This is a genomic window from Antarctobacter jejuensis, from assembly GCF_052266595.1.
Taxonomy (GTDB): Bacteria; Pseudomonadota; Alphaproteobacteria; order Rhodobacterales; family Rhodobacteraceae; genus Antarctobacter; species Antarctobacter jejuensis.
The window spans coordinates 1-54878 of the sequence record NZ_JBQQXJ010000005.1; the positions used below are offsets into that span (position 1 = coordinate 1).

Consider the following 54878-nt stretch of genomic DNA (forward strand, 5'->3'; position numbering starts at 1 on the left):
AGATCATGTTCGGAAGACTCAAGGACTGGAGGCGTGTGGCCACCCGATATGACCGGTGCCCGAAGGTCTTCTTTTCGGCCATCGCCCTCGCCGCCCTCGTCATCTACTGGTTATGAATCCTGACCCTAGCGTGGACACAAGCCCGAGGCAAACTCAAAGCGTTCTGGGACGTTTGTGACCGAATAGAGGAACGGCCGTTCGCTGCACCCAGACGAACTGGAAGGGAGGGCTAAAAGCCGACTTTGCTGCCGAGCCTTCCATGTCAAATCGAAAGCGCCTCGGCTGCACCGCGGACTGTGTCAGGACCTTGTTTTCAGGCGCTCAACGCAGCGACGCTTGCGTCCAGATAATCCGGTGCCCGCCCCTAAAACGGCGCGGGCGCGCGGAATTTCAGGCCCTTGCCGCTTTCGGGATGGTTCAGGCGCAGTTCCTCGGCGTGCAGCATCATGCGCGGGTATTGGTCGGCGGTTTCGGGGGCGTAGAGCGTGTCGCCAAGGATCGGGTGGCCCAGCGCCAGTGTGTGAACGCGCAACTGGTGGCTGCGGCCCGTGTGGGGGAAGAGGCGCACGCGGGTTTCCTCGTCCGTGGCTTTCAGCACCTTCCAGCCGGTCAGCGCCGGTTTGCCGGTCTCATGGCAGACCATCTGGCGCGGACGGTTCGGCCAGTCGACGATCAGCGGCAGGTCGATCTCTCCGCTTGCGGGCTGCAGCCGCCCGTGCAGGCGGGCGAGGTAGGTCTTTTTCGTCTTTCGGGTCTCGAACTGGTTTCCAAGGTGGCGCTGCGCGTGGGGCGTCAGGGCAAAGACCATGACGCCGCTGGTATCGCGGTCCAGCCGGTGCACGAGGCGCACCGTGGGAAAGGCCTTTTCCAGCCGTGTCAGCAGGCAGTCCTGCAGATCCTCGCCCTTGCCCGGCACGGACAGGAGACCGGCGGGTTTGTCGACAAGCAGGAGGTCGCTGTCTTCGTGCAGAACGGGGATGTCGCCAGAGGGCGGATTGTAGTCAGAAGCCATGCCCCCATGTGGCAAGCCACGGGGCCATGCGCAACCCCACCCCGCCGGTCCGAGCGGCACGACAGGACATCGTGACGATCAGAGCGGCGGGGGTGGGCCGCGTTCAGACCTTTACGCGCTCGGACTTGGGGTCATAGAGCGGCTTCAGCGAGGGCGTCGCCTTGACCCGTGTGCCGGCGACGTCGATTTCGTAGTTCGAGGCAAGGACGTCTTGTGCGCTTTCGCCCTTGCAGGGGACATAGCCAAGGCCGATCGCCCCGCCCAGCGTGTGGCCGTAGGCGCCGGATGACAGGTAACCGACGATCTGGCCGTCCCGCAGGATCGGCTCATTGTGATAGACCAGCGGTTCGGGGTCTTGCAGTTGGAACTGCAGCAGGCGCTTTTCCAGCCCGGCCTCTTTTTTCGCCAGCACCGCGTCGCGGCCGATGAAGTGGGGCTTGGCGGTCTTGACGGCAAAGCCCAGCCCCGCCTCCAGCACGTGATCTTCGCAGGTGATGTCATGGCCGAAGTGGCGGAAGGCCTTTTCGGCGCGGCATGAGTCCATGACGTGCATGCCGCAGAGCTTCAGCCCATGCGCCTGACCGGCCTCCCAGAGGGTGTCAAAGACATGTTGGCCCATGTCGGCGCCAACATAGACCTCCCACCCCAGTTCGCCGACATAGGTGACGCGGTGGACGCGGGCGCGGCCCATGCCGATTTCGATCTCCTGCGCGGTGCCAAAGGGGTTTGTGTCGTTGGTGAAATCATTGGGCGAAACCGCTTGCAGCACCTCGCGCGCCTTTGGTCCCATGACGGCCAGCACGCCCTCACCCGCCGTGACATCCGTGATGACCACGTTGCGGTCCCCCAGATGGCGGCGCAGCCATGTTTCATCGGCGCGGCGCGTGGCGGCGGGGGTGACGACAAGGTAGGCGGTTTCCGACAGGCGAGTGACGGTGACATCGGCCTCGATCCCGCCGCGGCTGTTGAGGAACTGGGTGTAGACGATCTTGCCCGCGGGCACGGACATGTCGGCCCCGCAGACATGGTTCAGAAAGGCCTCGGCATCGCGGCCTTCGACGCGCAGCTTGCCGAAGGAGGACATGTCGTACATGCCGACGTTTTCGCGGATGGCGCGGTGTTCCTCGGCCGAGTTGTCGAACCAGTTCTGGCGGCCCCAGCTATAGCGGTATTCGCGGTCCTGACCCTCGCGCGCGAACCAGTTGGCGCGTTCCCATCCCGCCAGTTCGCCAAAGACCGCGCCACGGTCGGCCAGCCGGTCATGGAAGGGCGAGCGGCGCAGGCCGCGTGCGGTGACTTTTTGCTTGAAAGGAAAGTGGTCGTCGTAGAGCAGGCCCAGCGTTTCCGAGACGCGCGCGGCGAGGTAGCTGGTGTTGGTCTGGAATCCCTGCGCGCGGGCGATATCCACGTCACCGAGGTCAAAGGGTTTCTCGCCGTCGTTCATCCATTGCGCCAGCGCCATGCCCGCGCCGCCCGCCGACTGGATCCCGATGGAGTTGAAACCCGCCGCCACCCAGACGTTTTCACGCCCCGGACAGAGGCCCATGTAATAGGCGTTGTCGGGGGTAAAGCTTTCCGGGCCGTTGAAGAAGGTATGAATGCCTGCCTCACCCAGCATCGGCATCCGGTGGACCGCGTTTTCAAGGATCGGTTCGAAGTGGTCGAAATCCTCGGGCAGCTGGTCGAATTCAAAGTCCTTGGGGATACCGTTCAGCGCCCAGGGCTTGGCGCCCGGCTCAAACGCGCCCAGCATCATCTTGCCAGCGTCTTCCTTGTAGTAGGCGCATTCATCGGGCACGCGAAGGACCGGCAATTGGGTCAGCCCGGCGATGGGCTCGGACACGATGTAGAAGTGTTCGCAGGCCTGCAGGGGCACGTCCGTGCCCAGCATCCGGCCCACCTCTCGGCCCCACATGCCGGCGCAGTTGACCACGTGATCGGCGTCGATAGTGCCCGAGGTGCCATCCTCTGCCTCCCAGTGCACCTGGGTGATCCGCTCTCCAACGGTGGTGACGCCGGTGGCCTTGGTGCGTTCGGCCACGGTGGCGCCGCGCTGGCGCGCGCCCTTGGCCATGGCGAGCGCGATATTGGCCGGGTCGCCCTGCCCGTCCTTGGGCAGGTAAACGCCGCCCAGGACGCCGTCGGTGTTGAGATGGGCGTATTTCGATTTGATCTCTGCCGTGTCGATCTCATCGATCTCGACCCCGAAGGCGCGGGCCATGGCGGCCTGACGGCGCAGTTCCTCATGGCGTTCGGCGGTCAGGGCGACGGTGATCGAGCCGACGCGCTTGAAGCCGGTGGCGACGCCGGTTTCCGCCTCGAGGTTGCCGTAGAGTTCCTGGCTGTACTTGGCCAGACGCGTCATGTTCGCGGTGGCGCGCAGCTGGGCGATCAGGCCCGCGGCATGCCATGTGGTGCCGGAGGTGAGCTGCTTGCGCTCCAGCAGGACCACGTCGGTCCAGCCAAGTTTCGTCAGGTGATAGGCAAGCGAACAGCCGATGACGCCGCCGCCGATGATGACGGCGCGGGCTTTGGCGGGAAGGGGCATGGCGGTATCTCCGGTCTCGGATCTTGGTGCGTCGGTCAGGCGCTGGTTTGCGTATTTTGAAAGAGAAGAAGCGTCAGGTGATGTCATGCCCGGCGGCGCGCAGGCGGCGGGCGATTTCGGCGATATGAGCGGGGTTGGTTTCGCAGCAGCCGCCAATGATGGTGGCCCCCATGTCGACCCAGTTCATCGCGTGGTCGGCATAGGTGGCGGGGGTCATGTCCTCACGCGCCTTGAGGTCGTCCGCCGTGGTGCCGCCCTGGATAAAGGCCTTGGTCAGGATGGTGAAGGCATTGGCATAGGCGCCGAAGGGAACACCGGATTTGGACAGGGCGTCGAGGGCTGCGGCCATGGCCTCGGGCGCCGAGCAGTTGGCAAGGACGGCATCGGCCTCTGCGGCGATCCTGGCGGCCTCTGCAACCGGCTCGCCCGAGCGCAACAGGCTGCCATCCTCGTCGTCGACGGTGAAGGCCAGCCAGACCGGTTTGTCGGTGGTGCGGCCCGCGGTGAGGCAGGAGCGGGCAGCGTCAAGCGAGGCGATGGTTTCGAAGATCAGCAGATCTGCGCGGGGGGCGAGGATATCCGCGACTTCGGCGTAGAGCGGGACGGCGATGGCCTCTTCGGGGTGCAGGTCGGCGCGGTAGCTGGCCCCCAGCGGGCCGATGGAACCCGCGATGCGGGAGCGGCCACGCACGGCCTCTGCCTCGTCCAGGGCGGCGATATGCAGCGCCTCCAGCTGGTCTTCCATGTTCTCAAGCTCGACGCCTTCGGGCGCGTAGTGATTGCTGGTCCCGCCTTTCAGCCGGTCACGGTGGATGGCGTAGGTGTTGGTGGTGGCCACCGTGGCGCCCGCGTCGGCGTAGTCGCGGTGTACCTCGGCCACGAGGCCGGGGCGGTCGATCATGACCTGCGTCGACCAGAGCGGCGAGGCGGGCTGGCCATGGCGGCGGATCAGTTCCTGCCCCATGCCGCCGTCAAGTAGAGTGATCTTCGTCATAGGTTGGCCTCCCTTGCCAAATCACGACTTCCAAGAAGGATCGCGGCGCCGATCATCAGGCAGCCGGACACGCGGGACAACATCCGCCCCGACAGACGCAGCGGCCCGGACAGAACACGAGCCGCGGCAAAGCCCCAGAGGATCAGGATCACCCCATCGACCAGCAGATAGGTTCCCCCCAGCAATATCAGCTGTGGCAGAACGGGCGCTGCCGGGTCGATGAATTGCGGAAAGAGCGCACCGAAAAACACCACCGCATAAGGATTGGCCGTAGAAGTGAGAAACCCCTGCCGGAACAGCACCCGACGGCTTGCAAGCGGGGCCGCCCCGGGGCGGTCGGCCAAGGGCGCACGCAGGATCATGCTGATGCCGATCCAAAACAAATAGGCCACCCCGGCCCATTTCACCCACCCCAGAAAGCTGGCCGAGGCCGCGATCACCGCGACCAGACCAAACCCGGCGGCAGTCATCTGAAGCACGTTTGCGCTCAGGTCTCCGGCCACGGTCCACAGGCTGCGCCGCAGGCCGTGTTGCAGGCTGTTGGACATGATCAGCAACTGGCTGGTGTCCGGCGGCGTTGCAAAAAAGGCCGCCAGTGCCGCCAGATAGATCAGGTAGGCCTCGACGGTCATGCCCGCAGTCTTTCGTTTTGCGGATCCCAGAGGGGCTGATCCTCTTGCACCACGGCGCGGCATTTCTGGCCGTAGATGTCGATTTCGAGTTCCGTGCCCGGCACCGCCAGATCGGCGCGCACCATGCCCAGCGCGATGGAGGCGTTCACGCGATAGCCCCAGGCGCCGGATGTGGTTTCGCCCACGACCTCACCGCCATGTGACAGGGTCGACATGTAGGGGGCGTCGGCCTCACCCGCGTCGACCACCAGAGTGACAAAGCGTTTCTTCGCGCCCTGCTGTTTTTCGGACATGAGGGCCGCCTTGCCAGGGAAATCCTGCGGCTTGTCGAGCTTGACGAAACGGTCAAGACCGCCCTCGAACAGGGTGTAGTCGGTCGACAGGTCGCCCTTCCACGCGCGGTATCCCTTTTCGATGCGCAGGCTGTTCAGCGCGTACATGCCAAAGGGTTTCAACCCGTGCGGCTGACCGGCGGCCATCAGGGCGTCATAGACGTCGGCGGTTTCGCCGATCTTGGAATGCACCTCCCATCCCAGTTCCCCGGCAAAGGAGACGCGGACCAGTTGCACCCAATGACCTGCGATCTGTGCGGACTGGTGGGTCAGCCAAGGCAGGCTGAGGTCCGCATCGGTGACGGCGGCAAGGATGGCGCGGGATTTCGGCCCGGTGAGGATATGGCAGGAGAAATCCCGCGTCATGTCGATGAGGGTGAACTGCGCATCTTTTGGCAGGTGGCGCTGAAGCCATTCGAAATCATGCCACTGGGCGGTGGCCGCCGTGATGAGGAAGAAATCTTCTTCATCCAGCCGCATGGCGGACATTTCGGTGACGATGCGGCCGCGGGTATCGGCAAAGTACAACAGGCCGATGCGCCCCACCTTGGGGATGCCACCGGTGCAGAGGCCGCGCAGGAATTCCGCAGCACCCGCGCCCCGCAGGCGATAGCGGGAGAAGCCGGGCAGATCGAGGATGCCGGCGGCGTCGCGCACGGCCTCACATTCCTCGCGCACCCGCGCCTCCCACGGGCCGGAGCGGCCCCAGGTGTGGGTCGCCTCCAGCGAGGTGTCGTCGCCCGACTTGGCATACCAGTTCGCCCGCTCCCAGCCGTTGTAGGCGCCCATGACGCCGCCAAGGTTGCGGATGCGGTCATGCACGGGCGACAGTTTCTTGTCGCGCGCGGCGGGCCATTCGTGGTGGGGGAAGTGCATGGCGTATTCGTTGCCGTAGACCTCCATCCCCTTCTGATTGCAGTAGTCCTGATCGGTGTAATCGGTGTAGCGGCGGGGATCGACGGCCCACATGTCCCATTCGGTCTGGCCGTCGACGATCCATTCGGCCAGCACCTTGCCCGCGCCACCGCCCTGCGCGATGCCGAAGGTAAAGACGCAGGCCTCGAAGGCATTTTTGACGCCGGGCATGGGGCCGATCAGCGGCAGGCCGTCGGGGGCGTAGGGGATGGGGCCGTTGATGACCCGGCCCACGCCAGAGGTTGCCATCAGAGGCACACGTTCCATCGCATCGGCGACGATATCCTCGATCCGGTCAAGATCGTCGTTCCACAGCTGGAACGAGAAATCGTCGGGCATCGGGTCATCCTGCGTCATCCAGTGGCCACGGCAGTTCGGCTCATAGGGGCCAAGGTTGAAGCCGTGCTTTTCCTGCCGCAGGTAATAGGACACATCGACATCGCGCAGCAGCGGCAGCTTGCCGCCGTGCTCCTTGGACCATGCCTCGATCTCGGGGATTTCCTCGGTCAGCAGGTATTGGTGGGACATGACCATCATCGGCACGGTGCGCCCACCGTAGGGTTTGAACCATTCACCGACGCGCTGCGCGTAGTAACCGGCGGCGTTGACCACATAGTCACAGGCTATGTCGCCCTTTTCGGTGTGCACGATCCATGTCCCGTCGTCTTTCTGGGTGACGCCGGTAGCGGGGCAGAAGCGGATGATCTTGGCCCCCATGTCCCGCGCGCCCTTGGCCAGCGCCTGCGTCAGCTGCGCCGGGTCGATGTCACCATCGGTGGGGTCATAGAGCACGCCTTCGAGGTCGTGGGTTTCAAGGAAGGGATAACGTTCCTTGGCCTGTTCCGGGGTCCAAAGCTCCATCTCGATGCCCTGATAGCGGCCCATGGAACAGGCGCGCTGGAACTCCTGCATTCGCTCCTTGGTATGCGCCAGCCGGATCGAGCCGGACTGGTGGTAGTTCATCGGATAGTCGACCTCTTCGCCAAGGCGGGCATAGAGCTCGGTCGAATACCGCTGCATGTTCATGATCGACCAGGAGGTCGAAAAGGTCGGGACGTTGCCCGCCGCGTGCCAGGTGGAACCGGCGGTCAGTTCGTTCTTTTCCAAGAGGACGCAATCGGTCCAGCCCTTCTTGGCCAGATGGTACAGCGAAGACGTGCCGACCGCGCCGCCGCCGATGATGACCACGCGGGCCTGTGTTGGAAAATCGGACATGTTCGCCTCCCCTGTTTCAGCGTTTCTGCGGAACATTGTCCGCGATGTCATAGTAGTCGCCCTTGTCGGCGGTGAAGATGTGCTTTTCGAGCGTGATGCCGGTGGGCGCGTCCAGCGCGCCGAGGGCAAAGCTGATCGTGTCCTCGGCATGGGCCTGCCAGAACAGGAAGCTGCCGCAGGTCGGGCAGAAACCGCGCTGCGCCTCTGGGCTGCTGTGGTACCAGCGCACATTGCCGGTGATCGTCAGCGCAACCTTGGGCACATAGGCCGAGGCCCAGAGATGCCCCGACTGGCGGCGGCACTGGCCGCAGTGGCAGACACTGGCCCCTTGCGGGGGTGCATCCGTCTGAAAGGTGATGGCGCCGCAGAGGCAGTGGCCCTTGGTCATGGCGGGGTCCCTCAATAGACCGGGGGCGCGATCACCCAGATCGCGACGGCCGGTTCGTCATAGGGGTTGGCCCAGCGGAACGGCTCTCCGCGGATGCGGAAGCTGTCGCCGGGGTGAATGGTAAAGCGGTCCTCGCCGATGGTCAGGTCGAGGCGGCCGGAGATGACATAGCCCACCTCTTGCGTCGGGCGGGTGACGGTCTCACCGATCTCGGACCGCGGCTCAAACGTGGAATGCACCATTTCGAAATCATCGGTCAGGTCTGGCGAGAGCAGTTCCTCGACCAGCCCGGTGATATGCGAGCCGATGGGACGGCGGGTGCCCTTGCGGACGATGCGGCCCGCCTCTGGCCCAGCGGTGGTTTCGTGCTGGGCCAGCATGGAGACAGAGACCTCCAGCGCCTCTGCCATGTGGCGCAGGTCGGTGATGGAGGGTTCCGAGAGATCACGCTCGACCTGGCTGAGCCAGCCGACGGAGCGGCCCAGCCGATCCGCAAGCTGTTGCAGCGTCAGCCCACGCGTGCGTCGCAGCGCGCGCAGGTCGGCGCCGAGCGTCTTGGGCAGGGGTTGCGGGTGCGACATGATCCGAGTCGTGAAAAATTGCGTTCGAATTTCACGCTGCCACGGGCGCGTGAAATTTCAAAGCATTTTTTCACGCGTTCAGGCCGCGTCGTGAAACACCTTGTCGAGGATGCCCTGCAAGGCGGCAGCGTCCTCTTGGGTGAAGGCATCAGGCTGATTGCTGTCGATGTCAAAGACGGCGAGCAGCCGGCCCGCGCCGTCGCGCACTGGCAGCACGATTTCGGACCGGGTCGAACTGGCGCAGGCGATGTGGCCCGGAAAGGCGTCGACGTCGGCGACCAGCTGCACCTCACCCGTACGGGCGCAAGCGCCGCAAACCCCACGAGAGAAGGGGATCACGAGGCAGCCGTGGCCGCCCTGATAGGGTCCGATCTTGAGCAGTTCGGGTGCGACCACGCGGTAGAAGCCGGTCCAGTCGAACCGGTCATCAGCATGGTGAACCTCGCAGGCGACGGTCGCCATGAGCGCGACGGCGTCGGTTTCGCCCTCGGCCAGAGCGGCGATGGTTTTGGTCAGGGTCGTGTAATCAACTGTCATGGGGTGTCCCTGGCAAGGTCGGGAGCGAGGGGCCAGCCCCTCGCTCCCCGAGGTATTTTCAGCCCAAAGAAACATGGGCCGTGGACATGGTCAGATCCGTTCGATGGCGATGGCCGTGCCTTCGCCGCCGCCGATGCAGATCGCCGCCACGCCGCGTTTCAGCCCGCGTTTCTCCAGCGCGTTGAGAAGCGTGACGATGATCCGCGCGCCGGAGGCCCCGATGGGATGGCCCAAGGCGCAGGCGCCTCCGTTCACGTTCACGATATCTCTTGGCAGGCCCATTTCCTTCATGAAGGCCATGGGAACCACGGCGAAGGCCTCGTTCACCTCCCAGAGGTCCACATCGCCCTTTTTCCAGCCGATACGGTCCAGCAGCTTTTGCGCAGCGGGGATCGGGGCGGTCGGGAACAGGGAGGGCGCATGGGCGTGAGAGGCATGACCGAGGATGCGCGCCCGCGGCGTAGCCCCCGACGCCACCGCGGCATCCAGCGTCGAGAGCACCAGCGCCGCCGCCCCGTCGGAGATCGACGAAGAGTTGGCCGCCGTCACGGTGCCGCCCTTGCGAAAGGCCGGTTTCAGCATCGGGATCTTTTCCGGGCGCGCCTTGCCCGGCTGTTCATCGGTGGTGATCACCTCTTCGCCGTGCCGCATGTGCAAGGTGACGGGCGTGATCTCATCGGCGAAGGCGCCGGAGCGCTCCGCGTCCAGCGCATTTGACAGCGAGGCCAGCGCGTATTGGTCCTGCGCCTCGCGGGTGAACTGGAACGCCTCGGCGCAGTCTTCGGCGAAGGTGCCCATCAGGCGGCCCTTGTCATAGGCGTCTTCGAGCCCGTCGAGGAACATGTGATCCACCACCTGGCCGTGGCCGATTCGCGCGCCGCCGCGCATATTGGGCAGGAGGTAGGGCGCGCGGGTCATCGATTCCATGCCCCCCGCAACGATGGTTTGAGCATCGCCCAGCGCCAGCCGGTTGAAGGCCAACATCGCCGCCTTCATGCCTGATCCGCACATCTTGTTCAGGGTTGTGGCGGGCACCTCTTCGCCCAGCCCGGCGGCGAAACCGGCCTGACGCGCGGGGGCCTGTCCCTGCCCGGCTGGCAGAACGCAGCCCATCAGCAGTTCATCCACCGCCGGTTTGCCCGCCTGCGCCAGCGCCGCGCGGATCGCGTCGCCGCCCAGGGCAGAGGCATCCCGTTCCGCAAAGATCCCCTGAAACCCGCCCATCGGCGTCCGGGATGCCCCGGTGATCACAACCTGTTCCATGCAAATGCCTCCATGTCTTGGCTCCTGCATACAGAATGGTAAGGATTGCCGTCTAGGTTCCATCGCAATCGGAAGAGCGAGGACCGCATGGAACTGATCACCCATTCCCTAAACGGCGTCGATGTCATCACCGTCGATGCCAGCCGGATCGACGCCTCCGTGGCGATCCAGTTCAAGGACCGCATGCGCGAGGTTCTGGCGGTGGAAAAGCCGCGGCATATCCTGGACCTGCACCGGGTCGATTTCATCGATTCGAGCGGTTTGGGCGCGATCGTGGCCGCGATGAAGCTGATGCCCAAGGGCGGAAAGCTGGAACTCGCCGGATTGACCCCCGCCGTGGACAAGGTGTTCCGAATGACCCGGATGGATTCGATCTTTGCGATCCACCCATCGACCGACGCGGCAATCGCCGCCAGTGCCTGATCCCAGAAGGGAGTGCGCGCATGCATGCTGAACGGCTGGACGATGGCATCTTTGTCATCACCTGTGAAATGGACAGCACGCCGGACGATGTCACCAAAACACTGCATGCCATTAACCGGATGCTGGCCGAAGAGGACAGCCGCCCGCCCCCGGAGTCGAGCTGGGAGCTGGTGGTGGCAGAAGTTCTCAACAACATCGTGGAACATGCCTATCAGGATCGGGCCGACGGCCGGATCATCCTGACCCTGCGGTTCAGGAAGGACAGGCTGAAGGTGCGGTTCACGGACTTTGGCCGCCCGATGCCAAGCGGCACGCCGCCCGCGGGCGAACAGGCCGACCTGACAGTCGCGACCGAAGACCTGCCCGAAGGCGGGTTCGGCTGGTTCCTGATCCGCTCCCTGACGGAGGATCTGTCCTATTGTCGGGAAAAGGACAGCAATCACCTGACCCTGTCGATCCCTCTCTGATCCCTCTCAGATCCGGCGCCAGATCTGCGGTCAGATCCGCTGTCGAATCTCCTGTCGACTGTCCCGACCGTGCCCCCGATTGGGGACGGGCACAGAGGCTGTTGCGAAGCGCCGATTTTCATCAAATCCGAACAATGTCCAACTGCCGTCAAATGGACCTGCGCGCGCCCAATTCATGCCCGGTTTCACCGCCAAGCTCTGTCTTGTAGCTGCATATGGCTTCCCTCGGCGTCGCGCAAATTTAGCCCCCACCCAGTGCGCGGCGCCGAGGCTCTTCCCCTCCCCCCTGAACATCATGCATCCCCTGCGCCCGGTCTTTCCCGGAAGCGTCACGCAATCACCCGACGCGGTCCACATTTCCGCCGTGATTGAGCGGCAGAGTGGATCCTGTAGCTGCATATGGCTTCCCTCGGCGCCGCGCGTATCTAGCCCCCACCCAGAGCGCGGCGTCGAGGACCTTTCCCCCCTGATTGACCTTGCCCGCCGCACCACTATTCTCGCCTCGATCAAGAGGAGAGCAGACAGATGCGCGATTTTCACAAACCCGGACGCTCAGCCGTCATGGCGCTCAACGGCCTGTGTGCGACCTCGCACCCTCTGGCGGCGCAGGCCGCGGTCGACGTTCTGCGCAATGGTGGCAACGCGATGGACGCGGCCATCGCGGGCGCGGTGATTCTGGGCCAGGCGGAACCGGCGATGACCGGGCTGGGGGGCGACCTGTTTGCGCTGGTGTCCCCCGCGGGCGGGGATGAAGTGATCGCGGTCAACGGCTCGGGCCGCGCGCCCGCCGCCGCCAGCGCCGAGGCGCTTCGGGCCGCGGGGCATGAGACCGTCCCACCCAAAAGCGCCTTTGCCGTCACGGTGCCGGGGGCGGTGGATGCGTTTTGCACCATGTCCGAGCGCTGGGGCCGGTTGGGGCTGGCCGACAGCCTTGCGCCGGCGATCCGCTACATGGAGGACGGCATTCCGGTCGCCCCTCGGGTCGCCTTTGACTGGCATCACAACTGGGAGGCGCTGCAGGGCGCGGCGCGCCAGCATTATCTGCACGGCGGCGCGGCCCCGAAGGTGGGCGAGGTGTTCCGCCTGCCCGGCAATGCCGAGGTTCTGCGCCGGGTCGCGGCGCAGGGGCGTGACGGGTATTACACCGGCGAGGTGGCCGAGGATATGTGCGCCGCGCTGAACGCGGCGGGCGGGCTGCATACGCTGGAGGATTTCGCCGCCACCGCCTGCACCATCGGAGAGCCGCTGTCGGGCAGTTACAAGGGGCGCGACCTGCTCGAGCATCCGCCCAACGGTCAGGGAGTGACGGCGCATCTGCTGCTGAACATCCTGTCGAATTTCGATCTGGCGGCGATGGATCCCTTTGGGGCCGAACGGGCGCATATCGAGGCGGAGGCGGCGAAGCTGGCCTATGACGCGCGCAACCGGTTCCTGGCCGATCCCGCCTATATGACCCGGCTGGACCACCTGAAAAGCCCCGAGACGGCGGCGCGGCTGGCGGCGCTGATCGATCCGGGGCGGGCGATGGCCTCGGCCAGCAGCCTGTCCGAAGAGGTGCACCGCGAGACGATCTATATCACCGTGGTGGATCGCGACCGGATGGCGGTCTCGCTGATCTATTCGATCTTCAACAGCTTCGGGTCGGGCATCGCGTCGGAGAAATTCGGCATCCTGTTCCAGAACCGTGGCGCGGGCTTTACCCTGGCCGAGGGGCATCCGAACGAGATGGCGGGCGGCAAGCGGCCGATGCATACGATCATCCCCGGCATGCTGTGCGATGGCGGGCGGGTCACCATGCCCTTTGGGGTGATGGGCGGGCAGTATCAGCCCAACGGGCACGCGCGCGTACTGACCAACATGATCGATTACGGGATGGATCCGCAGGCGGCGCTGGATGCGCCGCGGAGCTTTGCCGAGAATGGCAAGCTGAAGCTGGAGCGGGGCTATCGTGAGGAGGTCTTTGCCGAGCTGGCCGAGAAGGGCCATGACATCATGGTGCCCGAAGAGCCGATCGGTGGCGCGCAGGCGATTTACATCCATGAAAACGGCGTTCTGGAGGGGGCTTCGGACCCGCGCAAGGATGGCTGCGCGATCGGGTACTGAGGGGTGTGTCCACGCGTGGACAGCTTAGGGGGAATGCCAGATCAATGGGTTACAGGCGCGATTTCACCAATTGTTAAGCTTTGACCCCTTGTAGGGTGCGCAGTCATTGCGCACCCGGCCCGGCCAATACGTCAGTAGGAATACTGCGCGTAGATCTTGGTCAGGTCGCCGTTCCAGTCGCCGTGGTAATGCTCCAGCAGCTCATCCGAGGGCACCTTGCCGCTTTCGACGCTTTCCTTGAGCGCGTTCAGGAAGTGGGTCTCATCGGGGACAAGCCCCCCTGCCCCGGCGCGGGCACGGGACACAAGGCCCGCCTCTGCGATTTCCAGAACCTGACGCGACAGATCGTGCATGTTGATGTCGCCGACCTGCGCCTGAAGACCGTCGCGGGTGGCGGCAAGGCGCAGCGCCTCGCGGGTGTCCGCGTCCCAGCCCTTGGCCAGATCCCATGCCGCGTCCAGCGCGGTCTGGTCATACATCAGGCCAACCCAGAGCGCGGGCAGCGCGCAAAGCCGCCGCCACGGGCCGCCGTCCGCGCCGCGCATTTCGATGTATTTCTTCATCCGCGCGTCGGGGAAGGCGGTGGTCAGGTGGTCGGCCCAGTCCGACAGGGTGGGCGTCTCACCGGGCAGCGCGGGCAGCTTGCCTTCCATGAAATCGCGGAAGGACATGCCCAGCGCATCCACATAGACGCCATCGCGGTAGACGAAATACATCGGCACATCGAGCGCGTAGTCGACCCAAGCCTCGAACCCGAAACCGTCCTCAAACACGAAGGGCAGCATGCCGGTGCGGGAATCGTCCAGCGTTTCCCAGATCTGCATTCGCTTGGATTTCACGCCGACGGGCTTGCCCTCGAAGAAGGGCGAATTGGCGAACAGCGCGGTGGCGACGGGCGACAGGGCAAGGGCCACGCGCATCTTTTGCACCATGTCCGCCTCTGACGCGAAATCGAGGTTCACTTGCACGGTGCAGGTGCGGCGCATCATCTGTTTGCCCGTGGTGCCCACCTTGTCCATGTAGGCATCCATCAGCTTGTACCGGCCCTTGGGCATGAGGGGCATTTCCTCATGCGTCCAGATCGGGGCCGCGCCCAGACCGATGAAGCCGACGCCGATCTCATCGGCGATGTCCTTGACCTGCCGCAGGTGTTCGTTCACCTCGTCACAGGTCTGGTGGATGGTTTCCAGCGGTGCGCCCGACAGTTCCAGCGCCCCGCCCGGTTCGAGGCTGACGTTGGCCCCGTCCTTGGTCAGACCGATGATATGGCCGCCTTCGGACACCGGATCCCAGCCGTGGCGGTCGCGCAGCCCCTCCAGCACGGCGCGAATCGAGCGGTCGCCGTCATAGGGCAGCGGTTTCAGCGTGTCCTTGCAGTAGCCGAATTTCTCATGCTCTGTGCCGATGCGCCAATCGTCCTTGGGCTTGCAGCCCGAGGCGAGGTATTCCGCCAGCTGTTCACGGGATTCGATCGGTCCGCCGCCGGATTGAGGGATGGACATGGGGGGTACTCCGGGTCTGCTCGCCGTTCTGGGGTTACGTGTTGGCGTCAATCCGCGGGGCTGTCAATGCAAGCGACGTGTGGTGTCGCGCACAGAAGGCGCGCGCCAGATGACAACCCGGTGCGCCGCGCCCTCTTGCATCTGGCGCAGCATGTGTTCGGTGCGGATGCCCGGCAGGTTGGCGAAGGCGTCAAAAAGCTGATCCGCACCCTTGGCCGTCAGCGGAATGGCCAGCGCCTCTTGTCCCGGTGCGTGCAACAGCCAGACAGGCGGTTCAGAGGTGGGATCGAGGGTCAGCGCGGTCAGCGCCTCAAGGTCGATGATGCCACCGGAGAGCGGGCCGAAATAGCTGATCCGGCGTTCGACGATCTGCACGACGCCGGGACCGCCATCGCCCTGACGAAAGCGCCCGCGCTGAATGCCGGTAAAGACAAGCGCAATCCCGATCGCAAGGACAAGGTAGCCGATCCAGTGCAAGAGCCCGCCGCCGGTGAAAAAGCCCCAGTAGACGCCCAGCGCCATGACGGCGAGGCCGATCAGCGCCTCTTGCCACTGACGGATGGTTTTCATGGCCTCGGGGCGGATCATGTGGGATCGCCCAGCGTGATCGCCGCGCGCAGGAGCGCGACGCGATAGGCGCCGATATGGTCGAACCCGATACGTTCATAGCTGTGGGCGGCGGATTCGGACGCGGCAAAGAGGATCGCGGTGGTGATGCCCTGCCCTGCGGCCTCGGCCAGCAGGGCCTTGACCACGCGCCCGCCCCGGCCCTGCCGGCGCAGGCCTTTTGGGACATAGACGCCGCCCACCTGAACGGCGGTGCCCGCACGTGCATTGAAGGCCGCCATGGCGGTGGGCGTGCCATCCTCGATCAGCAGGCGCACGCGGGGCGAGCCGACGGCCTGCCCGGCGCGGGTCTGGGCGGCCTGCGCCAGATCGCCCGGCGGGGCGGTTTCGGTTTCCTGCATGTAGGCGGCGTACCATTCTGCCAGCAGGGGCACATCCGCTTCTGTCGGCGCGCGGATCTGATCCGGCGCGGTCAGGCCGGTGATCGACAGGCGGTAAAGCGGTTCGGCCCGGTTCAGGCCCCATGCGTCGTCAGGTACCGGCAGGGCGTCAAGGATGGTGCGCACCTGTGCGTCCTCTCCGGTCATGCCGTGCAGGGTGTAGCCCTTGAGCAGGTGGGCATAGGTCTGTGCCTCTGTCGCGGTGAGGCCGGGCAGCTGGCACATCAGGAAACCGCCGTTGGTGCAGCCGAAGACCCCGGTGATGCCGTCGCCGGTTTCGCGCAGGAAATAGCTGGTGGCGTTGCGGTGGGTGGTGTTGCCGATGCCGTGCACCTCGAGATTGCCCAGAAGGAACATCGAGGTTTCGATATGGGGGTCGAGGAAGGCGGCGATGGCGACGCTGTCCTCTGGCGTGGCCTTGCGGATCATTGCCAGTCTCCCAGTGTGGTCTGCCAGATCGTCAGCGCGGCCACGGCGGCGGTGTCGGCGCGCAGGATGCGCGGGCCAAGGGCGACGGGGTGGGCAAAGGGCAGCGTGTGCAGTTTGGTCCGCTCGGCCTCGGAGAAACCGCCCTCTGGTCCGATGAGGATGGCCCAGGGGCCGGGGGTCTGCGGCAGGGTGGCGGGCTGACCGGCGCGGCCTTCGTCGCAGAACATCAACTGACGGTCTGCGGGCCAGTCGGCCAGCAGGCGGTCGAGGCGGGTCAGGTCGGCAACCTCGGGGACGAAGGTGGCGCCGCATTGTTCGGCGGCCTCTGTGGCGTGGGCCTGCAGGCGGTCCTGCCGGATGCGTTCGGAATTGGTGAATTCGGTCTGCACGGGCAGGATGCGGCGGGCGCCCATCTCGACCGATTTTTCGACGATGAAATCGGTGCGCGCCTTTTTGATCGGCGCGAACAGCAGCCAGAGGTCGGGCGGCAGGCTTTGCGGGGCGGTCTGTTCGCGGCAGTCCAGCGTGCCGCCGCGCTTGCCCGCGTGGGTCACCTCGGCCCGCCATTCGCCGTCGGTGCCATTGAACAGGGCGACCTGCGCGCCGGTGGTCAGCCGCATCACGCCGAAGAGGTAATGCGCCTGCTCCCGCGACAGCGTCACCTGTTGTCCCCCGCTCAGGGGGTGCTCTACAAAGAGGCGGATTTTCGGCGTCATGAGGGGAACATATGTCCGGCGTGCAAGAGAGACCAGAGGCCGAAGGGCAGGTTCGTGACGCGGTGAAGGGCAATTGGGTCGACCATCATGCGCCGGAGTGGGCGCGCCCCTACCTGCGCCTCAGCCGGGCGGACCGGCCCATCGGCACATGGCTGCTGTTGCTGCCTTGCTGGTGGGGCTTGCTGTTGTCGATGGTGCATGACGGACAGGCGGGATGGTTCGACCTGTGGATCTTTGTCGGGTGCGGGATTGGCGCGGTGCTGATGCGCGGCGCGGGCTGTACGTGGAACGACATCACCGACCGGGACATCGACGGGTCGGTGGCGCGAACGGCCTCGCGGCCGATCCCATCGGGTCAGGTGACGGTGAAACAGGCGCTGGGATGGGCGGCGGTGCAATGCCTGATCGCGCTGGGGATCCTGCTGACCTTTCCGCCGATGGCCATCGCGCTGGGGGTGCTGAGCCTGTTGCCCGTCGCGGTCTATCCCTTTGCCAAGCGGTTCACATGGTGGCCGCAGGTGTTTCTGGGCATCGCCTTCAACTGGGGCGCGTTGCTGGCCTGGACGGCGCATAGCGGGCAGCTGGAGCTGCCGGCCGTGCTGCTGTATCTGGCGGGCATGGCGTGGACGCTGTTCTATGACACGATCTATGCCCACCAGGACAAGGAAGACGACGCACTGATCGGGGTGAAATCCACCGCGCGGCTGTTCGGCGAGGAGACGCCGAAATGGCTGCGCAGATTCCTTGTGCTGACTGTCGGGCTGATGGGGCTGGCCATCGTGATGGCCGCACCGGACGGCAACCTTTTGGCGCTGATCCTGATGATCGCGGGCCCCTGGGCGATGGGCTGGCACATGGTCTGGCAGATGCGCCGGTTGAAGATGGAGGATTCCGACCGGCTGCTGGAACTTTTCCGATCCAACCGCGACGCGGGCCTGCTGCCCGTGCTGTTTTTCGCCGTCGCGCTGATCGCCTGATTGCGAAGGCCCGCGTGCTTTCGTATCTGGTGTAAAAATAACAAGGAAAACATGCGCCCATGCGGCTGTCCTCGGTATTCGTCACATCCGGCATCTTCCTCGCGGCAGGCGGGTTGAGCCTTTTGACCGCTTATATCTCGGCCGGCGTGGTCGAGGAGGCCTCTCAGACGGGGGTTCTGGCCGAACTGGACGCCGAGGGCCTGACATGGGCCGGGGTGGAAACGGACGGGCTGCAGGTGTTCCTGCACGGCACCGCCCCCGATGAGGCGACACGCTTTCGGGCGCTGGCCTCGGCGGGACGCGTCGTGGATGCCAGCCGCGTGCTGGACCAGATGCTGGTCGAAGACCCGGCAGAAATGGCCCCGCCGAAGTTTTCCGTGGAGATCCTGCGCAACGACGCCGGGATTTCCGTCATCGGACTGGTCCCCGCCTCGACCGACCGCGAACAGTTGATGAAGGTGTTTCGCGGCATGGCGAAGGGCGGCGAGGTGACCGACCTGCTGGAAACCGCCAATTTCCCCGAGCCGGAAGGCTGGGCCGATGCGCTGACCTATGCCGAGGTCGCGCTGAAGGACCTGCCCCGGTCCAAGATCTCTGTCGAGGCCGGGCGCGTGGCGGTCAAGGCGATGACCGACAGCCCCGAGGCGCGGGCACGGCTGGAAACCGCGCTGACACGGCGCAAGCCCGAGGACATGACGCTGGCGCTGGAAATCTCTGCGCCGCGGCCTGTCATCTCTCCGTTCACGCTGCGGGTTTCGATCGGCGACAGCGGGGTCCGGATGGACACCTGTTCCGCCGATACCGAAGAATCGCGCGACCGCATCCTGAGGGCCGCCACCAACGCCGGGCTGGAGGGCAAGGCGACCTGCCGTCTGGGCCTTGGCGTGCCATCGCGCCGCTGGGCCGATGCGGCGGAACTGGGCATTGGCAAGCTGTCCGAACTGGGCGGCGGTACGCTGACCTTTTCCAACGCAGATATCTCTCTGGTGGCGCGCGAAAGCACCAACCAGGCACTGTTCGACCGGATCGTCGGCGAATTGGAGACCTCTCTGCCCGAGGTGTTCACCCTGAAGGCCGAATTGCCCAAACCGCCCGAAGCCCAGCCCGAGGGCGAGCCGGATTTCGTGGCGACGCTGAGCCCGGAAGGCGCGGTGCAACTGCGCGGGCGGCTGGCCTCTGAAACGGCGCGCACCCTGGCGGACAGCTATGCGCGGGCGCGGTTCGGGTCCGGTTCGGTCTATACTGCCGCGCGGGTGACAGAGGGGCTGCCGTCGGATTGGGGCGTTCGGACGCTGGCGGGGCTCGAGTCGCTGTCGATCCTTGCGCATGGCGCGGTAACCGTGACGCCGGACAACGTGATCGTCGCCGGCAAGACCGGCAATCCCGAGGCGCGCGAGGAAATCACCAGCCTTCTGGTGTCCAAGCTGGGCGAAAGTGCTGCCTTTGAAATCTCTGTGGAATATGTCGAGGCGCTGGACCCGATTGCGGGCCTGCCGACACCCGAGGAATGCGAGGGCATGATCGTCGAGATCATCGGCGAGCGGAAGATCACCTTTGAGCCGGGATCGGCGACGCTGGACGCCTCTGCCAAGGACATCCTCGATGAACTGGCCGACCTGCTGAAGCAATGCGGGGAAATCCCGATCGAGATCGGCGGACATACCGACAGCCAGGGCCGCGAGGCGATGAACCAGGAGCTGAGCCGCGACCGGGCGCAGGCGGTTCTGGACGCGCTGCGCGGACGCCGGGTGCCGACACGCGCCTACACTGTCAAAGGCTATGGCGAGGTGCAGCCCATCGCCGACAACGGAACCGAAACCGGCCGTGAGGCAAATCGCCGGATCGAATTCAAACTCTTGAAACCGGAGGCGGAAGAAGGCGAAGAAGGTAAGGATCCGGGCGATTCGGGCGCGGCAGTGGATGCCGCCGACCCCGACGTGACCGATCCGGACCCCGAGGCCGTGGATGCCGTCGATCCGGAGCCGGTTGTGGTGAACCCGGAACTGGGCAAGATCAGGCCGCCAGCCGGCAGAGGGGCAACAACGGATGAATAGAGCTGAATTCATCATCACGACCGCGATCATCCTGTTCGTGGCCTTTGCCCTTGGGTGGTTTGCGCATTGGCTGATTCACCGGTTCCGGCGCGTCAGCCAGGCTGACGTCGATCAGCTGGAAAAGATGAGCCAGGAACTGCACGAGGCCGAAGAGACGCGCGATCAGGCGATCACATACCTGCAGCAGCGCGAGGCGGAACTGACCAACCAGTTGGCGCAGACCGAGGCCGAACTGTCGGCGGCGATGGACGGGCTGCGCGAAGCCCGCGCCGAGACCGAAGAATTGCGCATGCACGTCGAGCGGATCCAGCAGGCCTGAGCAGGGCCTTTCCTGCCGGGGCGCGATATGGGATGACCGGGGCAACGACAGTTGTTCAGGACCCGCGCCCATGACCCAGATCATTTCCGCCCTTTCCGAGATCTCCGACCGCTACGACGCGCTGTTCGTCGATCTCTGGGGCTGTGTGCATAACGGCGTTGCCGCCATCCCCTCTGCCGTGGAGGCGCTGCAGGCCTACCGGCAGCGCGGCGGCGCGGTGATCCTTGTGACCAATGCGCCGCGGTCGCGCCACGAGGTGGCCAAGCAGCTGGTGCGTTTCGGCGTGCCCGAGGACGCCTATGACGACATCGCCACCTCTGGCGACAGCGGGCGCGTGGCGATGTTCGAGGGCGCGGTGGGGCAGAAGGTCTGGTTCATGGGCCAGCCGCATGACCTGCCGTTTTTCGAGCCGCTGCACATGCTGGACAACCCGGTCGAGATCGAGCGGGTGGACCTGGAAGAGGCCGAGGGCATCATCTGCTGCGGGCCGTTCGATCCCCATGCCGATCCGGCGGTGAACCGTCCGCAGTTCCTGTACGCCAAGCAGAAGGGCATGAAGCTGCTCTGCGCCAACCCCGATATCGTCGTGGACAGGGGCGAGACGCGCGAATGGTGCGCCGGGGCGCTGGCCCGGCTGTATACGGAAATGGGCGGCGAGAGCCTGTATTTCGGCAAGCCGCATCCGCCGATCTATGACCTTGCGCGGCGACGTCTGGCGCAGCACCGCCCGGGGGTGGGGGATGCCGGGATCCTTGCCATCGGGGATGGCCCGCACACGGATATCGACGGCGCGATGGGCGAGGACCTCGATTCCCTCTTCATCAGCGGCGGATTGGCCCGCGAGGAGACCAAAACGACGCACCAGCCCGAGGCGGATGCGCTAAACGCCTATCTTCAAAAGGAAATGATCAATCCGAGCTATACCATTGGCACCTTGAGGTAGGACAGATTTTGCTTGCCATTGCTGCAGTCGCAAAGTAATAAAATTACTCAGGGCGCAAAAGAAACGCGCGTTTATTACCGGACGGTTTGCGAATGGAGGGCCGAATGTTGGACAACATGCCGCGCGGCACGATCTGTATCGAAGACATCGAGATGGGCATGGTGCGTTACCTGCGCAAACAGGTGACCGATCAGGACATCGAGATGTTCGCCGAGATCTCGACCGACCGCAATCCGGTGCACCTGGACGACGATTACGCGCAGGACACCATCTTTGAAGGGCGGATCGCGCACGGGATGCTGACCGCGGGGCTGATCTCTGCCGTGATCGGCGAGCAACTGCCCGGGCACGGCACCGTCTACCTTGGCCAGTCGCTGAAGTTCCTTGCGCCGGTGCGGCCGGGGGACACGGTCTATGCCGAGGTCAAGGTGGTCGACATCGACATCGCCAAGCGCCGCGTCACGCTGGAGACGCATTGCGCCGTCGACGGCAAGAAGGTGGTGATCGGCGAGGCCAAGGTTCTGGCGCCCTCGCGCAAGTTCGACTGAGGCGGGATCGGGGGCTCTGCCCCCGCGCCTCCGGCGCTCCCCCGAGGTATTTCCAAGCCCAAAGAAGCAGGTGCTCCGGCTGCGCGTCAGGCGGGCGTGTCCTGCGCATGTGACCGTTTTCGAAGGGTTGAGCGGGTGTGCCGCGCGGCGTAGGCTGCGGGACATTCATTTCATTCCGAGGTCATCATGCTCCGCATTCTGCCACTCTTTCTTTTGTCCGCCGGACCGGCGGTTTCCGCCTGTTCCTCGGCGGATGCCCAATTTCTCTGGTGCCGCATCGCCGGCAGTCCCAAGACGCTGGAGGTCTGCGCCGAATGGAACGGGGCGGCCTATCGGTTCGGTCCGCAGGGGCGGCCCGAGCTGGAGCTTTTCGAGACCTATGCCGGGCTGGACTATCAGCCGTGGCCGGGTGTCGGAAAGGACATCTGGGAAAACGTGACGTTCTATAACGGCGATTACAGCTATACCGTGAATGGCGGTGTCGAACGACAGATCGACGCCTATGGATCGGAGCGGTCGTTTGGCGGGGTGACGGTGTCAAAGGGCGGGCGCGAGATCGCCTGGCTGGAATGTGACCGCAACGCCGTGTCCTATAGCTATGGCGATGCGCTCATGAACGGCAAGGCGCGGGCCGGGTATCAATGGGATCCGGGCAGCGGCTGGTTCCACTAAGCCCGTCAGAGCGCGTCAAAGCCGAAGCCATCGGGGATGGCGTCCCGTCCCTCCAACACGAGGTCGGCCATGACCACGCCGACCTTGGGCGCCATGCCGAAGCCGATCTTGAACCCGCCATTCGCGACGTAATGCCCCGCCCGCCCCGGCCATGCGCCCAGCAAAGGCGCGCGCGAGCGGGCGCGCGGGCGCACCCCGGCCCAGCGTTCCAGCACCGTGGCCCCGTGCAGCGCAGGCACCGCGGCATAGGCGCGGTCGATCAGTGCATCGCATTGCCCATCGGTGCTGTCGGGCGCGTCGAAATCGCGTTCCGAGGTGGAGCCCACGGCCAGCGTGCCATCCGCATGCGGGATCAGGTGCAGGCCATCGACAAACAACTGCGGCGCCTCGGGCGCGGCATGGCGCAGCAGCACCGACTGCCCCTTGACCCCATCGCCCACCGGACGGCCCAGCGCCTCTGTCAGCGCGCGCAATCCCTGCCAGCCGGTCGCCCAGATCACCGCGCCCTCATCCGGGGCCTCGGTCACGATCTCGGCCCCACGCACCGTCAAGGCCGCCACCAGCGCGGCGCAGGCCCGGCGCGGGTTCATGCGGGCGCTCAATGTGTCGCGGATCACCCAGCCGCTGGGCGTCTGCGGCACGAAGCCGTCCAGCACGGCGGCCTCTTCGATGCGCATCACCTGCCACTCTGCCCTGCCCCGCCACAGCTCTGCCGCGCCTTCGGCCCGCGCCCGCGCCAGATCCAGCGCGCGCTCATCCGCCACCGGCTGCACGCGCCCCGTCCGGCCATAGCCGGCCGACACGCCGCCCGCGGATTCGACACCGGCCCAGAAGGCCTCGGCCATCAGCAGGCTGTCCAGTTGGAACTGTTTCTTGGGGTTCCAGTTTTCCGGCACATGCGGCGCCAGCGCGCCGACGATCCCGCCAGAGGACCCCGCACCGGGGCCAAAGGGATCGACCACCCGCACCCGCGCCCCGCGCATCACGCAGGTCCAGGCCACGGTGAGGCCAAAGATCCCGGCCCCGCGCACCGTCACGTCCACGCTTGCCATTTGCCGTCTCTCCCGCCAGAACCACCCGCATCTCATATGGAAAAACCCGATGCCCGACCAGAGCGCGCTGGACTGGCGCGGCGAGACGCCGGTCTCGACCCGCTTTGACGATCCCTATTACTCGCTGGAGAACGGTCTGGCGGAGACGGCGCATGTCTTTCTGACCGGAAATGGCCTGCCAGAGCGGTTCCGCGACGGGTTCCGGATTGCCGAACTGGGCTTTGGCACCGGGCTGAACCTTCTGGCGGCGCTGCGTCTGTGGCGGCAGAGCGGCGCGCCGGGTGTGCTGCATTTCACGACATTCGAGGCCTATCCGCTGACCGCAGAGGAGATGATCCGCGCGCAGGCAGGCTTTCCCGAGATCGGCGTGCTGGCGGCGGAACTGGCTCCCTGCTGGGGACAGGTGCGATTCGATCTGCCGGATCTGCGGTTCGAGATGATCGCAGGCGACGCGCGTGACAGCCTGCCCCGGTGGTCCGGCAGCGCGGATGCCTGGTTCTTGGATGGGTTTTCACCGGCCAAGAACCCCGAACTCTGGTCGCCCGAGCTGATGGCCGAGGTTGCCCGCCACATGCCGCCGGGCGGAACGGCGGCCACCTATACGGCAGCAGGCCATGTGCGGCGCGCCCTGGCGGAGGCCGGGCTTGAGGTTGCCCGCATCAAGGGCTATGGCCGAAAGCGTCACATGACGATCGCCTCCAAGCCGCCCCGGACCGACTGACCTATTTCGTCAGCTTCGCCGGGACGCGCGCCCGCAACCACAGCAACCCCGGAAAGCTGCGACATGGCAGAGCAGAACACACGCCTTGGAATCTGGCTGATGGTCGCCACGACCTTTGTCTTTGCGGTGCAGGACGGGATTTCGCGGCATCTGGCCGGGGAATACAACGTGATGATGGTGGTGATGATCCGCTACTGGTTCTTCGCCGCTTTCGTTCTGACGGTCGCGGGGCGCAAGGCGGGTGGCCTGCGGGCGGCGGCGCAGAGCGCCTTTCCCTGGCTGCAGGCCTTTCGCGGCGTGCTGCTGGCCCTGGAAATCAACGTCATGGTGCTGGCCTTCGTGTTTCTGGGACTGGTCGAAAGCCACGCGGTCTTTGCCGCCTATCCGCTCTTGGTGGCGGCGCTCTCCGGTCCGGTGCTGGGCGAGCATGTGGGCTGGCGCCGCTGGACGGCCATCGGCGTCGGCTTCGTGGGCGTCATCATCATTCTGCAACCCTCTGGCGGGGTCTTCTCGCCCTATGCGGCGATCCCGCTCCTGGCATCGCTGATGTTTGCGCTCTACGCCCTGCTGACGCGCTACGTGGCGCGCGGCGATTCTTCGGCGACCTCCTTCTTCTACACCGGCGTGTCCGGGGTATTCGTGGCGACGGCGATCGGGGTCTGGTTCTGGGAGCCGATGACCGGCCAGGACTGGGGATGGATGGGCCTGTTGTGCCTGACCGGGGCGCTGGGACACTACCTGATGATCCGCTGCTACGAGGTGGCAGAGGCCAGCGCGGTGCAGCCCTTTGCCTACCTGCAACTGGTCTTTGCCAGCGCGCTGGGGCTGGTGGTCTTTGGCGAAAGCATCCGTTGGAACGTGGGCCTTGGCGCGGGCATGATCGTGGCAGCGGGCCTGTTCACACTCTGGCGCGCGCGCCAGACAGAGGGCTGAGGCCCCCCTTCCCGCTTCTTCTCTTTAACAAATACCGCCGGGGTGAATGGTCCGCAGGACCAGAGGGGCAGCGCCCCTCCCCCTTTTGCGGCTGGGCCTCAGTCACCGGGCTTCAGCGATTGGCCTTCAGCGTGCTGCCCACCAGTTCCTTGCTGAACGGCACCGGATGCGGGGGCTTGCCCAGACGGGCGCGGTAGACCGGCAGGCTTTCGGTGACGCGCATGACGTAATTGCGGGTCTCGTCGAAGGGGATGAACTCGATCCAGTCGATGATATCCACCTCGCCATTGCGCGGATCGCCGTTGCGTTCCATCCAGCGGATCGGACGGCCCGGCCCGGCGTTGTAACCCGCCGCCATCATCACCGCGTTGCCGTCGAACCGGTCCGCCAGTCCTGCAAGATAGTTGGAACCAAGCCGCGCGTTATAGGCCGGATCGGTCAGCAGGCGGTCCAGATCGTAGTCGATGCCCAGCTCGCCGGAGACCAGCTTGGCCGTGCCGGGCATCAGCTGCATGAAGCCACGCGCACCCGCCCCCGAGATCACCGCCGGGTCGAATTCGGATTCGCGCCGCGCGATGGACAGGACCAGTTCCTTGGGCACCGGGTACTCGCCCGCCACCACTTGCGGATGCAGCGCGTAATAGGGGCCGGGCAGTTCGATGCCGAATTGCGCCGCGCGCTTGCCCAGCATGACCTCGATATGGGGGCGCTTCATCTCGGCCAGCATCTCGCCCAACTGGCCCATGCCGTCGCGGTCCAGCGACTCGGCCAGGTGGGTCAGGAACCGTTCGCCAAGGTTGGTCTCTCCGGCGGCCAGCAAGAGGACACCGGCCTCAAAGACACTGGACTTGGTGAATTCCGCCTCGCGCCAGTCGGCAAAGCCCTCTTTGCCAGACAGCGTCGGGTTGGGGGCGATGCCCGCCTTTTCGGCCGCCAGCAGCCCGTAAAACGAGGTCTGGAATTCGGCCCCCAGCGCATAGGCCTTTTTCGCGGCCTCGGCATCGCCCATCGCCTCATGCGCGCGGCCCAGCCAATAGCCCGCGCGCCCGACGGAGATCGGCGTCCAGACCGCCTCGCGGAAGTTTTCGAAATGCTGCACCGCCAGATCGGCCCGGTCGAGAAAGCGCAGGGCAATGAACCCGGAAATCCATTCCAGTTCGGCAAAGTCGCTGCCATCCACAAGGAAATGCCGCGCGGCGATTTCATAGGCCTCGGAATAGGCGCCATCCAGCATCCGTTCGCGCGCGAGGTTGACCCGTTCCGGCGCCCAGGCCCAGGGTTCGCCCAGCAGCGTCCGGCTGGCAGAGCGTTCGCGCAGCAGTTCGATGGCATCCGCCGTGCGCCGCTTGCGCACGCGCCATTGAAAGCGTTCGAAGGCAAGACCGGAGTCGTTGGCCAGCGCCTCTGGCACCTTGGCGATCAGCGTATCGACACCGGGCGCGGAGGTGCGCAGCGCCATCCGGGCCTGCGCCAGCGCCTGCCAGCCGTCATCGACCAGCGGCAGCATGGCGCTTGCGTTGCGGCTCCAGCCGTTCCACAGCGCCATGTCCAGACGGGCGACGTGATGCTCCCTCAGGATGTCGCCCCAAAGTTCCAGAAAGGTGCGCCGCTCATCGCTGGTCATCTGCAGGGTGCGCCATGCCAGTACGATATCCGCCTGTGCCGCGCCTTCGTTGCCGGAATCCATATGCGCCCGCGCCAGCGACAGCGCCCCGGATCCGGTCTGCGGCAGGTCATCGGCAAAGAAGGTGCGGATCTCGTCCAGCGTTGCGCCGGTCATCGAGGGTTCGGATTTTTCCCGCAGGTAATCCATGCCGGGCCAGTCCGGGTGCCGGGCGATGAAATCCAGCACTTCGCGGTGATCGCCGCGCCCGGCGCGCAGCGCGTGCCAGAGGATCACGTCCACCGCCGCCTGCCCGTCCCCGCGCGCCGCGATTCGGGCGGCCGCCCAGTTCCCCTCGCGCATTGATTGCATGGCCTTGGCCAAGGCGGCCCCGCTGTCCTGCGCAAAGGCCGGAAGGGAGGTGATCAGGAGCAACAAGAGGGGCAGTACGCGCGACATCGGCTTGCTTTTTCCGCAATGAAAAGGAATAGACGCTTCTTGCAAAGGATACGTTCGGCAGGGACCTGTGCAACTCACATAGTCGCGGGGTCGGCAGGTTTCCACCAAAGAGAGCGCCGAACAAGGATAAATGGAAGGAGCGTGAGATGTTCAAAGGTTCGATGCCTGCCCTGGTCACGCCGTTCAAGGACGGCGCCGTGGATTTCGACACGCTCAAAAAGCTGGTCAACTGGCATGTCGAGCAAGGCTCGCACGGGCTGGTGCCAGTGGGCACCACCGGCGAAAGCCCGACGCTGACCCACCGGGAGCACGAAGAGGTCATCGCCTGCGTGGTCGAGGCTGCGGCGGGCCGCATTCCGGTGATTGCCGGGGCCGGATCCAACAACACCGACGAGGCGATCCGCTTTACCCAATATGCGGCCAAGGTCGGCGCCGCTGGCGCGCTGGTCGTGACGCCCTATTACAACAAGCCGACGCAGGCCGGGCTGATCGCGCATTTCACCGCCGTGCATGACTGCGCCGATATTCCGATCATCATCTACAACATCCCCGGCCGGTCCGTCGTGGACATGTCGCCCGCCACCATGGGCGAGTTGGCCAAGCTGCCGCGCATCGTGGGCGTCAAGGACGCAACCGGCGATCTGGCGCGGGTCTGCCAGCAGCGGATCACCTGCGGGACGGATTTCCTGCAGATCTCGGGCGAGGATGGCACGGCGCACGGGTTCAACGCGCAGGGCGGCGTCGGCTGTATCTCTGTCACCGCGAACGTGGCGCCGAAGCTCTGTTCGGAATTGCAGGAGGCCTGCCTGTCCGGCGATTACGCCAAGGCGCTGCAGCTTCAGGACCGGCTGATGCCGCTGCACATCGCGATCTTTACCGAGCCGGGGCTGTGCGGTGCGAAATACGGCATGTCGCGGCTGGGCCTGTGTTCGGACGAGGTGCGCCTGCCGCTGGTGCCGCTGACCGACGCGACCAAGGCCAAGGTGGACGCCGCATTGGTGCACGCAGGCCTGATGAACTGATCGGGTTTTCCGGGCAAAGGTCCGGACGGAAACAGACAGGGGCCGGGAACCAGCGAGGTTTCCGGCCCCTTCTCATTTGGGCACTGTGTAGAGTTACTGCCCCACGGTCGTCTCCAGCCCCTCGGGCTGTCCCACGACGACAAAGAGCAGGTCCTCGGGCTGCAGCAATTCACCGGCGACGCGTTTGACGTCCTCCAGCGTGACCGCCTCGATCTTGCTGTTGCGGGTCACGATGTAATCCGGCGACAGGCCGTCCATCTGCATCCCCACCAGAATCCGCGCAATCGGCTGATTGCCGTCGAACCGCAGCGGGTAAGCGCCGGTCAGGTAGGTCTTGGCGGCGTCCAACTCCTCTGACGTCACGCCGTTCGTGGCCATGTCCGTCCAGACATCCGTGATCACCTGAACCGCCTCTGCAATCCGGTCATTGGCCGAGGCAACGCGGCCAAGGATCAGTTCCGCATGATCCCGAGGCGCTAGGTAGGAATAGACGCCGTAGGTCAGGCCGCGCTTTTCGCGCACCTCATGCATCAGCCGCGCCTCGAACCCGCCGCCGCCAAGGATGGTGTTCATCACGTAGGCGGCGAAAAAGTCCGGATCGTGCCGCTTCATCCCCTTGTGGCCAAAGATCGCCACGGATTGCGGCGTGTCGAAGGGCACCACATCCACGCCGCCCTCTGTCGTCACGACGAAATCCTCGGGCTGCGGGGTGCCGGTTTCCGGCAGGTCCGACAGCAGGCGGTCGATGATCGCGCCCAGTTCCTCGGCGCTGATGTCCCCGGCGGCCGAGATATAGACCCGGTCGCGGGCCAGCGCACCCTTGTGGGCGGCGACGATATCGTCCCGCGTCAGGGCGGTGACGCTTTCGATGGTGCCATTGTCGGGAGAGCCGTAGGGGTGATCGCCAAAGACGGTACGGTAGAACACCTCTCCGACGATCTCATCCGGATCGGTCGCGTCCGAGCGCAGGCCCGAGAGCACCTGCTGGCGCACCCGTTCCACGGCATCCTGATCAAAGCGCGGATTGACCAGAGAGGCGCGCAACAGGTCGATCGCCTCATCGCGGGTTTCGGTCAGGAACTTGGCCGAGATGCTGACGGTGTCATCCCCCGAATCATAGCTGAACTGGGCGGCGATGGCCTCTGACGCCTCGGCGAAGTCGCGGGCGTTCATCTCATCCGCGCCTTCCTCCAACAGGCCGACCATCAGGTTGGTGGCGCCGCGCTTGCCCGGCGCATCCAGCGAATTGCCCCCCATGAAGCGCAGTTCCAGCGCGACAAAGGGAATCGAGGGTTCCTCGACCAGCCACGCCTTGAAGCCGCCGGGAGAGGTCACTTCCTGGATCTCGATTTCGGCATGGGCGGCAAAGCCCGCGCAGATCATGCCGAAGGCAAGGACGAAACGGCGGATCATTGGGTCACCTCCGGGGTGGCATCGCTCATCAGGTAGCCGGTCACCGATTTGCGGCGGTCCAGCAGGGTCTTGGCGGCCTCGACGATCTGTTCGCCGGTGACGGCCTGCAGCACGTCGGGCCATTGCTGAACATCCTCGACCGTCAGGCCGGTGGTCAGCGCATTGCCATAGCGGCGCGCGATGCGGCCCGGATCATCCAGCGAGTAGATCTGCTGCGCCTTGATCTGAAACTTGATGCGGTCAAGCTGTGCCGCGTCCACGCCTTCTTCGATGAACTCGGCCAGCACCTCGTCCAGCGCCGCTTCGGCCTCTTCGAGGGTCACGCCGGTGGCGGGCACGACGACAAAGCTGAAGGTCGAGGAATCCAGCGTCGTGTCGTCGTAATAGGCGTCGGTATAGACCGCCTTCTGCGTTTCGAACTGCAGTTTCTGCGTCAGCACAGAGGTCTGCCCACCGGACAGCACCTGCGCCAGAAGAGCCAGTGCCGCCGCCTCTTCCTGCGCGCCGCTCTGGCGCGGCGGGGCAAGGTAGCGCCGGGTGACATAGGGCTGCGCGACGCGCGGATCGTGATAGGTCAGGCGGCGTTCGGCCAGATGACGCGGTTCCGTCGGGCGGGCGCGTTCGGGCAGATCGGCATTGGCCGGGATCGGGCCGTAATGTTCGGTCGCCAATGCGCGCACCTCATCCGGGGTGACATCGCCCGCGACGATCAGGATGGCGTTGTTGGGGGCATAGAACTGGCGGTAATAGGCCAGCGCATCGTCCAGATCCAACTGCTCCATCTCGTGCCGCCAGCCGATGATCGGCGTGCCATAGGGATGATTGAGGAACAGCGCCGCGCTCTGCTGTTCGCGGAACAGGGCGCCGGGGCTGTTTTCGACCCGCTGGTTGCGCTCTTCGATGATGACCTCACGTTCGGTCAGGATGTCCGACTCGCCAAGACGGATATTGACCATGCGGTCGGCCTCCATCTTCATCATCAGGCCCAGACGGTCTGCGGCGACGCGCTGGTGATAGGCAGTGGTGTCGTAGCTGGTAAACGCGTTGTCGGACCCGCCGTTGGCGGCAACCGTGGCGCTGAATTCGCCGGGGGCCAGCGTATCAGTGCCCTTGAACAGCAGGTGCTCAAGGAAATGCGCGACGCCCGAGACCCCGGGCCGTTCATCCGCCGACCCGGCGCGATACCAGACCATGTGCACGACAACGGGCGCGCGGTGATCCTCGATCACCACGACGTCCATGCCGTTATCAAGGGCGAAGGTGGTGACGTGGTCCGCCTCCTGCGCGGCGGCGGTGATCGCCGAGGCCAAAGTCAGGGCCAGGGCGGAAAGCAGGGTCAAATGGCGCATGCGTCATCCTCATGTACATCGGATGCTGCATTAGGTACGCGAGGCTGCGATAACTTCAAGCCGCTGTGACGCGGACGTGACCGGCAGAGCCGGACCGGCTCACTCTACCGGCGGCGCTGCCGGCGTGCGGGCACCGGCGCGGCGGTAACGTTCCAGCCATGCATAGGGGTCCAGCGCCTGACGCCGATAGACGCGGTTGTAATCGTCTTCCGGCAGGATCGACCAGTTGAAGATGTTCTTGGACCGGCGGAATTCCTTGTCCTTGACGGCAAGCTCCTGACGCACGTTCGGATCGCGGCCATACCGGCTGGCGTTCTGGATCAGCGCGGTATCGCCCGCGGGCACGCCCGCGCTGGCCACAAGACGGGCCGGATTGCCGCCCAGCGCCGCAACCGCGTCCGCCTTGGGCGTCTGGTCGGTCCGGTTTGCGCCACCGGGTGTCGGGGGCGGCAATTGCGACAGGCTGTCAGGCGACTGCAGCGGTTTGTTCGGAACGATGGCGAATTCCTGCGGCTTGCCGCTGTTGTTGCGCAGGTCGCGCAACGGCTTGTCGCGGTCGATCGCACCGCACGAAGCCACGCCCGCAAGAGCCAAGATTGCCACCAGATGCGCGCGCCGCATCGCTACCCTCCAGTATTCAAGTCTTCGCGGTCTTATCGCATCTATCCGGCCCCGTCACGAGGCCTTTTTACCCGATGGAAACAGCACAAGCCCGATTGCGCCGACAAAGATGGCGATATCCGCCACGTTGAAGGCAAAGGGATTGTCGATGCCGCAGCAGGACATGTTCAGGAAATCCGCCACCGCGCCATAGATGATGCGGTCGATGACATTGCCCAGCGCCCCGCCGATCAGAAAACCGGCCGAGATCAGGCCAAGCTTTCCGGGGGGATCGCGGCGCATCCAGACAAGGACAAACAGCACGATGCCAAGTGCTACAGCGATCAGGATCCAGCGCGTCGCTGCCGCATCCCCGGCAAACAGGCCAAAGTTGACGCCATAGTTCCACGCCATGCGAAAGGTCAGGAAGGGCGGAAACACGTCTATGAACAGCTTGTTGCCAAGCCCCATGACATGGACAACCAGGTACTTGGACAGCTGATCCAGCACGAAAATGGCCAGCGTCACCCAGAACACCAGCCTCAAACCGCCCGTCTTTGCCTTTGCCTGTGCCAGAGCCGCCTCACCCGATCTGTGGGGCCATGCCCCGGATTGCGCTTCTCCTAAGAGGCGCGCGCCATGGGTGCAAGCGGGAAGCAGGCGGGCCCGCCTCTTCGCCCACAGGGAACCGACGACGGGACCGGCGCTGCTGCGCCACGCCCCCAAGGTGCCTTTCAGACCCCAAGGGCCGCAGAGGGCACACGCCCCATGCTTCTTTGGGCGCCCAAATACCTCGGGGGGGTCGCCCGCAGGGCGGCGGGGGCAGCGCCCCCTGACCCGGCCCGCCCCTGTGCTCAGTGCCGGAAATGGCGCATCCCGGTGAACACCATCGCCAGACCGGCCTCATCGGCGGCGGCGATCACCTCTTCGTCGCGCATCGAGCCGCCCGGCTGGATCACGCAGGAGGCCCCGGCGGCGGCCGCTTCCATCAGCCCGTCCGGGAAGGGGAAGAAGGCGTCGGAGGCCACGGCGGATCCCTTGGTCAGCGGTTCCGGCAGGCCCAGCGCCTCTGCCATGCGCTCGGCCTTCTTGGCGGCGATCAGGGCGGAATCGACGCGGCTCATCTGGCCCGCGCCGACACCCACGGTGGCGCCGTCACGGACGTAGACGATGGCGTTGGACTTGACGTGCTTGGCGACTTTCCACGCGAACAGCAGATCCTGCATCTGCGCCTCGGTCGGGGCGATTTTTGTCACCACCTTCAGGTCTTCCAGCGCGCGGGCGCCGTTGTCACGGTCCTGCACCAGCAGTCCGCCCGACACCTGCCTCCAGGCAAGACCGGCCTGCGCCGGGTTGGCCAGACCGGGGGCAAGGATCAGGCGCAGGTTCTTTTTCTTGGCAAAGATGTCGCGTGCGTCCTGATGAATGGCGGGGGCGATCACGACCTCGGTGAAGATCTCGGAAATCGCCTCTGCCGTGTCACCGTCCAGCGCGCCGTTCAAGGCCACGATCCCGCCAAAGGCAGAGGTGCGGTCACAGTCGAACGCCTTCTGATAGGCGTCCTTCATGGTCGCGCCACGCGCCACGCCCGAGGGGTTGGCGTGTTTGATGATCGCGCAGGCCGGGCCGTCGGCGGGCAGGAATTCCGACACCAGTTCAAAGGCGGCGTCGGTGTCGTTGATGTTGTTGTAGCTGAGTTCCTTGCCCTGCAGCTGTTCCGCCGTGGCGACGCCAGGACGGTTGGACCCGTCGGTGTAGAAGGCCGCGTTCTGGTGCGGGTTTTCGCCGTAGCGCAGGCTTTGCGACAGTTCCCCGGCAAAGACCCGGCGGCGCGGGGTCGACTCACCGATGGCGGCGGCCATCCATGTGCTGACGGCGGCGTCATAGGCACCGGTGCGGGCATAGGCGATTTGCGCCTGCCGCTGGCGGAACTCCATGCTGGTCTGGCCGTCATTGGCGTCCAGTTCGGCCAGCAGCGCGGCGTAATCCTCGACATCGACGATGGTGGTGACAAAGGCGTGGTTCTTGGCCGCGGCCCGGATCATCGCCGGGCCACCGATGTCGATGTTCTCAATCATCTCGTCGTACTCTGCGCCGCGGGCCAGCGCCGCCTCGAACGGATACAGGTTCACCACCAGCAGGTCGATTGGCACGATGCCGTGCTCGGCCATCGAGGCCACATGCATCCCGTTGTCGCGCAGCGCCAGCAGGCCGCCGTGGACCTTGGGGTGCAGCGTCTTGACCCGGCCGTCCATCATTTCGGGGAAGCCGGTCAGGTCGGCCACGTCGCGCACCTCGATCCCGGCCTCGCGCAGGGCCTTGGCAGAGCCGCCGGTCGACAGGATCTCGACCCCGCGGGCGGCCAGTGACTTGCCCAGGTCGATCAGGCCGGTCTTGTCGGAAACGGAAAGGAGCGCGCGGCGCAGGGGCTGCAGGTCGGACATGGGGACATCCCTTTGGAAGTGTGTATCGGCAAGGACCGCTCAGACGGCCATGTCCACTTCGTCACGGGCAAGGTCACGGACGGCGAATGCCGTCTCTTGCGCCTTGGCCAGCGTCCAGCGGACGCGGGTCGCATACTGCATTGCGCGGCCGGATAAAACGATTTGCTTCGTCGCACGTGGCTGAAGACGCCCTTTTTCAAGGTAAACCGAGGGTTCCAGCGTCACTTCGACCGCCCCATCAACGCGAAACACCCAGATTTCGCCCGACCGCAGCGCCATCGAGACCGCCGTCCCGCCCATGTCCAGCGCGACATCGACCTCGGGGTGGAGGTGAAAACGCACCTCGAACGGCAAGCCCGCCAGTTTCATGGCGTCCATCGACCGGTCGAACCGTTTCTTCGACGGCCCGTCGAGCGCGACGAGGTAGTCCTCCCCCTTCAGCGTGCGCCCGTCCAGCGAGAGTTCCAGACTGCGCGCGTGGGTGAGGCCCTGCACGGTGACATAACCGTCATGCCCGCCTTCGAATCGCAGTGCTTCGGGCAGGTGGCTCATTTGGATCGGGACGTGGCGCGGCGTATCTTCCAGCAACTCGCGCCGGGCATCGCCGACCCAGCGCGGCGCGGCCAGCCGGGCCGAGGAATAGCCCTGCAGGCACAGAGTGGAGTGTGACGGCGTGGCGCGGCCTGCCCGTCGCCATTCCTCGCCAAAGCCGCCGCCGGACCCGCAGTTGACGATCAGCGGACGGCGGCCCGAGGTCAGCTCGAACGCCAGTGTCGAGGCATGGGCGCGGGCGCTGGCCGCGCCTGCAGGCGGCGGGGCTGCATCAACAATGACAGAGGTGCGCAGGGCCGACAGCCGGGCAAAGCCCATGGCCAGCCCGTCGGCCTGCCGTTTCTTGTTGCCAGACGCTGCAAGCGCCCGGTCCAGCCGCCCTTCCAACCCGCGACCGCCGCCATGGAACCGCGCCAGCCCGCCATCCGCATGACGCAGGGTGCGCAGGGTCGGGGCAATCCGGCCGATGGCCTCTGTATGGGCCGCTTCGGGTTCCAGATCGGCCTCGCGCAGGGCGGATTGCGCCCATGTCAGCAGGGTAAAGACCTCCAGCAGTTCTTCGGGGTTGCGGGTCGGGATGCCGCCATGCGCATCCACCTGACGGGTGCAATCTGCGCCCAGCGCCTCTCGGGCCGGGGCGATATGCGCCTCCATCCCCTGCAGGGACAATCCGGCGTACAGCAGTCCGGTCATCGCCTCGAACCGGGGAAGACCGGGTGCGGCCACATGGGCGCGCTTGGCCAGAAAACGGGTCTGGGCGGCAAGGGCGGCGTAGAATTTCTCGCTGTCGTCGGCGTTGCGCCCGCGCAAGAGAAACAGTGCGTGGTGAATCCAGCGGATGATCCGCCGTCCGGTCAGTTCCGGCGTCCAGGCCGGGCCGGAACCGCGGCCATAGCGACGGATCCAGTCCCACAGCCACTCCTGCGCAAGGACGCGCGCCTTGGAGTCCCCGACCGCGGCCAGATCGTCCAGCCAGGCGAACCCGTGGATTTCCTCTTCGAAGGCCGAATCGGGGCCGTCGATGGCCCAGATCGAGCGCCCTTCCGCCTCGACCAGGTGGCCGGCGAACATCAGGTTCCCGGCGATCATCTGCCGTCCCCGGGCAAAGAACCCGACGGTGCGCGGTTCGGGCTGCGACACGAAACCCTCGGCCGGACGAGTCCGGGCCGCCATGCGGGCCTGCATGCGGTTCATCATGCGCGCGTGCGCAGTCCGCCAGTTTCGCGCCGTGGACATATCCTGTGCTCTGAGCTCGACCTCGGGGTCGCCCGTTCCGGGCTTGTTGCAGGCAGGATATATCGGACCCGCTGCAAAGTCACCCAAGAGTTAACCACGCTGCAACAGCGCCATGTAAAACCCGTCGAGCCCGCCGCGGTGCGCCCAGAAATCGGGCCGCAGGCGCAAACCGCCCTCTTCCGATCGCCAGCCGTCCTCGATCCAGGGGAAATCCAACGGCAGAACCTTCAGGTCCGGATGGCGCAGCAGGGCCTCGTCGATCTGGCATTCGCCTTCGTCGGGGATCAGCGAACAGGTGGCAAAGACTAGCCGACCGCCCGGTTTCAGCAGTTGCAGGGCATGATCCAGCAGCGCCTCCTGCAGGCCGATCAATTCCGAAATGCGCTCTCCCTGGTGGGCATGGGGCAGGTCGGGGTGGCGGCGGATGGTGCCGGTGGCCGAACAGGGCGCGTCCAGCAGGACGGCATCGTATTGACCGCGATGGTCCAGCGCGTCGCCCGCCACCAGCCGCGCCTTCAACCCGGTGCGGTCAAGGTTCTCCTGCACCCGCGCCAGACGCGCCTCCGACAGGTCCAGCGCGGTCACATCCGCGCCGCCCGCCGCCAGTTGCAGGGTCTTGCCTCCGGGCGCGGCGCACATGTCCAGAACCTTCAGGCCCGCCACATCGCCCAGCAGCTTTGCCGGCAAGGCGGCGGCGGCATCCTGCACCCACCAATCCCCCTCTGCAAAGCCGGGCAAGGCGCTGACCTGTCCTGCCTGACGCAACCGCACGGACCCGGTCGGCAAAATCTCCCCGTCAGGGGTCTGCGCCCCGGGCTTTGTCGTCAGGTCCAGCGGCGCCCCTTCGAAATGCACACGCTCCATGTTGGCAACGGCCTGCGGGCCCCATGCCTCGACCAGGGGCGCGCGCAGCCATTTCGGCAGGCGCGGGATGCGCAGCTTGTCCCAAGCCTGCGGCCCCTCCGCCGCGACCTTGCGCAAGACCGCGTTGATCAGCCCCTTGGCGCCCTGCGTGCGTTTGCCCGCGGCGGCGATCTCGACACAGTCACTGACCACGCCGTGCGCGGCGCCTCCGGTACACAGCTCCACCGTGCCCAGCCGCAGGATGTTGTGGACCCGGGGTGCAGGGCGTTTCCGCAGATGCGGCTTCAACAGCTTGTCCGCGCGTTCCAGCCCGCGCAGGGTTTCGTTGGCCAATCGCTGAGCGGCCGCCCGGTCGGCGGGTTGCAGGGCCTCCAGCCGGTCGCTTTCGGACAGGGGACGCCCCTGCTCCAGCACCTGGTCGAGCAGATCGACAGCAGCAAGACGGGCCGGACTGGGGGCATTGGACATGGGGCGGACCTCGATACCTGCGGCAGGGGGCGGGCTTGCCCCGTGAACCGGCGGGCGTATATCAGGGGGGACAAGTTGAGGAAAGCCCGATGACCGACGCGCCCAAATCCGATCTTCCGCCCGCCGCCCAGCGCGCCCTTGCCGAAGCCGCCGAACGCCGCGCCAAGGCCGAGGCGGACGCCAAGGCGCAGCCCAGGGAATTGGGCGGGCGCGATGGCCCGGAACCGGTTCGCTACGGCGATTGGGAAAAGAAGGGCATCGCCATCGACTTCTAAGCCCTGGACCTTTGCCTTGGTGAGCCTGAAGCGACCTGCAGACGCAGGGGTTATTTCAGGCCCAGCACGTCCAGCATGTCATATTCGCCCGGCCCCTTGTCCTGTCCCCAGACAGCGGCCTTCAGCGCGCCGCGCGCAAACAACGCCCGGTCCGAGGCGATGTGCTTCAGCACGATCCGCTCTCCCGCAGTGGCAAAAAGCACCTCGTGTTCGCCGACGATGTCGCCGCCACGGACGGCATGAAACCCGATGTCGCCCTTCTTGCGCGCGCCGGTGATGCCGTCGCGGCCACGGTCCGACACGTCGTCCAGCGCCACGCCACGCCCTTCGGCCGCCGCCTCGCCCAGCATCAGCGCGGTGCCCGAGGGGGCATCGACCTTGCGGTTGTGATGGGACTCGATGATCTCGATGTCCCAATCCACGTCCAGCGCGGCGGCCACCTGTTTCGTCACCTGCGTCAGAAGGTTGACCCCAAGGCTCATGTTACCTGCCCGCACGACGATCGCGTGGCGCGCGGCCAGAGAGATCTTGTGCAGGTCGTCCTCGCTCAGCCCGGTTGTGCCGATCACATGCACCACCCGCGCCTGCGCGGCCAGTTCGGCAAAGGCGACCGTGGCGGCGGGCGCTGTGAAATCGATGACAGCATGGGCGCGGGCAAAGGCCTCGAGCGGGTCGTCCGAGACCATGACGCCCAGCGCCGCACCGCCCATGGCAAGCCCGAGGTCCTGCCCGATCCAGTCATGGCCGGGCCGTTCCAGCGCACCGCACAGGTGCAGGCGCTCATGTTCGCCGATCATTTTGACCAGCATCTGACCCATGCGGCCCGAAACCCCTGTCACGACAACGCCGTAATTCTCCGTCATGCCCTTGCCTCCTGACGATCCAGTGCCCGTGTTACCGTCATTCACAACCGATTGCACGCCCCCTGCGGACTGCTTGGCAAACCGCGATCCGAAGCGTAAGTCTCATCCCATGGCACGCAACAAATTCCATGATGGCCACGGGCCAAGCCAACGTCAGCGCCGGGTCGCCGAGCTGATCCGACGCACCCTGTCAGAGGTGCTGCAACGTGGTGACATTCACGACCCGGACCTGAACCGGATGTCGATCACCGTGGGTGAGGTCACGGTCTCGCCCGATCTCAGGGTCGCGACCGCCTATGTGGTGCCCTTGGGCGGCAAGCAGCAGGACGACATGTTCGACCTGCTGGATCGCAACAAGGCCGAATTGCGCCGCGCCGTATCGCGCGGTCTGACGCTGAAGTTCGCGCCCGAACTGCGGTTCCAGCTGGACAAGACCTTTGACCAGCTCGACGACACCCGCCGCATGTTGTCCGATGACGCCGTGCGCCGCGACCTCGACGACTGATCCGATGCGCCTGTTTGCCACCTGTCTTGCCCTGCTGATCGCCGCCGGTTCGCCGCCGCAGGCGCGCGCCGTCACCTGTGAGGACGCGACCCATGACGGCAAGGTTTTCACCGTCTGCGAAGTCGACGCGACGTCAGAGAGCCTGCGCCTGTTCCGCACCGACGAAAATGGCACGCCTTACGGCCATTTCAGCGTGCTGGAATCGCAACTGGCGGATGACGGTCAGCGGCTGGTCTTTGCGATGAATGCAGGCATGTACCACGAGGACCGCTCTCCGGTCGGCCATTACCTAGAAGACGGCCAGGAAGAGATGCGGGTGCTGTCCGGCCCGTCGAAAGGCAATTTCGGACTGCTGCCGAACGGGATCTTCTGCATCGGAAAAGGCTGGGCGCGGGTCATTGAAACGCGCAGTTTCCTGGCGGACCGTCCGCGGTGCCGCCATGCCACGCAATCCGGTCCGATGCTGGTGATCGAGGGCGCGCTGCATCCGCGCTTTTTGCCGGATTCGACGTCACGCTATATCCGCAACGGCGTCGGCACCTCTGCGGACGGGCAGCGCGCGGTCTTTGTCATTTCGCAGAATTTCGTCACCTTCCATGAATTCGGACGGTTTTTTCGCGACGTGCTGAAGGTGCCGAACGCGCTGTTCCTGGATGGCAATATTTCGCGCCTCTATGCGCCGCAGATCGGACGGGACGATTTTGGCCGTCGCATGGGCCCCATCGTGGCGGTCACCGAACCGGCGCGCTGATACCCCCCGGCCTTGCCTCTGCCGTCAGGGCGGCTTACCTCGGTCTGGCAACAGACCCGAGGCCACCATGACAGACACCACTCCGCAGACACTTGCCGCCGCCCTGCTTGATGCCGCATCGAAGGCCGGTGCGGACGCCGCGGATGTGCTGGCGGTCGAGGCGACATCCCTGTCCATCGACGTGCGCGGCGGTCAATTGGAACAGGCCGAGCGGAGCGAATATCGCGACCTGTCGCTGCGGGTCTTTGTCGGTCAGCGGAATGCGAGCATTTCCGGTTCCGACATCCGTTCCGAGGCAATGGATGAGATGGCTGCGCGCGCGGTGGCGATGGCACGCGAAGCCCCCGAGGATCCCTACGCCGGGTTGGCGGATCCTGCGCAACTGGCCACGGACCGCGACGCCGGACCGCTGGAACTGCATGATCCCACGGCGGAACCTTCGCCCGCCGCGCTGGAACAAGACGCGCGTGAGGCCGAGGCCGCTGCGCTGTCCCATGACGGCATCACCCGCATCGACAGCGCCGCCGCGCAATACAGCCGTCAGAACATCGCGCTGGCGGCCTCCAACGGATTCAGCGGCGGTTATCAGCGCACGTCGCGCGGGCTGTACTGCGTGGCCATCGCCGGTGAGGGGCTGGGGATGGAACGCGACTACGACGGCGACTCGCGCATCTTTCAGGGTGATCTGCGCACCGCGCAGGACATCGGCGACAGTGCTGCCACCCGCGCGCTGGAGCGGCTGAACCCGCGCAAGCCCAAGACCGGCGCCTATCCGGTGCTGTTCGATGAACGTATCGCCTCTTCGCTGATCGGCCATCTGGCGGCCGCCGCCAATGGCGCGCAGGTGGCGCGCGGGCAGTCCTGGCTGCGCGGCGCGCTTGGCGAACAGGTGCTGCCCGAAGGCCTGAGCCTGATCGAAGACCCGCACCGTCCCCGCGTGACAGGCTCCCGCCCGTTTGACGCCGAGGGATTGCAGACCCGCAAGCGCGCGATGGTGGACAAGGGCGTGCTGACTGGCTGGACGCTGGACCTTGCCAATGCGCGCAAGCTGGGTATGGAAAGCACCGCCAATGCCGCGCGCGGCGGCGGATCGGTCTCTCCTGCAATCTGGAACCTTGAACTGACGCAAGGAACGCAATCGCGCGCCGACCTGATCCGCGAAATGGGAACCGGCCTGTTGGTGACCTCTATGATCGGGTCGACCATCAACCCCAACACCGGCGATTATTCGCGCGGCGCTGCGGGCTTCTGGATCGAGAACGGAGAGATCAGCTATCCGGTTTCCGGCGTCACCATCGCGGGCAACCTGCGCGACATGCTGAAAACGCTGATCCCGGCCAATGACGCGCGCCCGTGGCTGAGCCGCGTGGTTCCCTCCCTGCTGGTCGAGGGGCTGACCCTTGCCGGCGAGTGATCTGTCCCTTCTGATCGAGGCCGCGCGCGAGGCAGGCAAGGTTGCCACGGCCTTCGTCGGCGGCGATCTTGGCGTACAGCACAAAGCGCAGGACAACAGCCCGGTGACCAAGGCCGATCTGGCGGTCAACGCCCTGTTGTCGGAAAAGCTGCGTGCGGCGCGCCCGCATTATGGCTGGCTGAGCGAGGAAAGCCCGGATGATACCGAGCGCCTGTCGGCCAAGCGGGTCTTCATCATCGACCCGATCGACGGCACGCGGTCCTTTATCGAGGGCGAGCGCACATGGGCGCATGCGCTGGCCGTGGTCGAACATGGAGAGGTTCTGGCTGCGGTGGTCTACCTGCCGCTGATGGACAGGCTCTATTCCGCCAGCCTTGGCGGCGGCGCGCGGCTGAATGGCACGGTGATCTCTGCCAGCCAGGAGGGGCGTCCGGCCAAGGCCGAGGTGCTGGCCACCCGGCCCAGCCTTGACGCTAGTCATTGGCCCGGCGGCCTGCCGACGCTGAAGCGCAGTTATCGCCCCTCACTGGCCTATCGGCAAAGCCTTGTGGCCGAGGGGCGCTATGACGCGATGTTCACCTTTCGCCCGACATGGGAATGGGACATCGCGCCGGGCGCGCTGATCCTGTCCGAAGCCGGGGCCAAGATCACCGACGGGCGCGGTGCGCCGTTGCGGTTCAATGCCCCGGTGCCGCAGGCGGACGGGATGATCGCCGCCAACCCGCGCCTGCATTCGGCGCTGATGGACCGGCGGCTGTAGCGCCCCTTAGCGACGCCCGCCCTGCACGATCCGGTCAAGGATCATCGCACAGAACAGGATCGAGAACCCGGCAAGGATCCCCTGCCCCACGTTGGCGTATTGCAGCGCCTCCAGCACGTCCTCGCCCAACCCCTTGGCCCCGATCAGCGAGGCAACCACGACCATGGCCAGCGACAGCATGATGGTCTGGTTGATCCCGGCGCGGATCGAGGGACTGGCCAGCGGCAGGTCCACCCGTGTCAGCAGATACCACTTGTTCGCCCCGAAACTGATCGCCGCCTCGCGCACGCTTTCGGGCACGCCGCGCAACCCCAGCACCGTCAGGCGCACGACGGGCGTGCCGCCAAAGATCATCGTGACCACCACTGCGGCGGGTTTTCCGGTGCCGAAAAAGGCGATGACGGGGATCATGAAAACGAAGGCGGGCATGGTCTGCATGAAGTCCATGATCGGCTGGATCGCTGCGTAGAATCGCGGACGCCGGGCGGCGAACATGCCCAGCGGAATGCCGATCAGGATCGACAGGCAGGCGGCCGTTCCCAGCAGCGCCAGCGTGGTCATCGCCTTTTCCCAAAAGCCGAGAAAGCCCATGTAGGCCAGGAAGGCCCCCGACCAGATCGCCATCCGCACCCCGGCGGTCAGCCATGTCAGCAGGATGATCAGCGAGGCGATCACGATCCACGGGGTCGAGACAAAGACCAGTTCCAGCGCGTCCAGCACCACGCGGATCACATAGGTGATGGCGTCAAAGAAGGCCTCGCCCCCCAGCACCGCCCAGTTGAAAAACGCCTCGACCCAGGCGATGGCGGTCAGCCGGATGTCCGGGTCGGTCGGGAATTCGGTCAGAAGGCTGTAGTGCCCCGGAAAGCTGTAGTGCAGCACCGCCGCCAGAACCACGAGGCCCATGAATATCGCGCTGAACACGATCTGCGGCACCGGCATGCCGGACCGGATCGACCGGTCCGACAGCCAGTCGGAAAACCGCGATTCCAACGCCGAATTGGCAACCACCGCCTCGACACATTTGGTCAGAAGAAGGATACCGATCCCGGTCATCACGATGGTCGGCCCCTGCGCGGCCAGCGCCTCTGCCTCGGCGCGGATGCCGCCGATATTGGCCTCCAGCGCCTCGACCGTGCGGCGAAAGGCATCCGCCCTGTCAGACCCGCTTTCGATGGCGGCCGCCAGTTGCTGTTTGCGCAGTTCCAGCGTGCCTTCGATGGATGCGATCCGCTCCATCGCGCTGGCGGCAAGGTCTCCGAACAGGCCGCGCGCGATCTGCACGATGGCCAGCGCCTCAAGGATCAGGAAGGGCAGCGCCCATGACCACAGGCCCCGCGCCCCGAACCAGACCGGCCCAAAGAGGCCCGCGAACAGGTTGAAGGTGGGTGTGAACCGCGCCGAGGCGCCGATCTTGTTGAAGTTGCGGATGTAGTAATCCGGGCTGGTGCGGACGAAGGTGCGGATGTTCTCGCGCCGCTCTTCGGCATAGGCCAGCGCGGCCTCGCTTTCGGTATCTTCCAGCGGGTTCAGGACCTTGTCCTTCATGATACCTCGGTCCCTTCGATGACGGTGCGCAACAGGTCGGCGCGGGTGATGATGCCCACGTCCACGCCCTTGTCCTGAACGAGGATCGGCTTGTCGTCGGCGATGGCGCGGTTGATCAGGTTGCTGAGGGTCTCGCCCTCATCGACGCGCGGCAGGTCCGCGGGCAGCGGGCCATGCGCGTTTGTATAGGTCTCGATCGGCTGCATCACCGCATGGGCATGCACCACCTTCAGGCGCGAAATTCCAGCCACAAAATCAGCCACATAGTCATCCGCCGGGTGCATCACGATATCCTCGGCGGTGCCGACCTGCACAACCTTGCCATCGCGCATGATGGCGATGCGGTCGCCGATGCGCACCGCCTCATCCAGATCGTGGGTGATGAAGACCGTGGTCTTTTTCAGGATCTTCGACAGGCGGATGAATTCATCCTGCAACTGTCGCCGGATCAGCGGGTCCAACGCGGAGAACGGTTCATCCATCAACAGGACATCGGGGTTCGCGGCCAGCGCACGGGCAAGGCCGACGCGCTGTTGCATTCCGCCGGACAGTTCGTGGGCAAATTTGGATCCCCATGCGCCCAGTTCGACGATATCCAGAATGGCCGCCGCCTGCCGCATGCGCTCATTCTTGGCCACTTGCCGGATTTCCAGCGGCAGGGCCACGTTGTCCAGAACGGACCGATGCGGCATCAGCGCGAAGTTCTGGAACACCATGCCAATCTTGCGGTTGCGGAATTCCTGCAACTCGCGCGTGCCAAGGGCCATCACGTCAACGCCCTCGATCTCGATCTTGCCGGCGGTGGGTTCCAGCAGCCGGTTGAAATGGCGGACCAGCGTGGATTTGCCGGAACCGGACAGGCCCATGACGCAGAAAATCTCGCCCCTGTTCACCGACAGGCTGACATCCGCAACGCCGACCACGGCGTTGAATTCGGCCAGCACCTCTGACTTGGTCAGCCCGCGTTCGCGGATCGCCTTCAGCGCCTCTTCGGGCCGGTTGCCGAATATCTTCCAGATGTTCGAGATTTCGATAACGGTGTCAGCGCACATGAAGGTCTGCTTCCCCTTTGGCGGGTCGACAGCGGCGCGGGGCCGCTGCCGTCCATGTTGTCAGGCCCAATGCCGGTCAGAGACCCAGCATCGTGTCGACACGGTCCGAGTTGTTTTCAACCCATTCCGCCGCCACTTCGGCCGGATCGCGGCCGTTTGCGCTGATTTCATAGGCCAGTTGGCTGACGTCATCGGCGGTCAGGGCGAAATTGGCAAAGAACTCGGCAATCGCGGGTGAGCGATCCGCCAGCGAATTCGACCATGCGATCTGCACCTGCTTGAGCGCGTCCTTGGAGGCGACCATCGACTTGTCATACCAATCGGCGTCATCCGAGGGCTGAACCATCACGTATTTCTCGGGGTCGTAGCTCGGTTCGGTCAGCATCTCGACGTCGAACATGAACCAGACCGCGTGCGGCTTGTAACAGTAGAAGGCATAGCCTTCGCCCTTGGCGATCGAGTCCTTGATGCGCGCGGTCTTGACGCTTTCCTCGGCCCGGATCGGTTCGATGAAATCCAGAAGGCCGTAGTCACGCACCTTGACCTCGTTCACGTTGGCAGAGGCCCAGCCAGGCGCGCCAATCCACAATTCCCCCTTGCCGTTACCGTCGCTGTCCATCAGCGCGGCCACGTCCGGGCGGCCAAGGTCCGCGATATCGGTGATGTTGTTTGCGGTGCCAAAGTCCTTGGACACGCAGAAGCCCTGATTGCCCTCATAGGGGTTCTTGGACAGGGTGACGGTGCCCGCGCCGTCGACGTATTTCTTGGTAAAGCTTTCCTGGTTCGGCAGCCAGACATCGGGATGCACGTCGATGTCGCCCTTGCCCTGATCCATGGCTTGGAAAATCGTGGCGTTGTTGCCGGGCACATATTCGACCTCGCCACCGATCCGGGTGGTCACGACTTCGCCCAGCACGTATGCAATGGCCTGTGCGCCGGTCCAGGACGGCACGCCGATGTTCACCTTTTCCGCGAAAGCGGGCAGCGCCAGAACGCTGAACGCCGTCGCAAGTCCCAACGATTTGATCTTGAAGTTCATGGTCGTCTCCTCTGTTGATTTGCGCCTCTTCTGGGCGTCAATGCAGTCAGTTGTCTGTTGTTCTGCTCATCCCTTGATGCCCGCGCCCTTGCACGCCGGGGGGCCGACACTGCTGAAGGCCAGCGGGGGGTGCGCCATCAGCACCGGAGCACCTCTTGACCTGACGTCGCTCATCGTGAATGTAACTAGTTACACCTGTCAAGGAGTCGGTTCCGACTTCCCCTCATGACCAGCTTTCCGTTCAAAAAAAGATCGAACCTGCGCGATGTTGCCGCCTTGGCAGGCGTCTCTGTCGCGACGGTCAGCCGGGTTCTCAACGACAAGGGCAAGGTTTCCGGCGAAACGCGGCGCAGGGTGCAGGATGCGATGGCCGAACTGAAGTTCGTGCCCTCCGCCGCGGCCCGCGCCATCAATAGCGGCCGGTCCCGCATGGTCGCGGCCTTGTTGCCGACGCTGGACAACTCGATTTACAGCCGTGTTGTCAACGGTTTGGAAAACCGTCTGGACGCCCGCGGGCTGTCCCTGCTGGTGGCGCAAACCGGCGACGATCCCGCCACCGAACTGGACCGCGCGCGCAAGATCGTCGACATCGGGGCCGAGGCGCTGATCGTCGCCGGAGTCAGCCATGACACGGGGCTCTACGATCTCATGGAACGTGCGCAGATGCCCGTGGTGGCGGTGTCCTATTTCGACCCGGATCACCGCCTGCCGACGGTCGGTTATGACAATGCAGAGGCCATCATGATCGCGGCCCGCCATCTGGCCGAGCTCGGGCACAAGGAGATTGCGGTCGTTCACGGCCCGGCCCGACACAATGACCGGATCAGGCGCCGGATCGAGGTTCTGAATGCCGCACCACTCGGGTTGAACATCCGCTACCTGGAGGTGCCCGCTGCGATGGAAGGCGGACATGTCGCCGTGGAGCGACTGATCGACGCTGGGACCGCCTGTACCGCTGTCCTGTGCTTTTCCGATATCATTGCCCACGGGGCGCTGGCGGCACTTGCGCGCCGGGGCATCGCCGTGCCGCACCAGATGTCCGTGATGGGGATCGAAAACCTGCCCGGCTCTCATCATACCTGCCCCGGACTGACCAGCGTCCGGTTGAGCCTTGAAGAGATGGGCCGTGAAGCCGCCGAAGCCGTTGCGCATTGGCTGGAAACGGGCCACCGCCCGGCCCCGGTCCGGATGCAATCCGAACTCATCCTGCGCGAATCCACGGCACATCCCCCGCAGTCGTGACCCTCGATGGCCTGTCGTAGGGGAACGGCCACGCGCGCGCCTTGACCATGTGCGCGGTATCGCTAGGGTCGCCGGCAACGCGTCACAGCAGAGGATAGCGCCAATGCAACGCCTTCACCTCGTTTTCGGCGGCGAACTCGTCGACCCGACCAAAACCGTCTTCAAGGATGTGGGCGACCTCCACATCGTTGGCATCTTTCCGAACTACCAAGAGGCCTACAACGCCTGGAAGGCCGAGGCGCAGCGCACCGTGGACAACGCCCACATGCGCTATTTCATCGCTCACCTGCATCGCCTGCGGCAAGAGGGGCAAGAGGCCTCCTCGACCGAGGAACTGGGCTGATCGCATGTCGCGGCGGGCGCTGAGCCTTTCGGCCTACCTGGCCTATGCGCGCAGCGCCACCGCCCCGGGCGATGCGCCAAATTGGCCCGACCGGCCCAGAGGGCCGCTGGTCTGGGGCTTTGCCGAGGACGGCGAACAGGGGCGCGCACTGGCCAGCCTGTGTACGCGTCTGATCGCGAACCGGCCGGAAACGACGGTCTGGCTGAGCGGGCGCTGCCCCGAACGGCCGGGCCTGACGACTGTTCCGCTGCCACGCGAAATGGCGACCGATGATATGCGCGGTGTCAAGCGCGTGAAACCGGATGTGACCCTGTGGGTGGGGCAGACATTGCGCCCCAACCTGCTGACCGCGCTCAGCGAATCGGGCAGCCACCTGATCGCGCTGGACCTTCAGGATGCACCGTTTGCGGCGGACGCCCCGCGATGGCTGCCGGATCCCACACCTGCGGTTCTGTCGTTGTTTCACAGTCTTTACAGCACGGATGCCAATGCCTCGCGCCGCCTGCGCCGCCTTGGGGTGGATAGCAGACGGGTGCATGATGCCACGCCGTTTCTGGACACAGACATGCCGCTGGATTGCCCCGAAACCCTGCACGAGGAACTGGCCGGACTGCTGGCGGGGCGGCCCGTCTGGCTGGCGGCGCGGTTGCGGGCCGAGGAGGTGCGCGATGTTCTGGCCGCGCACCGTCAGGCCAGCCGCCTAGCCCATCGGTTGCTGCTGATTGCCGTCCCCGCCGACGATGCCGCGGCAGAGGTGATGACCCGCGTGCTTGCCGGTGACATGATGCGCGTCTGCAACTGGGACGCGGGCGAAACCCCGGACGAGAACACGCAGGTTCTGCTGACCGAAGGCCCGGAGGAACTGGGCCTGTGGTATCGCCTTGCGCCGCTGGCCTTCATCGGCGGCTCGCTGGATCAGGGCCACGGCGGCGAGGACCCGTTCGAGGCCGCCGCTCTTGGCACCGCCATCCTCTATGGCCCCAATGTGGGCGGCCACCTTGCGGCCTATTCCCGGTTGGTGACGGCAGGTGCCGCGCGGATCGTCCGCGATGCCGATTCGCTGGGCACGGCGGTTTCGCATCTCGTCGCTCCGGATCAGGCGGCCAGCATGGCGCATGCGGGCTGGGACGTGATTTCATCGGGCGCGCGGCTTGTGGACCGGGTTCTGGCCGAAACCTGCGACGTGCTTGACCAGAGAGACAGCAGCTGATGCGTCCCCCCCGTTTCTGGCAGACCCCGCCCGAACGCCCGGCGTTGCGTGCGCGACTACTGGCGCCGCTGGGCGCGCTGACGGCTCGCGCGACGGCTGCGCGCGTTGCGCGGGCGCCCAAGGTCCGACCCGGCGTTCCGGTCATCTGCGTGGGCAACATCAACGCGGGTGGCACCGGCAAGACCCCCACCGTCATCGCGCTGGCGCAACGGCTGATCGCACGCGGGCTGACCCCGCATGTGGTCTCTCGCGGATATGGCGGCACGCTGGATGGCCCGGTGCAGGTCGACCCGCGGCACCACACCGCCGCCGAAACCGGGGATGAGCCACTTCTCATCGCTGCATTCTGCCCCGCCTGGGTGTCCAAGGCCCGCGCCGAAGGGGCCCGCGCGGCAGAGGCTGCGGGCGCCGATGTCATCCTGCTGGACGACGGGATGCAGAACCCGGACGTGGCCAAGGATCTGACAGTGGTCACGGTCGACGCCGTAGCCGGATTCGGCAATGGCCGCTGCCTGCCCGCCGGCCCCTTGCGCGAACCATTGGAAGCCGGTCTGGCGCGCGCCGATCTGCTGCTGTCGATCGGCCCGGAACCGGCGCAGGCCCGTTTTGCGGAGACATGGGGCGCCAGTCTTTCCTTACCGCATCTGACCGGGCACCTCGCGCCGCTGCAGACGGGCATGGACTGGGAAGGCCTGCCCGCGCTGGCCTTTGCCGGGATCGGCCATCCGGAAAAATTCTTTGCCACCCTGCGCGGTCTTGGCGCTGACATCAGACGGGCCGAGGCGCTGGAGGATCATCAGCCGTTCACACCTGCCCTGCTGTCGCGCCTGTCGTCAGAGGCAACGGCACTTGGTGCGCAATTGGTCACCACGGAAAAGGACGCGGTGCGCCTGCCGCCAGAGTTTCGTCGAGAGGTGCTGGCCCTGCCGGTACGTCTGGAAATCGATGACGCCTCTGCACTCGATCAGGCTCTGGACGCGCTGTTCGCGATGACGTCCTGACCTACTCTGCCGCAACCTGAGTCTGTCCCCGCGCGCGCAGATCGGCCAGTTCAATCACCACTCCCCGCAGGGCCGCGCGCACATCCTCGAACCGGTTGTTCGGAACGATCCGCGCCTCGTTCATGTAAAGGGATCGGTCGATTTCGACCTGTACCGCATGTTGGCGGCGCGAGGGACGTCCATAGTGCTGCGTCGTGAAGGCCCCGGCAAAAGGCGCATTGCGCGCCACGACAAATCCGGCGGATGAAAAAGCCGCCTCGACCCGTTCGACAACATCCGACGCGGCAGAGGCGCCAAAGCGGTCCCCGATCACAACTTCCGGTCTGGGCGCGCCGTGGCGCACGGCCCCGTCCAGCGCCTCATGCGGCATCGAATGGCAGTCGATTAGGATCGCCTCACCGAACCGTCCATGCGCGTCATTCAACAGCGCCTGCAAGGTGTCATGGTAGGGTCGCCAGATCCGGTTGATTCGCCGCTCCGCCTCCAGCCGCGACAGCTTGCCGCGATAAATCGCGCGCCCCCCCGCCACGACGCGCGGCACCACACCCAGCCCGCTGGCCACCCGCGGATTGTGCCCGGTGCGCCGCATCCCCTCGATCAACGCCGGATCCAGCTCATCCGCCGCCCGGTTCAGGTCTACATAGGCACGCGGCGCACATGCGCGCAGCAAGGGCGCGCCAAACTGTGGCGCACAGTCGAAAAGCACATCCACAAAGGCATCTTCGGAGGTTCGAATGCCGTGTTTGTCCAGCACCGTGGTGCGCAGGAAGCTGTCAGGGTAATCACACCCGGAATGCGGAGAGGCAAATACCACGCAAGAGGCAAGCTCATCAGGCATGTGCAGGTGGAATGGCGTGGTGGGCATTCTGTCTCCTTTGCACAGAGAATAGACCGAAATAATCGCCCGCCAAAAGCCCTTGATCCCCGTCACGAAGCCATTTATAGACCCTCCACCAGCGTGAGGCTCCCGCGCCACCGGTTAGCGGGACGGGGGAGGTTTGCAACGGCCATATGGGTGATTAGCTCAGCGGTAGAGCACTTCGTTGACATCGAAGGGGTCACTGGTTCGATCCCAGTATCGCCCACCATGAATTCATCACCCGGCGGTCCGGGAGGCGTGCCTCTCGGGTGAATGGGTATTGGCAGCAACAAGGCGCTCGCGCGCCGCGACGACAGGAGAGACCCCATGAAGGTCGCTAACTCGCTCCGCTCGCTCAAGAAGCGCCATCGCGACTGCCGCGTTGTGCGCCGCAAGGGCCGCGTTTACGTCATCAACAAGACCCAGCGCCGGTTCAAGGCGCGTCAGGGCTGATCCGGCCGGAGAGGACTTCCTCTCCACGCTGATGACGAACGAAAAAACCCCCGCAGGTCAAAACCTGCGGGGGTTTTCTTTTGTCGAGCCCCTCCGATCTCAGCGATCAATGCCGATGAACCCATCCGCCAGCAGACGCACAACCGTCTGCTCGTCCAGATACCCCGACACGCGCAGGCCCCGCGATTCCTGATAGGTCCGCAGCGCACGCCGGGTCTTTTCGTCAAACGTGCCGTCGATCTGACCCGGGTTCAGGTCAAGCTGCTGCAAACGCTGTTCGGCCAGCCGCCGGGCCACAAAGTTCAGGTTCATGGCGCGCTCTTCCTCGCGCGCGGCAACGGCGTTGCGAACCCGCTCACTGTCCTTTTGCAGCGCCGCGATTCGCTGCTCGGCCTCGGCCCGGAACGCACCCTGCGGCCAGTCGCCCAGATAGGCCTGATAGGCGCCGATCGTGTTGGCATCGCGCGCTTGCGCCCAGGCTCGCTTATCCTTCCCGACAGCTTTTTGTTCCCGCGTCCCATCGATCTTGCTCAGCGCTTTCTGCGCCTCATCGGCAAAGCGCCCCTCCGGATAGCGCTTGAGGTATTCGCGCAACCCGCTTTCGTGACCGCGGCCGCTCACCTGCCGCCAGAAATCCGCTTCTTCCCGTTCCCGAGCCTCTCGGTTCTTGCGGTCCTCTTCTTCAAGTTCCGCCGCCCGTACCGCGGCCTGCTGTTGCAGCGCCTTGAGTTGGAGCGGGTTCAGGTAGCTGGTGACCGGCAGGCCGGCGTCCTTTTGCCAGCGCTGGATCGCCCCGCGCGAACCCGCGCCAAAGATCCCGTCGATCCCCCGCGTGTCATAGCCAAGAAGCGTCAGCGCGCGCTGGATCACCCGTCGGTCGTCACGGCCAAGCTCCATGGCCTCTTCGATGCGGCGCTCCCTGTAGAATGGTTCGGCATTCAGGGCGTTCAGGCGCTGACGCGCCGCGTTGAGATGGGCGCCTTGCGGATAGCCTTGAAGATAGGTTCGGTAGGCCTCTGCCGAATCCGCCTGCTGCGCCAATCGCCACGCCGCGTTGTCCGCCGCCCGGGCGGCCGCCGTATCCTGAAACGGCGGTTCCACCGCACCGCGCGGCGGCGTCACATCTTCCGGCAGGACGATGACCTGCGTTTCAGGCGCATAGCCGTCAACCTGCAACTCGTACTCGAGGGCGGCGCGCAGCACGAACCGCCCGGTGCGGGCAAGATCCCGCACCGCGTAGCGCGCCACGTCCACCGCCGGCCCGCGTACAACCGTCACGCCCTGCGGAATATCCAGATCACCAACACCGACCGATAGATAGCGCGGCAAATCCGGTTCCGCCTCCGCCTCCCCCAGCACCAGGAACGCCCGCCCCTGATGCCCGGCCAGGATCGTCAACGCAGCGTCCAGCGGAAAGCCGTTCATCAGCACGTCCGCTTCATTGGCAGAGCCCGCCCCGGACACCGGCAACAGGTAAGCCCCGCCCGAACCATGCACAAAGGCGCCGGACAGCACGACCACGACAGGCCCGCCATCGTCGTCCAGCTGTTCGGCGAATTGACCAAAGGCGCTGCGCATCTCGTTTGCGCCTGCATCCTGCACCACTGTCACATCGAATCCCTTGGCGCGAAGGGCCTGCGCCGCCGATGCTACCCGCTGCGCCCCGAACAAGGTCTGCACCGCCGAATACCGGCTGTTTCCGATCACCAAGGCGTCGCCCTCGGCCGTCGCCGCCGTCCCAAGAACCGCGCCTATCACCGCCGCTGCCAGAATCCGCATCAACCTTCCTCCCGCTTATCTTCTTGTCGGTTCAAGCCTACCGCGCCGGGGCGCCAGAACAAGCGGCCCGCAGGGGGAAAGTGGCGGCACTCTGCGCAAGGCCGCGTCCCACGCGGAAAAGCGCCGACCTGGGATACACGCCTCACCGGCACGACCTTCTTTGGTTTCGAAGATACCCTCGGGGGAGTCGACCGCAGGGAGACGGGGGCAGAGCCCCCATCTGGCAGGTCAGTCGTAGCTGCGCTGGTCCTCGATCACCAGACCGTCGCGCGGCAGGGTTCCCGGCGCCACCAGTTCGACCCTGCCTTTCAGCTTCAGCACCTCGGCTACGCTGTTGTCATAGGCCGAGGCGTCCTGAGCCTCGGTTTCGATCCGTACGGTCAACACGTCGCTTTCCCCGTCCCGCGTCGCGACAACCCGGGCGCGGGAAATCTCGGAATGTTTCGCCACCAGTTGCGCCACCTGTTCGGGCCTGACGAACATGCCCTTGATCTTGGTCGTCTGATCGGCCCGGCCCATCCAGCCCTTGATCCGCATGTTGGTCCGCCCACATGGGGATTCGCCCGGCAGCACCGCGCTCAGATCGCCGGTGGCAAAGCGGATCAGCGGATAGTCCGGGTTCAGCGTGGTCACGACCACCTCACCCACCTCGCCCTCGGCCACTGGATCCCCGGTGCCCGGTGTGACGATCTCGACGATCACATGCTCATCGAGGATCATCCCCTCCATCGCCGCGCTTTCATAAGCGATATTGCCCAGATCTGCGGTGGCATAACATTGCAGACACTGGATGCCCCGATCCGCATAATACTGCCGCAACGACGGAAAAAGCGCCCCGCCGCCCACAGCGGCGCGCGTGATCTTCAGCGGCAGATTCATCTCGTCCGCCTTTTCAACGATCACCTTGAGGTAATCCGGCGTACCCGCATAGGCGGTCACACCCACGTCATGTGCCGCGCGCGCCTGCAATTCGGTCTGCCCAGTCCCGGCAGGCAGCACAGCCGCGCCAACCGCCCGGGCACCGGATTCAAAGATCATCCCGGCCGGCGTCAGGTGATAGCCAAAACAGTTCTGCACGATATCGCCGCGCCCGATCCCGCAGGCATTCAGGAACCGCCCCATGCGCCACCAGTCATGACTGATGCCACCGGGTTCATAAATCGGCCCCGGGCTCTGAAACACATGCGCCAGATTGGACACCGGCAAGCCACCGAAAGGCGGCTCTGCGGCCTGCCTGGCCACAAGGTCCGACTTGCGCAGGACCGGCAGGGCAGACAGCCCGTCCAGCGTCTCCAGCGGGTCCAGCCCGACCCGCGCCAATTGCCCGTTGAGCGCCTCCAGCTGCGCCGCTTCACGCGCATCCCGGCTGCGCGTCTCAAGCTCGTCGAAATAGGCGCTCATAGGCCACCCTCCCCCGCATTTGATCTGAAACAAAGTGTGCGCCGCCGATGCCGGGCTACCCTCTCACAACCAGAGAGAGGAGACCCGACGTGCCCACAGCGCTTGATGACCGGATTCGTTTCGACAAGGACCGCCAGATTCTGGATGCGGATTTCTCCGACTTCCATTTCGACAGTTCGGCCACCGTGAACAAATTCTACGACCGCATCGAAGAGCGCATCGCCAAGACCGGCGAAGAGCTCTGGTTCTTTCTCATCAACCTCAACGGCACCCGCATCGACAGCAATGCCTGGATCGCCTACGCGCGGCGTGGCCGCGCGCTGAACCACGCCCATTCCATGGGCTCGGTCCGCTTTGATGCCTCGCCTGAAACCGCCGCCCAGATCGAGCGTGCCGCCCTGACAGAGGCGTTCGACCCCAACCTCTTCACCAACCGCGCCGACGCTTTGGTCCGCATCGGACAACTGCCGTCGAAACGCCGCACGCGGGTCCAGCATGACCCGACTTACACCGAAAACGACTTTTTCCACCGCATCTCCTTTGACAAGGAGTCGCGGGTCATGAATGCCGATTTCAGCTGGTTCACCTTCAACCACTCGCGCGATGTCGATGACTTTTACGACCATATCGAAGCCCGCATCGCCGACAGCGGCTTCGACAAATGGTTTTTTCTCATCAACTACGAAGGCACGCAGATCCTGCCTGCGGCCTGGGTGCGATACGCCCACCGGGGCAAGCTGCTGAACCTTGCCAATTCGCTGGGTTCGGTACGTTACGCGCCGGGATCCGAGACCGAAGCCGACATTCGCCTGCGCGCTGAAAGTCAGGATTTTCGGCCCAACATCCGCAATACACGCGCCGAGGCGCTGGAACGGATCGCGGAAATGCGCGCCGAGGCGGCGGTCTGAACCAGCGCGGGGCGCGCAGCGCCGCAGCCGGGCGGACAGACCGCCTGACCCGGCTCGGGACAGATCAGGTGCCATCCCTGCTTACTCCGCAGCCCAACGGAAGGGTTCGTAGATGTTCACCACATGGGTGGTGAGCAAGACGATATCTGCGGCCCCCGTGTTGATCACACCGCCATGAACCT

The 54878-nt window shown here is 65.3% G+C and carries 53 protein-coding genes, 1 tRNA gene and 1 pseudogene (1 of these 55 running past the window's edge); 25 read left to right on the forward strand and 30 right to left on the reverse strand.

Annotation, left to right across the window (positions count from 1 at the left end):
- Nucleotides 1-116: pseudogene (locus ACTXGA_RS08425) on the forward strand (IS5/IS1182 family transposase); the annotation flags it as partial.
- 248 nt (nt 117-364) lie between these two features.
- On the opposite strand, the gene ACTXGA_RS08430 reads toward ACTXGA_RS08425, so the two are convergent.
- The 9 genes from ACTXGA_RS08430 to ACTXGA_RS08470 form a co-directional block, all read right to left on the reverse strand.
- Nucleotides 365-1012: an RluA family pseudouridine synthase gene (locus ACTXGA_RS08430; protein ID WP_443392710.1), complete on the reverse strand. Its 648-nt coding sequence runs from the start codon at nt 1010-1012 to the stop codon at nt 365-367.
- A 103-nt stretch (nt 1013-1115) separates the two neighbouring features.
- Nucleotides 1116-3560, reverse strand: a complete 2445-nt coding sequence (locus tag ACTXGA_RS08435; RefSeq protein ID WP_443392711.1) for a GcvT family protein — start codon at nt 3558-3560, stop codon at nt 1116-1118.
- Between the two features lie 73 nt (nt 3561-3633).
- Entirely contained in the window at nt 3634-4554 is a 921-nt protein-coding gene (locus tag ACTXGA_RS08440) for a homocysteine S-methyltransferase family protein (RefSeq protein WP_443392712.1), read from the reverse strand.
- Nucleotides 4551-5186 (reverse strand): LysE family translocator, encoded by a 636-nt coding sequence (locus ACTXGA_RS08445; protein ID WP_443392713.1) that lies wholly within the window; start codon nt 5184-5186, stop codon nt 4551-4553. Before ACTXGA_RS08445 ends, ACTXGA_RS08440 begins: the two co-directional genes overlap by 4 nt.
- Nucleotides 5183-7648 (reverse strand): GcvT family protein, encoded by a 2466-nt coding sequence (locus ACTXGA_RS08450; protein WP_443392714.1) that lies wholly within the window; start codon nt 7646-7648, stop codon nt 5183-5185. The genes ACTXGA_RS08445 and ACTXGA_RS08450 overlap by 4 nt, the downstream gene beginning before the upstream one ends.
- Nucleotides 7649-7664: 16 nt before the next feature.
- Nucleotides 7665-8036 (reverse strand): GFA family protein, encoded by a 372-nt coding sequence (locus tag ACTXGA_RS08455; RefSeq protein ID WP_443392715.1) that lies wholly within the window; start codon nt 8034-8036, stop codon nt 7665-7667.
- Between the two features lie 11 nt (nt 8037-8047).
- The gene (locus tag ACTXGA_RS08460; protein ID WP_443392716.1) at nt 8048-8617 is read right to left on the reverse strand and encodes a helix-turn-helix domain-containing protein; all 570 of its coding nucleotides are present in this window, start codon (nt 8615-8617) and stop codon (nt 8048-8050) included.
- Nucleotides 8618-8695: 78 nt separating this feature from the next.
- Entirely contained in the window at nt 8696-9154 is a 459-nt protein-coding gene (gene msrC, locus ACTXGA_RS08465; protein WP_443392717.1) for a free L-methionine (R)-S-oxide reductase MsrC, read from the reverse strand.
- A gap of 90 nt (nt 9155-9244) precedes the next feature.
- The gene (locus tag ACTXGA_RS08470) at nt 9245-10417 is read right to left on the reverse strand and encodes a thiolase family protein (RefSeq protein ID WP_443392718.1); all 1173 of its coding nucleotides are present in this window, start codon (nt 10415-10417) and stop codon (nt 9245-9247) included.
- 87 nt (nt 10418-10504) lie between these two features.
- Here ACTXGA_RS08470 and ACTXGA_RS08475 point away from each other — a divergent pair, with 87 nt between their 5' ends.
- The 3 genes from ACTXGA_RS08475 (at nt 10505) to ACTXGA_RS08485 (ending at nt 13410) form a co-directional block, all read left to right on the forward strand.
- Nucleotides 10505-10840 (forward strand): STAS domain-containing protein, encoded by a 336-nt coding sequence (locus ACTXGA_RS08475; protein ID WP_443392719.1) that lies wholly within the window; start codon nt 10505-10507, stop codon nt 10838-10840.
- Between the two features lie 20 nt (nt 10841-10860).
- On the forward strand, nt 10861-11307 hold the full coding sequence (locus tag ACTXGA_RS08480) for an ATP-binding protein (RefSeq protein ID WP_443392720.1): 447 nt from the start codon (nt 10861-10863) through the stop codon (nt 11305-11307).
- Between the two features lie 525 nt (nt 11308-11832).
- Nucleotides 11833-13410: a gamma-glutamyltransferase family protein gene (locus ACTXGA_RS08485; protein WP_443392721.1), complete on the forward strand. Its 1578-nt coding sequence runs from the start codon at nt 11833-11835 to the stop codon at nt 13408-13410.
- Between the two features lie 131 nt (nt 13411-13541).
- On the opposite strand, the gene ACTXGA_RS08490 is transcribed toward ACTXGA_RS08485, so the two are convergent.
- The 4 genes from ACTXGA_RS08490 to ACTXGA_RS08505 form a co-directional block, all read right to left on the reverse strand.
- Nucleotides 13542-14912: a glutamate--cysteine ligase gene (locus ACTXGA_RS08490; RefSeq protein WP_443392722.1), complete on the reverse strand. Its 1371-nt coding sequence runs from the start codon at nt 14910-14912 to the stop codon at nt 13542-13544.
- A gap of 63 nt (nt 14913-14975) precedes the next feature.
- On the reverse strand, nt 14976-15500 hold the full coding sequence (locus ACTXGA_RS08495) for a hypothetical protein (RefSeq protein WP_443392723.1): 525 nt from the start codon (nt 15498-15500) through the stop codon (nt 14976-14978).
- Nucleotides 15497-16348 (reverse strand): GNAT family N-acetyltransferase, encoded by an 852-nt coding sequence (locus ACTXGA_RS08500; protein WP_443392724.1) that lies wholly within the window; start codon nt 16346-16348, stop codon nt 15497-15499. The genes ACTXGA_RS08495 and ACTXGA_RS08500 overlap by 4 nt, the downstream gene beginning before the upstream one ends.
- Complete coding sequence (locus ACTXGA_RS08505; protein ID WP_443392725.1) at nt 16345-17064, reverse strand: 16S rRNA (uracil(1498)-N(3))-methyltransferase; 720 nt, start codon at nt 17062-17064, stop codon at nt 16345-16347. The genes ACTXGA_RS08500 and ACTXGA_RS08505 overlap by 4 nt, the downstream gene beginning before the upstream one ends.
- Nucleotides 17065-17075: 11 nt before the next feature.
- Between ACTXGA_RS08505 and ubiA the strand changes: the two genes are divergently transcribed.
- The 6 genes from ubiA to ACTXGA_RS08535 all read left to right on the forward strand — a co-directional run bounded on the left by ubiA (nt 17076) and on the right by ACTXGA_RS08535 (nt 22577).
- The gene (gene ubiA / locus ACTXGA_RS08510; RefSeq protein ID WP_443392726.1) at nt 17076-18041 is read left to right on the forward strand and encodes a 4-hydroxybenzoate octaprenyltransferase; all 966 of its coding nucleotides are present in this window, start codon (nt 17076-17078) and stop codon (nt 18039-18041) included.
- Nucleotides 18042-18100: 59 nt separating this feature from the next.
- Nucleotides 18101-20095: an OmpA family protein gene (locus ACTXGA_RS08515; protein ID WP_443392727.1), complete on the forward strand. Its 1995-nt coding sequence runs from the start codon at nt 18101-18103 to the stop codon at nt 20093-20095.
- A complete protein-coding gene (locus ACTXGA_RS08520; RefSeq protein WP_443392728.1) occupies nt 20088-20414 on the forward strand; it encodes a hypothetical protein in 327 nt (108 codons plus the stop codon). Before ACTXGA_RS08515 ends, ACTXGA_RS08520 begins: the two co-directional genes overlap by 8 nt.
- A gap of 70 nt (nt 20415-20484) precedes the next feature.
- Complete coding sequence (locus ACTXGA_RS08525; RefSeq protein ID WP_443392729.1) at nt 20485-21357, forward strand: TIGR01459 family HAD-type hydrolase; 873 nt, start codon at nt 20485-20487, stop codon at nt 21355-21357.
- A gap of 104 nt (nt 21358-21461) precedes the next feature.
- Entirely contained in the window at nt 21462-21905 is a 444-nt protein-coding gene (locus ACTXGA_RS08530; protein WP_443392730.1) for a MaoC family dehydratase, read from the forward strand.
- 186 nt (nt 21906-22091) lie between these two features.
- Complete coding sequence (locus tag ACTXGA_RS08535; RefSeq protein ID WP_443392731.1) at nt 22092-22577, forward strand: hypothetical protein; 486 nt, start codon at nt 22092-22094, stop codon at nt 22575-22577.
- A 5-nt stretch (nt 22578-22582) separates the two neighbouring features.
- Here ACTXGA_RS08535 and ACTXGA_RS08540 read toward each other — a convergent pair whose 3' ends face one another.
- Complete coding sequence (locus ACTXGA_RS08540; RefSeq protein ID WP_443392732.1) at nt 22583-23629, reverse strand: NAD(P)/FAD-dependent oxidoreductase; 1047 nt, start codon at nt 23627-23629, stop codon at nt 22583-22585.
- Nucleotides 23630-23678: 49 nt separating this feature from the next.
- Here ACTXGA_RS08540 and mnmC2 point away from each other — a divergent pair, with 49 nt between their 5' ends.
- Both mnmC2 and ACTXGA_RS08550 read left to right on the forward strand, forming a co-directional pair.
- Nucleotides 23679-24350: a tRNA (5-methylaminomethyl-2-thiouridine)(34)-methyltransferase MnmC2 gene (mnmC2, locus tag ACTXGA_RS08545; protein WP_443392733.1), complete on the forward strand. Its 672-nt coding sequence runs from the start codon at nt 23679-23681 to the stop codon at nt 24348-24350.
- A gap of 63 nt (nt 24351-24413) precedes the next feature.
- Entirely contained in the window at nt 24414-25283 is an 870-nt protein-coding gene (locus ACTXGA_RS08550; protein ID WP_443392734.1) for a DMT family transporter, read from the forward strand.
- Nucleotides 25284-25395: 112 nt separating this feature from the next.
- Here the strand turns inward: ACTXGA_RS08550 and ACTXGA_RS08555 are convergent, their stop codons facing one another.
- Nucleotides 25396-27345, reverse strand: a complete 1950-nt coding sequence (locus ACTXGA_RS08555; protein ID WP_443392735.1) for a lytic transglycosylase domain-containing protein — start codon at nt 27343-27345, stop codon at nt 25396-25398.
- 146 nt (nt 27346-27491) lie between these two features.
- Between ACTXGA_RS08555 and dapA the strand changes: the two genes are divergently transcribed.
- Complete coding sequence (gene dapA, locus ACTXGA_RS08560; RefSeq protein WP_443392736.1) at nt 27492-28367, forward strand: 4-hydroxy-tetrahydrodipicolinate synthase; 876 nt, start codon at nt 27492-27494, stop codon at nt 28365-28367.
- Between the two features lie 93 nt (nt 28368-28460).
- Here dapA and ACTXGA_RS08565 read toward each other — a convergent pair whose 3' ends face one another.
- The 7 genes from ACTXGA_RS08565 to ACTXGA_RS08595 all read right to left on the reverse strand — a co-directional run bounded on the left by ACTXGA_RS08565 (nt 28461) and on the right by ACTXGA_RS08595 (nt 37293).
- Nucleotides 28461-29780 carry a M16 family metallopeptidase gene (locus tag ACTXGA_RS08565; RefSeq protein WP_443392737.1) on the reverse strand — a complete coding sequence of 440 codons (1320 nt, stop codon included), beginning with the start codon at nt 29778-29780 and terminating at the stop codon, nt 28461-28463.
- Nucleotides 29777-31129: a M16 family metallopeptidase gene (locus ACTXGA_RS08570; RefSeq protein ID WP_443392738.1), complete on the reverse strand. Its 1353-nt coding sequence runs from the start codon at nt 31127-31129 to the stop codon at nt 29777-29779. Before ACTXGA_RS08570 ends, ACTXGA_RS08565 begins: the two co-directional genes overlap by 4 nt.
- A gap of 99 nt (nt 31130-31228) precedes the next feature.
- Nucleotides 31229-31750, reverse strand: coding sequence for a DUF3035 domain-containing protein (locus ACTXGA_RS08575; RefSeq protein ID WP_443392739.1), 522 nt, complete (start codon nt 31748-31750; stop codon nt 31229-31231).
- Nucleotides 31751-31804: 54 nt separating this feature from the next.
- A complete protein-coding gene (lspA, locus tag ACTXGA_RS08580; RefSeq protein WP_443392740.1) occupies nt 31805-32275 on the reverse strand; it encodes a signal peptidase II in 471 nt (156 codons plus the stop codon).
- 308 nt (nt 32276-32583) lie between these two features.
- Nucleotides 32584-34173 carry a bifunctional phosphoribosylaminoimidazolecarboxamide formyltransferase/IMP cyclohydrolase gene (purH, locus tag ACTXGA_RS08585; protein WP_443392741.1) on the reverse strand — a complete coding sequence of 530 codons (1590 nt, stop codon included), beginning with the start codon at nt 34171-34173 and terminating at the stop codon, nt 32584-32586.
- A 39-nt stretch (nt 34174-34212) separates the two neighbouring features.
- A complete protein-coding gene (locus ACTXGA_RS08590; protein WP_443392742.1) occupies nt 34213-35961 on the reverse strand; it encodes a heparinase II/III family protein in 1749 nt (582 codons plus the stop codon).
- Between the two features lie 90 nt (nt 35962-36051).
- Nucleotides 36052-37293, reverse strand: a complete 1242-nt coding sequence (locus ACTXGA_RS08595; protein ID WP_443392743.1) for an RsmB/NOP family class I SAM-dependent RNA methyltransferase — start codon at nt 37291-37293, stop codon at nt 36052-36054.
- Nucleotides 37294-37382: 89 nt separating this feature from the next.
- On the opposite strand from ACTXGA_RS08595, the gene ACTXGA_RS08600 reads away from it, so the two are divergent.
- The gene (locus ACTXGA_RS08600; protein ID WP_443392744.1) at nt 37383-37568 is read left to right on the forward strand and encodes a DUF1674 domain-containing protein; all 186 of its coding nucleotides are present in this window, start codon (nt 37383-37385) and stop codon (nt 37566-37568) included.
- A gap of 50 nt (nt 37569-37618) precedes the next feature.
- Here ACTXGA_RS08600 and dapB read toward each other — a convergent pair whose 3' ends face one another.
- Nucleotides 37619-38431, reverse strand: coding sequence for a 4-hydroxy-tetrahydrodipicolinate reductase (gene dapB / locus ACTXGA_RS08605; RefSeq protein WP_443392745.1), 813 nt, complete (start codon nt 38429-38431; stop codon nt 37619-37621).
- Nucleotides 38432-38540: 109 nt separating this feature from the next.
- Between dapB and rbfA the strand changes: the two genes are divergently transcribed.
- The 4 genes from rbfA to ACTXGA_RS08625 all read left to right on the forward strand — a co-directional run bounded on the left by rbfA (nt 38541) and on the right by ACTXGA_RS08625 (nt 41861).
- Nucleotides 38541-38936, forward strand: coding sequence for a 30S ribosome-binding factor RbfA (gene rbfA / locus ACTXGA_RS08610; protein ID WP_443392746.1), 396 nt, complete (start codon nt 38541-38543; stop codon nt 38934-38936).
- 4 nt (nt 38937-38940) lie between these two features.
- Nucleotides 38941-39687, forward strand: coding sequence for a phosphodiester glycosidase family protein (locus tag ACTXGA_RS08615; RefSeq protein ID WP_443393137.1), 747 nt, complete (start codon nt 38941-38943; stop codon nt 39685-39687).
- Between the two features lie 67 nt (nt 39688-39754).
- The gene (locus ACTXGA_RS08620; RefSeq protein ID WP_443392747.1) at nt 39755-41101 is read left to right on the forward strand and encodes a TldD/PmbA family protein; all 1347 of its coding nucleotides are present in this window, start codon (nt 39755-39757) and stop codon (nt 41099-41101) included.
- Nucleotides 41088-41861, forward strand: a complete 774-nt coding sequence (locus ACTXGA_RS08625) for a 3'(2'),5'-bisphosphate nucleotidase CysQ (RefSeq protein ID WP_443392748.1) — start codon at nt 41088-41090, stop codon at nt 41859-41861. Before ACTXGA_RS08620 ends, ACTXGA_RS08625 begins: the two co-directional genes overlap by 14 nt.
- 6 nt (nt 41862-41867) lie before the next feature.
- Here ACTXGA_RS08625 and ACTXGA_RS08630 read toward each other — a convergent pair whose 3' ends face one another.
- The 3 genes from ACTXGA_RS08630 to ACTXGA_RS08640 form a co-directional block, all read right to left on the reverse strand.
- Entirely contained in the window at nt 41868-43409 is a 1542-nt protein-coding gene (locus tag ACTXGA_RS08630; protein WP_443392749.1) for an ABC transporter permease subunit, read from the reverse strand.
- Complete coding sequence (locus ACTXGA_RS08635) at nt 43406-44461, reverse strand: quaternary amine ABC transporter ATP-binding protein (RefSeq protein ID WP_443392750.1); 1056 nt, start codon at nt 44459-44461, stop codon at nt 43406-43408. The genes ACTXGA_RS08630 and ACTXGA_RS08635 overlap by 4 nt, the downstream gene beginning before the upstream one ends.
- Nucleotides 44462-44537: 76 nt before the next feature.
- Nucleotides 44538-45500 carry an ABC transporter substrate-binding protein gene (locus tag ACTXGA_RS08640; RefSeq protein WP_443392751.1) on the reverse strand — a complete coding sequence of 321 codons (963 nt, stop codon included), beginning with the start codon at nt 45498-45500 and terminating at the stop codon, nt 44538-44540.
- A gap of 225 nt (nt 45501-45725) precedes the next feature.
- Here ACTXGA_RS08640 and ACTXGA_RS08645 point away from each other — a divergent pair, with 225 nt between their 5' ends.
- The 4 genes from ACTXGA_RS08645 (at nt 45726) to lpxK (ending at nt 49296) form a co-directional block, all read left to right on the forward strand.
- The gene (locus ACTXGA_RS08645; RefSeq protein WP_443392752.1) at nt 45726-46742 is read left to right on the forward strand and encodes a LacI family DNA-binding transcriptional regulator; all 1017 of its coding nucleotides are present in this window, start codon (nt 45726-45728) and stop codon (nt 46740-46742) included.
- A 103-nt stretch (nt 46743-46845) separates the two neighbouring features.
- Complete coding sequence (locus ACTXGA_RS08650; protein WP_443392753.1) at nt 46846-47085, forward strand: DUF4170 domain-containing protein; 240 nt, start codon at nt 46846-46848, stop codon at nt 47083-47085.
- Between the two features lie 4 nt (nt 47086-47089).
- Entirely contained in the window at nt 47090-48295 is a 1206-nt protein-coding gene (locus ACTXGA_RS08655; protein WP_443392754.1) for a 3-deoxy-D-manno-octulosonic acid transferase, read from the forward strand.
- On the forward strand, nt 48295-49296 hold the full coding sequence (gene lpxK, locus ACTXGA_RS08660; RefSeq protein ID WP_443392755.1) for a tetraacyldisaccharide 4'-kinase: 1002 nt from the start codon (nt 48295-48297) through the stop codon (nt 49294-49296). Before ACTXGA_RS08655 ends, lpxK begins: the two co-directional genes overlap by 1 nt.
- 1 nt (nt 49297) lies before the next feature.
- Here lpxK and ACTXGA_RS08665 read toward each other — a convergent pair whose 3' ends face one another.
- Nucleotides 49298-50161 (reverse strand): N-formylglutamate amidohydrolase, encoded by an 864-nt coding sequence (locus ACTXGA_RS08665; protein WP_443392756.1) that lies wholly within the window; start codon nt 50159-50161, stop codon nt 49298-49300.
- Nucleotides 50162-50309: 148 nt separating this feature from the next.
- Here ACTXGA_RS08665 and ACTXGA_RS08670 point away from each other — a divergent pair.
- A tRNA-Val gene (locus ACTXGA_RS08670) sits at nt 50310-50384 on the forward strand.
- A gap of 98 nt (nt 50385-50482) precedes the next feature.
- Nucleotides 50483-50608 (forward strand): type B 50S ribosomal protein L36, encoded by a 126-nt coding sequence (gene ykgO, locus ACTXGA_RS08675; RefSeq protein WP_007792261.1) that lies wholly within the window; start codon nt 50483-50485, stop codon nt 50606-50608.
- A gap of 99 nt (nt 50609-50707) precedes the next feature.
- Here ykgO and ACTXGA_RS08680 read toward each other — a convergent pair whose 3' ends face one another.
- A complete protein-coding gene (locus ACTXGA_RS08680; RefSeq protein WP_443392757.1) occupies nt 50708-52387 on the reverse strand; it encodes a peptidoglycan-binding domain-containing protein in 1680 nt (559 codons plus the stop codon).
- Nucleotides 52388-52615: 228 nt separating this feature from the next.
- Nucleotides 52616-53788 (reverse strand): phenylacetate--CoA ligase family protein, encoded by a 1173-nt coding sequence (locus ACTXGA_RS08685; protein ID WP_443392758.1) that lies wholly within the window; start codon nt 53786-53788, stop codon nt 52616-52618.
- An 89-nt stretch (nt 53789-53877) separates the two neighbouring features.
- Here ACTXGA_RS08685 and ACTXGA_RS08690 point away from each other — a divergent pair, with 89 nt between their 5' ends.
- A complete protein-coding gene (locus tag ACTXGA_RS08690; protein WP_443392759.1) occupies nt 53878-54696 on the forward strand; it encodes a hypothetical protein in 819 nt (272 codons plus the stop codon).
- Nucleotides 54697-54777: 81 nt separating this feature from the next.
- Here ACTXGA_RS08690 and ACTXGA_RS08695 read toward each other — a convergent pair whose 3' ends face one another.
- On the reverse strand, nt 54778-54878 hold the 3' end of the coding sequence (locus ACTXGA_RS08695; RefSeq protein ID WP_443392760.1) for a cupin domain-containing protein. It continues 286 nt past the right edge of the window; 101 of the gene's 387 nt are visible here — the last part of the coding sequence; its start codon lies off the right edge, out of view — the gene reads right to left on this strand; the stop codon is at nt 54778-54780.

Excerpts from the sequence above, each read along its gene's own strand:
- ACTXGA_RS08430 (WP_443392710.1), bottom strand. The coding sequence starts at position 1,012 with ATGGCTTCTGACTACAATCCGCCCTCTGGCGACATCCCCGTTCTGCAC.
- ACTXGA_RS08435 (WP_443392711.1), bottom strand. The coding sequence starts at position 3,560 with ATGCCCCTTCCCGCCAAAGCCCGCGCCGTCATCATCGGCGGCGGCGTC.
- ACTXGA_RS08440 (WP_443392712.1), bottom strand. The coding sequence starts at position 4,554 with ATGACGAAGATCACTCTACTTGACGGCGGCATGGGGCAGGAACTGATC.
- ACTXGA_RS08445 (WP_443392713.1), bottom strand. The coding sequence starts at position 5,186 with ATGACCGTCGAGGCCTACCTGATCTATCTGGCGGCACTGGCGGCCTTT.
- ACTXGA_RS08450 (WP_443392714.1), bottom strand. The coding sequence starts at position 7,648 with ATGTCCGATTTTCCAACACAGGCCCGCGTGGTCATCATCGGCGGCGGC.
- ACTXGA_RS08455 (WP_443392715.1), bottom strand. The coding sequence starts at position 8,036 with ATGACCAAGGGCCACTGCCTCTGCGGCGCCATCACCTTTCAGACGGAT.
- ACTXGA_RS08460 (WP_443392716.1), bottom strand. The coding sequence starts at position 8,617 with ATGTCGCACCCGCAACCCCTGCCCAAGACGCTCGGCGCCGACCTGCGC.
- msrC (WP_443392717.1), bottom strand. The coding sequence starts at position 9,154 with ATGACAGTTGATTACACGACCCTGACCAAAACCATCGCCGCTCTGGCC.
- ACTXGA_RS08470 (WP_443392718.1), bottom strand. The coding sequence starts at position 10,417 with ATGGAACAGGTTGTGATCACCGGGGCATCCCGGACGCCGATGGGCGGG.
- ACTXGA_RS08475 (WP_443392719.1), top strand. The coding sequence starts at position 10,505 with ATGGAACTGATCACCCATTCCCTAAACGGCGTCGATGTCATCACCGTC.
- ACTXGA_RS08480 (WP_443392720.1), top strand. The coding sequence starts at position 10,861 with ATGCATGCTGAACGGCTGGACGATGGCATCTTTGTCATCACCTGTGAA.
- ACTXGA_RS08485 (WP_443392721.1), top strand. The coding sequence starts at position 11,833 with ATGCGCGATTTTCACAAACCCGGACGCTCAGCCGTCATGGCGCTCAAC.
- ACTXGA_RS08490 (WP_443392722.1), bottom strand. The coding sequence starts at position 14,912 with ATGTCCATCCCTCAATCCGGCGGCGGACCGATCGAATCCCGTGAACAG.
- ACTXGA_RS08495 (WP_443392723.1), bottom strand. The coding sequence starts at position 15,500 with ATGATCCGCCCCGAGGCCATGAAAACCATCCGTCAGTGGCAAGAGGCG.
- ACTXGA_RS08500 (WP_443392724.1), bottom strand. The coding sequence starts at position 16,348 with ATGATCCGCAAGGCCACGCCAGAGGACAGCGTCGCCATCGCCGCCTTC.
- ACTXGA_RS08505 (WP_443392725.1), bottom strand. The coding sequence starts at position 17,064 with ATGACGCCGAAAATCCGCCTCTTTGTAGAGCACCCCCTGAGCGGGGGA.
- ubiA (WP_443392726.1), top strand. The coding sequence starts at position 17,076 with ATGTCCGGCGTGCAAGAGAGACCAGAGGCCGAAGGGCAGGTTCGTGAC.
- ACTXGA_RS08515 (WP_443392727.1), top strand. The coding sequence starts at position 18,101 with ATGCGGCTGTCCTCGGTATTCGTCACATCCGGCATCTTCCTCGCGGCA.
- ACTXGA_RS08520 (WP_443392728.1), top strand. The coding sequence starts at position 20,088 with ATGAATAGAGCTGAATTCATCATCACGACCGCGATCATCCTGTTCGTG.
- ACTXGA_RS08525 (WP_443392729.1), top strand. The coding sequence starts at position 20,485 with ATGACCCAGATCATTTCCGCCCTTTCCGAGATCTCCGACCGCTACGAC.
- ACTXGA_RS08530 (WP_443392730.1), top strand. The coding sequence starts at position 21,462 with ATGTTGGACAACATGCCGCGCGGCACGATCTGTATCGAAGACATCGAG.
- ACTXGA_RS08535 (WP_443392731.1), top strand. The coding sequence starts at position 22,092 with ATGCTCCGCATTCTGCCACTCTTTCTTTTGTCCGCCGGACCGGCGGTT.
- ACTXGA_RS08540 (WP_443392732.1), bottom strand. The coding sequence starts at position 23,629 with ATGGCAAGCGTGGACGTGACGGTGCGCGGGGCCGGGATCTTTGGCCTC.
- mnmC2 (WP_443392733.1), top strand. The coding sequence starts at position 23,679 with ATGCCCGACCAGAGCGCGCTGGACTGGCGCGGCGAGACGCCGGTCTCG.
- ACTXGA_RS08550 (WP_443392734.1), top strand. The coding sequence starts at position 24,414 with ATGGCAGAGCAGAACACACGCCTTGGAATCTGGCTGATGGTCGCCACG.
- ACTXGA_RS08555 (WP_443392735.1), bottom strand. The coding sequence starts at position 27,345 with ATGTCGCGCGTACTGCCCCTCTTGTTGCTCCTGATCACCTCCCTTCCG.
- dapA (WP_443392736.1), top strand. The coding sequence starts at position 27,492 with ATGTTCAAAGGTTCGATGCCTGCCCTGGTCACGCCGTTCAAGGACGGC.
- ACTXGA_RS08565 (WP_443392737.1), bottom strand. The coding sequence starts at position 29,780 with ATGATCCGCCGTTTCGTCCTTGCCTTCGGCATGATCTGCGCGGGCTTT.
- ACTXGA_RS08570 (WP_443392738.1), bottom strand. The coding sequence starts at position 31,129 with ATGCGCCATTTGACCCTGCTTTCCGCCCTGGCCCTGACTTTGGCCTCG.
- ACTXGA_RS08575 (WP_443392739.1), bottom strand. The coding sequence starts at position 31,750 with ATGCGGCGCGCGCATCTGGTGGCAATCTTGGCTCTTGCGGGCGTGGCT.
- purH (WP_443392741.1), bottom strand. The coding sequence starts at position 34,173 with ATGTCCGACCTGCAGCCCCTGCGCCGCGCGCTCCTTTCCGTTTCCGAC.
- ACTXGA_RS08590 (WP_443392742.1), bottom strand. The coding sequence starts at position 35,961 with ATGTCCACGGCGCGAAACTGGCGGACTGCGCACGCGCGCATGATGAAC.
- ACTXGA_RS08595 (WP_443392743.1), bottom strand. The coding sequence starts at position 37,293 with ATGTCCAATGCCCCCAGTCCGGCCCGTCTTGCTGCTGTCGATCTGCTC.
- ACTXGA_RS08600 (WP_443392744.1), top strand. The coding sequence starts at position 37,383 with ATGACCGACGCGCCCAAATCCGATCTTCCGCCCGCCGCCCAGCGCGCC.
- dapB (WP_443392745.1), bottom strand. The coding sequence starts at position 38,431 with ATGACGGAGAATTACGGCGTTGTCGTGACAGGGGTTTCGGGCCGCATG.
- rbfA (WP_443392746.1), top strand. The coding sequence starts at position 38,541 with ATGGCACGCAACAAATTCCATGATGGCCACGGGCCAAGCCAACGTCAG.
- ACTXGA_RS08615 (WP_443393137.1), top strand. The coding sequence starts at position 38,941 with ATGCGCCTGTTTGCCACCTGTCTTGCCCTGCTGATCGCCGCCGGTTCG.
- ACTXGA_RS08620 (WP_443392747.1), top strand. The coding sequence starts at position 39,755 with ATGACAGACACCACTCCGCAGACACTTGCCGCCGCCCTGCTTGATGCC.
- ACTXGA_RS08630 (WP_443392749.1), bottom strand. The coding sequence starts at position 43,409 with ATGAAGGACAAGGTCCTGAACCCGCTGGAAGATACCGAAAGCGAGGCC.
- ACTXGA_RS08635 (WP_443392750.1), bottom strand. The coding sequence starts at position 44,461 with ATGTGCGCTGACACCGTTATCGAAATCTCGAACATCTGGAAGATATTC.
- ACTXGA_RS08640 (WP_443392751.1), bottom strand. The coding sequence starts at position 45,500 with ATGAACTTCAAGATCAAATCGTTGGGACTTGCGACGGCGTTCAGCGTT.
- ACTXGA_RS08645 (WP_443392752.1), top strand. The coding sequence starts at position 45,726 with ATGACCAGCTTTCCGTTCAAAAAAAGATCGAACCTGCGCGATGTTGCC.
- ACTXGA_RS08650 (WP_443392753.1), top strand. The coding sequence starts at position 46,846 with ATGCAACGCCTTCACCTCGTTTTCGGCGGCGAACTCGTCGACCCGACC.
- ACTXGA_RS08655 (WP_443392754.1), top strand. The coding sequence starts at position 47,090 with ATGTCGCGGCGGGCGCTGAGCCTTTCGGCCTACCTGGCCTATGCGCGC.
- lpxK (WP_443392755.1), top strand. The coding sequence starts at position 48,295 with ATGCGTCCCCCCCGTTTCTGGCAGACCCCGCCCGAACGCCCGGCGTTG.
- ACTXGA_RS08665 (WP_443392756.1), bottom strand. The coding sequence starts at position 50,161 with ATGCCCACCACGCCATTCCACCTGCACATGCCTGATGAGCTTGCCTCT.
- ykgO (WP_007792261.1), top strand. The coding sequence starts at position 50,483 with ATGAAGGTCGCTAACTCGCTCCGCTCGCTCAAGAAGCGCCATCGCGAC.
- ACTXGA_RS08680 (WP_443392757.1), bottom strand. The coding sequence starts at position 52,387 with ATGCGGATTCTGGCAGCGGCGGTGATAGGCGCGGTTCTTGGGACGGCG.
- ACTXGA_RS08685 (WP_443392758.1), bottom strand. The coding sequence starts at position 53,788 with ATGAGCGCCTATTTCGACGAGCTTGAGACGCGCAGCCGGGATGCGCGT.